The organism is Acidaminobacter hydrogenoformans DSM 2784 (assembly GCF_900103005.1).
In the GTDB taxonomy this organism is placed as follows: domain Bacteria; phylum Bacillota; class Clostridia; order Peptostreptococcales; family Acidaminobacteraceae; genus Acidaminobacter; species Acidaminobacter hydrogenoformans.
The window spans coordinates 57,672-98,734 of the sequence record NZ_FMWL01000011.1 but is presented as its reverse complement, the minus strand read 5'-3'; the positions used below and the strand labels follow the sequence as shown (position 1 = coordinate 98,734).

Genomic DNA, 41,063 nt, shown 5'->3' with positions numbered 1-41,063 from the left:
CAGCAATGTCTTTTTAGACATCAAGGGGAGGTCTTTAATTGTTTGATGTCGATAGTCGTGAATCTTTGAAGTCAATTTGCCACAAGCCGGGCAGTGAGCCTCCTTGGCCTTGGTTGAGATTGTAATTCTTATAAAAGAATCAGAATGGTCGATTTTGTTGATAATACAATCTTTCAAATCTAAGAGTTTACTGGTAGAATGAGGATGCACTTATATCCAAGCCCCTTTCTTTAATGTTTGTCTAGTCAACTAACATTTTAAGGAGCAAAAGATATAAGTGCATTATTTTTTTGAAAAAAATAATGCTGGGGAGGAATCACCCACCCCAACATTTATTATAGAGCCCTTTTTTAATGGCTTCTTCAATTTCTTCCATAGTAGGAAGGTTAAACTTACCATCTTCACCAAGGTGTCTCGTGACAGAAACCGTCTTGCGGCCAATTCTCTCACCGAAAGAAATGTAATTGGTGTAAGCTGGATCGATCATCATCAGCGGCTTTTCTCCGGATCCCGCAGGACCGCAAACGCCAACGAGGAGAAGCTCCATACCGGAGGATCCGCCGTCCGTGACCTGGACAAAAAGCTTGCTGGTATCGAAACCTTCACAGCTCAAAATGTTCTTGAAGGCATTGCGGCATTCTTCCGTTCCCACTGTTGTGGAATATCTGACAACACCTTTGGAAAAAGGGCTCTCCGGAGAAGCAAGCTCAAACATTCTCTTTTGCATAGCAGGATTAGTAGGCAGTGAAACGTTTCCTATGCCAACGTTGATGACAGCCTCTGGCTTTACTTTTCTCTCTTCGTATTTCATTTGTGCCAATCTGACTGCGGATGGCTTTCTCGATTGAAAATGCGCGGAAACTACTGGCTTGTTCATAATCCATCTCCTTTGAAAAAATAGTTTTATGTTAAAAACTCTACTTTCTCGAAAAGACATACAATCCCCTATATGTCCGTTCTCATTCTATCACTTTATGATTAAAATTTCACGAATTTTTTTCGATTTTATAAAATGCTATTCTGGCGTCAAAATGCTAAATTTTCAATATTTTCAGAGTATTTGTCAAACCTTTGTCAAATGCTCGTTCCGAGAAATTTTGTTAACTTATTTGAGTTGATCTGGTGGGTGCCTGTCCCCAACCAAAAAGTCTTTGTCTGGTTGGGGACAGGCACCCACCAAACAAAAATTCTCTGAGGCCTTACAATTCTGCAGCTCAAGCCTCATTCCCGCACATACACAAAACCGTCCATAATCCTCCGGGCCGTCCTGGTCACACCGCCTTTCAGAACCTTGTCACCCTCCATAAAAATCTCCACCGGCGTCACGCCGCTGACATGCCCCAGCCGGATTACGGCGTGGTCAGCTGCCGGCGCGCAGAGCTCACGGACAACCGTCCCCTCAAGCATGGCCGCTGCCGCCGTCGCAATAGACACCGTCATGGGGTAAGCCTTATGCAGTGCCCCCACGGAGATCGCCCGCACACAGAGATCCATTTCCTCCGTCTTGATGGCGTTACCGTCCATGTCCACATAATCCGCAGGCTTCGAAACAATGGAGATTTTTGGCAGGCTCGTAGACTTGGTCCTGGCCTCCTCCCAGTGTGCCACAAAGCCCAGCCGCTCCGCCACAACACACCGGATGCGCTCCATGTGCTCCATAACCGTCAGCTTAGAGTTGATCTCCGAGAGCTCCGTCCCTTTAAGCCCCAAATCCGCGGCCCTGACAAACACAACGGTATTTGAGCAGTCCACTACGGAAACTTCTATGTCCCCGTATTCCGGCACTTCAATCACATCCCGCGGCTTTCCCGTAGGCAGCAGCTTCCCCGTCGCCGCGCCCCCCGGCTCAAGGAAATACATGTCAATGCGCGACCCCGTTCCCGGAACCCCTTTGATCCGCTCGTCCCCGTGAACCATGGCGCGGCCGTTCTCCACCCGGACGTGCTCTTCAATAATTTTTTTCGTATTCGTATTGCGCACCCGCACCACCGTGATGGGCGCCACCGCATCCACGAGGCCCTCGTCAATGGCGAACGGCCCCACCGCGGAGGAAATATTCCCGCAGTTGGGCTTGTGGTCCACGTGGGGAATCAGGATGTCCACCTGCCTGAAGGTATAGTCCACATCTACCCCAGGCTCTGCCGATGGTGAAATCACCGCCACCTTACTCGTCGTGGACACCGTACCGCCCATGCCATCAATTTGCTTCACATCCGGCGACCCCATGACCTTGAGAAACAGCGCGTCCCACTCCGACTCATCTGCCGGCAGATCCCTCTTATGAAAGAAAACCGCCTTGCTGGTCCCGCCCCGCATGTAGACACATGGATACTTTTTCATGTACACGTGGATCCGCTCCTTTTCAACACCATAGACTTGCTGCAGTTACCTCTGCCTTCACTTTAAATTGTACTGTATTTAACTTAGGATCACAACGCGAAGAGCACTATACCATCGGAGGGAAAAGATGCCCACCCCTGTTGCTTATTCTAAAAAGTGTGCTATACTTAGTTGAACGCTTGCCCAGCGTGGCTGACTCTCCTTTGGAGGTCAGCCGTTTTTTATTTTTTGAAAAAATCCTTCATTAAAGTGTAACGGAATGAAAAAGGCAGATGGTGAATTGCGCCATCTGCCTCTTCCATTAAAACCCTCATATAAAAATCCTTACATTGTTCGACGCACTGCTTCGCCTATTTCTTCTGAAACAGTGTCATTTTTTCAATTCTGTCAAACGCCTCTGCCATCTTTTCCACGCTGACGGTCATGGCCATACGGACGTAACCTTCACCGCAGGCGCCAAACGCGTTCCCCGGCAGCACCAGCACGTGGGCTTCCTCGAGAACTCTTTTCGCCACTTCAGCAGACGAAAGTCCCGTCGCCTTGATGTTGACGAACAGATACAGGCTCCCCCGCGGCGGCAGCACCGACATGCCCGGAATCCCGCAAATGCGGTCATATGCGTAATTAATACGCTTTTTGTATTCCTCGATCATAGGCGGCTGAATTGCGTCCCGGTGACGCAGGGCGTGGAGCGCGGCCCGCTGGGACACGGAGGGCGCTGTAAACACGTTGTTCTCGTTGATGTCCTTGATGGTCTGGATGATGAAGTCCGGCGCCAGCACATAGCCAATCCGCCAGCCCGTCATGGCATAATCCTTGGAAAAGCTGCCGATGGTAATCGTCCGCTCCCTCATCCCCTCAAGGGTCATCATAGGAATAAACGGCGCTTCATAGCTGAACTTCGTATAGATGTCATCCGCAATCACCAGCAGGTCGTACTCTTTCGCGATTGCCGCGATCGCCTTCATGGTGGCTTCGCTGAAGCAAGTCCCGGTTGGGTTGTTCGGCGTATTGATGACAATAGCCTTGGTTCGGTTGGTGATCAGGCCGCGCAGCCTGTCCGGATCCACCTGGAAATTCTCGCTTTCGTAAGTCTCCAGGATCACCGGCACGCCCCGGGTCAGCTGGATTTGCTGAGGATACGGGGTGAAGTACGGCTCGTGGATGATGACCTCGTCGCCGTCGTCCAGAATGGCCTCGAGGACCAGCCACATGGCGTGGCAGCCGCTGGTGGTGATCATGCATTCCTCGATTTTGAGCTTGTGTGAATACTCCTCGTCGAAGTACTTGCAGATCTCCTGGCGCAGCTCGTTGTCACCGAAAAAGTCCGTGTAGTGGGTGTGGCCGTTCATGGCGTCCTCGAAGGCGGCTTTGATGATGCGCGCGTCCGTGGTGATGTCCGGATCCCCCAGGCTGAAGTTGATGACGTCGTCGTACTCAGCCAGATGGCTGCTGCTTTCGCCCATGGCCGTCGCGATGCTGTTCCAGTAACGCTTTGAAATAAATCGGTGCTTCATGGGATGACCTCCATTTCAATAAGGTGTTGATGATCGATTCCTTGCCTAATAGACGAGGTTGGCGATGAGGACGACAATCGGCAAAGTTATCAGGGTTCTTTCGAGGAAGATGATCACCAAGTCCTTGAAGGACAGCGGAATGTCCGAGCGGAGGATGACCGCGCCGGTCTCTGTCATGTAGATCAGCTGGGTGAAGGAGATGGCACCTATGATGAAGCGCGTGATCTCGAACTCCAGGTTAGCGACGAGGATGGATGGCAGGAACATGTCCGCGAAGCCGACCACCAGTGAAGGTGCTGCCTCCACGGCGCCTGGAACGCCCAGGGCCTGGAGGATCAGGATGAACGGATAGGACGCCCAGGTGAAGATAGGGGTGTATTCCGTGACGATCAGAGCAATGGTGCCCCAGGCCATGACCAGCGGCATCAGGCCCACGTAGACGTCGATGACGGTCCGGAGACCATCGGCCACCAGGTAGTGAGGGCCTCTGGCTTCCATAGCCCGGCTGACGCCCCGCTCCACTGCATATTGATGCAGGGTCCGGCCTTCAGGTACTTCTTCGTGGATCCGCTTGGTGGACGCTGGATGGTAGTCGGATTTTTTGGAACGCAGCGGGTAGATCCTTGGAAGGATCAGGGCCGCCACGAGGGAAGCGACAGAGATGGCGCCATAGAACTGGAGGAAAACGTGGGAGAGATCCAGGAAGCCCGCGACGACGACCGCGAACGGCAGGGAGACCAGTGAGAAGCAGACCGCTATGATGGACGCTTCCTTAGTGGTGTAATAGCCGGCCTGGTACTGCTTGTTTGTGATGACGACGCCTACGGGGCCGCTGCCAATCCAGGAAGCCACGGCGTCAATCGCGGAACGGCCGGGGACCATGAAGAGCGGCCTCATGAACCTTCTGATCAGGGTGCCAAAGTAGTCCATGCTGCCAAATTCCATCAGCAGCGGGAGAAGGAAGCCCGAGAAGAAGAACCAGGTGGCCAGGGTCGGCAACAGGTCGAACAGGATTGTGCCGCCGGTGGCACGGGAGGTGATGGCCGCTGGACCAAGCTCCAGATAGGTCATGACGATAAAGATGCCGCCGAGGATTCTGGAAATGGTCCAGAAGGCTGACGGAATGAGGAGCTTATTCCAGAACTCATTTTTCGTGACAAAGGCCGGCTTGAATACCACAGCCAGGACGGTCAGCACCGCAGCGACCGCCACGACAATGGTCATAAAGCCTGGCAGCAGCTCGCCCCAGTTGCCCCTGAACCAGTCGGCCATGGCGCCAACACCTATCGTGAAGTTCTCACCGTAAGGCAGCGGGATGACAAACAGCAACAGACCAATGATGGAAGGAATTAAGAATTTTAGAAATGATTGCGTGGAATAGCTGATGGGCCCGTTTTGAGGGGATTTCAGCGTTTTTTCGTTTTCCATGGTTGTACCTCCGTATTTTTATTCATGAAACGCCGTTTCAATACAAAGGTAGCATCAATTGAAATTGTTGTAAAGCGTTTTATTATAAAATTTTTTTGGTGCGGGACAGGGACATATGGTGCGGGACTGGGCCCGACCAAAATTCAAGGCGCACAACATCATTCAAAGTATGCTACCGTCCTGCACCGTAATCCATATACTTCGACATTTCGGTTAAAACCTTTGCCGCATCCTTCAGATGATCCGTGAGCATGCCCATGCCCTTTCTTTCAAGTCTGCTTCGTGGTCCCGAAATGCTGATCGCAGCAATAACAGTGCCCTTGCTGTTGACTATTGGCGCGGCGATACAGGCAAGCCCGTACTCATATTCCTCAAGGTCGTAAGCCACATTCTCCTTCAGGATCCCTTCCCTGTGTTTGAGAAAACCTTCCAGGGTAGATTGGGTATTCACTGTTTCTATGGTGACTTTCAGCCCCTTAAAGTACGCTTCCAGCTCAGTCTGCGGCATGTGGGCAAGGTAAAGCTTTCCCATTGAAGAACAGTAAAGGGGTGCAATTGGCACCAGCTTTGATACCAAAGTCGAAGCCTCACCCTCAAAGCCTTGCACGGTTAAAATGCTCTCACCGTACATTATCCCAAGGTTAGTCGACTCCCCTATCGCCTCTGAAAGCTTCGACAAGACAGGCGTGGCGATCTGGCTCAGCTCAAAGTTGTTGCGGGCTTTATTGCCCAGCTTGATCAGCAGCCTCCCGAGGACGTACTGCTCGTCATCATCCTTCTCCACCGCGTTCATCTGGTGCAGTGTGTTCAGGATCCTGTAAACGTTGGCTTTGGGCAGCTCCAGGTCTCTGGCGATCTGGGAGACGCCCACATGTTTTTCATGGTCGTATATGTAATTCAGAATGTCGAATGCGCGTTCAATCATAACAATGCTGTTGCTGCTGTCCATAGCGACCTCCAGTGGCAATTGAAATGGTGTTTCAATTTATTATACTTGACGTCTCTTTAGAGTGCAATGATTGCCAGGGCGGGACAGGGACGCGTGGTGGGGGACAGGGACGCGCCACGCGTCCCTGTCCCCCACCACGTGTCCCTGTCCCCAACCAAAATCCCGGTTTACAAACAAAAAAAGGGTATATACTCCAGTGGAGGTGATCCTCATGATCAACGTTGGTTTGATTGTCAACCCTGTCGCTGGCATGGGCGGCAGCGTTGGCTTAAAAGGGACAGACGGCAACATGTACGAAAAAGCCCTCGCGCTTGGCGCAGAGCCAGTGGCAACAGAAAGAATCCGTCAAGTCCTGTCCCTGATCACGAGACAAGACCTGAAATTCCTGAGCGCCCCTGGAAAAATGGGCGAAGCACTGCTCAAGTCCTTTGATTTCACTTATGACGTGATTGGCAGCTGCGACGAACCTACCACATCCGAGGATACAAAGCGCATTGCAGCGCAGATGGTCAATGCGGGCGCTGATATTCTGGTTTTCGTGGGTGGGGATGGAACCGCCCGGGATATTTTGGACGCGGTCGGCATTAAAATCCCTGTAATCGCGGTGCCATCCGGCGTCAAGATGTTCAGCTCTGTGTTTACCTTTTCCGCGCACGCGGCAGCGGAAATGATCAACACCTTTACTGACAAATTCATTGAAAAGGAAATCCTGGACATTGACGAGGACGCCTTCAGGGACAACCGGCTGGTAGCGAAGTACTACGGCACCGTCAGAGTCCCAGACGTCCAGCGCCTCTTGCAGGGCAAAAAGGCCGCCTCAAACGTCCAAACGGACGCGGAAGAGAAAAAGAAAGAAGTCGCCCAGGAAATCATTGACAGTATGGACGAGGACACCCTGTACCTCCTCGGACCGGGGACAACAGTCAAAGCCATCACCGACGCATTGGGTCTGGAGAAGACCTTACTGGGGGTGGATGCGGTTTGCGGGCGGGAGACCATCGGCAAAGACCTGAATGAAAGTGGTCTGCTGGCCTTGCTCGACAGCCACGATAAAGCCGTGCTCATTGTGACACCCATAGGCGGGAACGGCTTCATCTTCGGTCGCGGCAGCAAGCAATTTTCGCCGGAGGTTCTGAGGCGCGTGGGCAAAGGCCACCTCCTCGTGGTCGGAACGCTGGACAAAATCAGCGGCCTTGAAAGCCTCCGCGTCGACACCGGCGATTACGACGTCGACCAGCTGCTGGCCGGACCCATCGAGGTCATGATTGGTGAAGGCGAGACCATGGTCATGGAGGTGAAGTATTGATAGACCTCAGCGCCAACGAATGCCCCTATCCACCATCCCCCAAGGTCCTCCGGGCTGTGTCCGCGAGCCTTGAGACCCTGAATCGCTATGGTACACGGGACCAGCAGGACACCTTAAAAACAATGCTTGCAAAGCTTGCCGATGGTCCCCCCGGCCACCTCCTCACAGCTCACGGCACCGACGCGCTGATCGCCCCAATTCTCACACAATTTTCAAAGGATCGCGCCGTCGTCACCACCAGCCCGACACATTTCGGAAATCTTGGCCTGGTCAAGCTCTCCGGCGGCAAGCTTAAAAGGATTCAGCTTCGGCCGCCTGATTTTCGCATAGACTGGCAAAGCTTGATGACCGGCCCGCAGTTGATCCTGCTGAGCCGGCCCAACAGCCCCACCGGGCAAAACCTGATCACCCGGACGCAGCTAATCGAACTGCTCGAACAGGAAGATACCTTAGTGGTCGTGGACGAGGCGGGCTTTGATTACTGTCAGGAAACCGTGATCGACCTGGTCAGCCGTTACCCGAACCTCGCCGTCACCCGGACGCTGGACAAGGCCTATGGGCTGGCAGGGCTGAGGGTCAGCTGGATGGCTGCGGGCGCAACGCTGCTTAAAGCTTTTGAAAACCAACCCCCAACTATTGGTCAAGTGGCCTGCGCAGCGGCAATCGCCGCTCTGGAGGACCCTTCCTACGCCAGGACTAACGCCGGCATGACGGTTTCAGAGCGCAACCGGATGGCGGAAGCACTGGAAGCCCTCGGATTTCAAGTCTTTGACAGCAAATCGAATTTTTTGCTCGTGAAGTCGCCCCTCCCAGAGCTTGGATTCCGTTTAAGGCAAGAAGGGATCCTGATCGAAGACTTCTCTGGCGTTTGGATTGAAGGGTATTTTCGAGTGACCATCGGCAGCAAAGAGGAAAATGACGCGTTGTTGGCAGCGGTCTCAAAGCTTTAAGCCACCTACGACAAAAGGACAGAGCACGCATTTGGTGTTCTGTCCTTCTTCAATTTGTAAAACTGCAGGCTTAAGATCACCCTTTGGTGAACAGGATGAACAGCGCCAATCCGACCCCCATGAAAAATGCGATGTACGCGTGCTCCCGCTCGTTTTCCCTCGCCTGAGGCAGCAGATGTGACGCGGATACATAGATCATGACGCCCACGACAAAGCCGAGGGCAAGACCCAGAATAGTGCTGTTGAGGCGGCTCACAAAAGGATAAGCCACAAACGCCCCAACAGGCGTTGTCAGAGCCGCTACAAGAAATGCGTAAGTGATCGCTTTCTTGTCACTCAGACCACCTTTGACGAGGAACGCGAAGGTTATAATGCCTTCAGCAAATTCATGCACAATGAGTCCAATGCCGGCCAGCACCCCGGTCATGATGCTGACGCTGAAGGTGACCGCGTAGATAATGCCATCGATGAAAGAGTGTATGCCAATCCCCTCCAGCGCAATAATCCCGAAGGCCAGCTCCGGCTGTTTGGTCTTATGCTTGATGAACCGGTTGCTGAGAAACATAAAAACAAAACCGGCCAAGGCTGCCAGTCCAGCATTGGGATTCTTGGCAATCGCCTGGGGAAAAGCACCTGTCAGAGGCGACGCGATCAAGACCCCCGAAGCGAAGCACATAAAATATTCCTTCGAGCGTTCGGCCCATGCCTTATTTTTGTAGATCAGCAAGATCCCCAGGCTGTTGATGACCATTGCCGTCAAGGCAAATATCGCGACCCAAATGAACGTGTTTTGATTTGCTGTCATTGTTCTCACCTACTTTGATCCCATTTGATCAACCACTTGGCTACATGACTTATATTCTTTCATTACATTTATACCCATATTTAAACAAAAATAACTGTTGCTTGGTGGGGGACAGGGACGCGTGGCGCGTCCCTGTCCCAGACCGCGCGCCCCTGTCCCCTCCCAAACTCCCCATAAAAAAAAGAGCCAGGACCACCTCTAATCCAGTGGTCCCAGCCCCTTAAAACTCTACTTATCCATATGCACATCCACTTGCGGAAACGGTATAGAAATGTTCTCTTCATCAAACCGCTTCTTAACCTGCTCGATCACATCAAAATACACCGCAAAGTAATCCGCCGCGTTCACCCATACCCTAACGGTATAGAAAACAGCATGATCCCCGTGCTCCGACATCCTGACAAAAGGCTCCGGCGCCTTCAGGACAAGGGAATGTGAGTTCACTATTTCAGTCAGCACATCAATAACCTTCTTATAATCATCCGTGTATCCCGCACCAAATTTAAAATCAACCCGCCGCGTCACCTTTTCTGAATAGTTTACAATGCTCGTGTTGGAGAGACTTCCGTTTGGTATATGAATGACCTTGTTGTCCACGGTCACGATCTGCGAATACAGGATTTGAATCGCCTCAACCGTCCCCGCATAACCGTTGGCTTCAATATAATCCCCTACCTTAATAGGCCTGGTGATCAGCAACAGCACGCCACCAGCGAAGTTCGAAAGCGACCCCTGGAACGCCAGACCAATAGCAAAGCCCGCCGCCGCCAGAACTGCCACAACAGACGTCGTTTCAATCCCCAAAATGCTGATGACCGCGAGGCCCAGAAAGATTTTCATGAGCGCGTTCACCAACGACTTGATAAATGGCTTCAGCGTATTATCAAGCTTCGTCTTGCCAACAGCGTGCTCAACACTCTTCGAGAGCCACCCAATCACAATCAAGCCTACAACCAAAACCACAATAGCATACGCTAAGGTTTTCAGGAAGGGCAAAGCTAATAGTCCTAATTCCATCTCGAAACACTCCTTTTTAACAAATTTCTTTAATTATAACATCTTAAATGGACCTATACCGCTAAAAATGGCAATTTAATGGAATTGTTACAAACGCCGCCCCAAATAATCCCCCCAAAATAAAAAGCACAACCATTTTTTGCCGATGGTCTCAGCGCCCCCACAATCATTTTTCAGTAGGGGACAGGGGCGCGCCACGCGCCCCTGTCCCCTACCAGAAAAAGCACAAAACTTCAACGTCCTCGACTATTCCTCATCCTCCTCGTCTAACGAGCCCCAGAATCCGCCGTATTGCCTTGGCGCCTCACCCTTCTCTTCAATAATCTCAGCCCTCGCCGGCCCATCGAGATCCCATTCCATCCTGGTCACCTGAACCTCAAAGGTCCACTCCGCTTCAAAGTCGAACAAATATGTAAACCGTCGGCCAACATAAAGCTCGAGCTCATTCAGACACACCTCATCCGCCGAGCGCAGCTCCCCGCACCGCGGCGAGTAAATGGTGCTCTCCCTGGACTGCCTTGCCCCTCGCCTCGGACTCATGTAAAAGCAGTACAGGTGATCATCATCAAAATCAAAGGCGTATTGGATCGCTTGATGAAGCGCCTCCAGCGTCTCCTCCCCGGAAATCCGGATAGTCCTCCATGTCACGCGATCCAGCGCGACTTTAAGCTCATAAAGCCCCGTTCCCATTCCCATTCCCGTTCCCGTGCCTACAGCAGCCTTCACATCAACGGTCCTCGAAACAGCCTCCGCCGGAAATAAAGGAGCCAGAAAGGCGACCATAGGCGGAAGCTCTTTAGGCTCCTCCGCCATGGCCTCTTCGTACATCCGGTGAAGATTCGCGACCAGCTCCTCATGTGTCCGTCCGGAGACCGCCGCCTGGCCTTGACGCATCAACCAGTCCCCATAAGGATCAAACTCACCGCCCACGGTCTTTTCCCGCCAACGCCTGATGCTGCAGGCCTTCAGCGCACCACTCAGCGCCACGCCCCATTCCGTCGGTGTAATGGATAAAATCGCGTTCTCATCAATCCGCAGCTGCTTTCGCCCCTCCGCAGGTTTATTCTCCACGAAGGTCCAAAATCCAAACAAGCCAAAATAGTGCGTGAACTTCGACAAATTGGAATACCAGGAATCCCCATGAGCGCCCACAAGCGCATTGCCGCCCTTAAGAGGCTGCCCCACCTGCTTTGACGCCAGCTGGACCATCAAACGATTGATCCCGTCCAGCGCCCGTCTCCCATCATAGCGAAGGTCAGTCTCAAACGGAAAGCGCGTCCAGAAGGTCTCAAACAGGAACACGTATTTCTCATAAACATTCAAGGCTTCATAGGCCCCCATAGCCGCTGTCCGCCTCAAGGTTAATGCCGATGATCTCTCAATCGGCCCCACCTCATAAAGTTTCGCAAGCTGCGCCACCTCAAACATGGCGTTGATGGCAGGATAAGACACCTGCGCGTAAGTAGGCTTCCCAACAGCCTTCTGGTGCACAAGCCGCCCATTGATCTCAAATAAATCCTTGTTGGACAGGAGTTCGGCTTTTGCTGTCAGCTTGGGCTTCTCCGAATCCAAATAGGCGAAAAAGGCTTCAAAATCATGAACCGTTTCTTCAATCTGGGTACTGTCAAATTCACTGCTATTTCTCTCCGCAGCTGACATAGGCACACTTCCTTCAGTATATTGAATATTACAAACACAACTCTGATATTCTGAGTTTATCCGAGAATCCTACAAAACACAATTTCACAATGCTATAATGTAGTTAGAACTTAAAAGGCAGGCGATCCACCATGAAACCCATCCAACTGACCGCAAGTGACGGACTTGAGCTTTCAGTAGTCATTTTTGAGTCCAAAAGCAATGAACCCGAGGCACTGGTTCAGATCCTACACGGCGCTCAGGAGCACAAGGGACGCTATTTCGAGCTGGCCCGTTTTCTTCAGGGCCACGGCTACACAGTCGTTCTCTCTGACATCCGTGGCCACGGAGAATCCATCAGCGCCCAGGTCCCCAAAGGCTGCATGGGCAGCCTGGAACAAATCCTCGAGGATCAAAAGCTGATCGCGGACACCCTAAAAAAACTCTATCCTGGAAAGCCGCTGTACCTCTTTGGCCATTCCATGGGCTCATTATTCGCAAGATGCTATCTGCAGGCCCATGATGACGACATTGAAAAGCTCATCCTCAGTGGCACCGTGGATTACAGATTCTACGCCAGAGCCGGCGTTCTGATCGCAAAGCTCATCAGCACTCTAAAAGGCGACCGGGGCCACAGTCAGTTTTTGAATGCCCTGCTTGGCATCAACGGCAAAGATGACAGCTGGGTCAGCGCGAATCCTGCCAACCGGATTCAGCGGAAAAACGACCCGCATTTCTTCACATCCTACGAAAATGCCGCCATCCTGGCCATTGCCACTGCCAACCTTCAGCAGCGCGCCTTCGACAAATTCTTGTGCAAGAATCCGGACCTTGAAATTCTAAGCATCACCGGCGAAGAGGATCCCATTACCGGCGGCCGCAGGGGACTTCAGGGCTCCATGGACGCACTGAGGAAAGCGGGCTACACCTCCGTGGAAAGCAAGGTCTACAAAAGACTGCGACACGAAGTCATCCACGAGGTCGAAAACCAGCAAGTTTTCGAGGATCTGCTCAAATTTTTAACCTCACAAACTGACCAAGACCTGTCCTATGCCACAGGCGCTATTCGCTAAGGAGGCAAAGACATGACCCTTTTACACGAAGCATTAAACATCAAAGACGACATCATCACCTGGAGAAGGGCACTGCATAAAATCCCCGAAACCGGGCTGCACCTGCCCAAGACCGCAGCCTATATCGCCGCTCAGCTGGAAGCCATGGGCATTCCCTACAAGACCTTTGACAGCCATTCCGGCATTCTCGCCTGGATTGGCGACCCCGGCAGTCCCATCCATCCGGTCAAGGGAAAGACCATAGCCCTCAGGGCAGACATGGACGCCCTCAACATCAACGAAGAAACGGGCGCCCCGTTCAAATCTGAAAACGACAAAATGCATGCCTGCGGCCACGACGCCCACGTGGCAACGCTTCTGGGCGCCGCCAAGCTGCTTAAAAGCCGTGAAGCCAGCCTGAACGGCTGTATCAAGCTCATCTTCCAGCCCGCCGAGGAAGGTCCGGGCGGCGCGGTACCCATGATTCAGGACGGCGTCCTTGAAAACCCAAAAGTGGATGCCATGTTCGCCATGCACGTTTTCAACGTCGAAGATACCACCATCCCCGGAGCCATAGGCGTTCGCCAGGGTGCCATGTTCGCCTCGGATGACCAGATCTACCTTAAAATCAAAGGTAAAGGCGGCCACGGCTCAGCGCCCCACGAAACCGTGGATCCCGTCACCATAGCAGCCCACATTATTGTGGCCCTCCAGAGCATCATCAGCCGTGAAGTCAACCCCGCAAGCCCCGCCGTCATCACCATAGCCAGCCTCAGCGCCGGCCGCGGCACCAACAACATCATCCCTGACTGCGCGGAAATGCTGGGCACCATCCGCACCCTGAGCTTTGACACCAGAGCCTTTGTCCTGAAACGCATTGAAGAAATCATAGACGCCCTCATCAAAGGCTTCCGTGCTGACTATGAGCTCAGCTTTTATGATTCCTACCCACCCGTCATCAACGACGAAGCGGTCACCACCCGCTTCCTCAAATCCGCCAGAAAAATTCTCCCAGAGGATGAGATCGTCATCATGAAGGACTCCCTCATGGGCGGCGAGGACGCGGCTTTTTTCTTCGAACAGGTCCCCGGCACCTACTTCCTGCTGAATACCTCCATGCTGCAGGACGGCCAGCTCTACCCCATCCACAACGCCAGGTTCATGCTGGATGACGCCGTCCTCTACAAAGGCGCCGCAGTCTTTGTGCAGGCGGCGCTGGATGCCCTGGAATCGCCGGATCCCCTCGAGACGTAAAGTGTCATAACACAGCCAACCCATATACCACCCTCAAAAAAAGAGAGCGCCAAGACCAGAGCTTTTTGCCGATGGTCTTGGCGCTTTACATTTTCACTTAAAAGCTCGGCGGCGTCATAGCCCAAACAGACTCGCAGTCCTCATCTCCAACATTGACATACCTGTGAGGCGTGGTACTGTCAAAATAGATGCTGTCGCCTTCCTCCAATATATACTCCTCATTTTCCATCTTTACCAGCAAACGCCCTTTGATGACAACGCCGCACTCCTCACCCTCGTGGGTGACCAGACCGTCTGACGAATGATCCCCAGGCTTTATGGTGATATACAGAAACTCAATCTTGCGGTTGAGATCCTGAGACAACAGCTCATAGAGTGCATTTCGGTTTGAAGTCTTTATGGTTTTCCTATGATCGCGTTTTACAACCGGTGACACAACCTCTTTTTCCTCTTCCAGCTCATCAAAAAAATACCCAAACGACACCTCAAGGGCTTTTGAAATCTTCCAGAAAGTCACCACAGAGGGCGTGACCATGTCCCGCTCAATCTGGCTGATGATCCCTGTACTGAGTCCTGTCATTTCAGCCAGCTCCGCTATGCTTAGGTTCTTGCTTTTTCTCATTTCCCTGATTTTCGCACCAATATCTATATTCAAACGAACGCCTCCATTTTCATACTATAACCATTTTACCATAAAATGACGTTGTTGATTATTTTAATATATTGAAATTTTCATCAATAAATTGATATTAATATATTGAAATTTTAGTTACAATCGTTTAATATATTAACTGTAACACAGATATCATTTTGTGGAGGAGGTTTTATTATGAACTCATTCATCAGTGCAGACAATTCGTGGGCTCTATGGTCAATTCTCGTCGGTATTGCGGCGCTCAGTATCTTTCTTGAGCAGAATTACAAATGGGCTTCGAAAATCACCGGCGCCATTATTGGCCTCGTGATCGCCATGGTCCTCGCCAACCTCAACATCATACCTACCGCAGCGCCAACCTACGACGTGGTCTGGGGATATGTCGTCCCGCTGGCCATACCGCTCTTAATGTTCAACGCCAACATTAAAAAGATCTGGCGGGAAAGCGGCCGGCTCATGATCATCTTTATCCTGAGCTCCGCTGGTACCGTAGTAGGCGTCATGGTGTCACACAATCTTCTCAAAAGCTATATCCCGGACCTGTACAAAATGTCTGCAATCATTACAGGATCCTACATAGGTGGCGGCGTCAACTTCGCAGCCATGTCTGAAGCCTTCGGTGCCGGCGAATCCTGGATTTCAGCGCTCACCGTCGCAGACAACCTCCTCATGGCACTTTACTTCTTCGTCTTATTAGCGATCCCAACCATGAACTTCTTCCTCAAAAAATTTAAGCATCCACATATAGACTCCGTCAATGCCATGGTAGATCCAGCTGAAGGCGAAACCCTCGCTAAGCAATACTGGGGCCGCAAAGAAATTTCGTTAAGAGATATTGCGTTTTCCCTGGCACTTGGTCTGATCATTGTCTGGCTCTCAACCGAGGCAGCTGCAATCCTTAAGGGCATCATTCCAACCGGAAATTTCTTCCTCGATTTGGCAAACGGTCTCCTTGGCAACAAATATCTGTTGATCACAACTTTCACCATGCTGCTTGCGACCTTTGCACCAGATTTCATGAGTGGCATTCACGGGGCTCAGGAAATAGGAACTTTCCTCATCTACATCTTCTTGGTCGTCATTGGTGTTCCAGCCTCCATTTCAGTCATCATCACCCAGGCCCCTCTCCTTCTCTTATTCACGGGGATTATAGTCGCTATAAATATGCTCGTGTCGCTTGCGCTTGGCAAGCTCTTCAAATTTGACCTTGAGGAAATCCTTCTCGCATCCAACGCCAATATAGGCGGACCTACCACCGCAGCGGCAATGGCGATCGCCAAAGGCTGGAACAAGCTGGTCGGCCCCATCATTCTTGCAGGCGTCTTTGGTTACATCATAGGCAATTACCTGGGAATTTTCATGGGCAATCTGTTACAGTATATGTAAAGAACGAAATATTCCCCAGGGCTCGGTATGCCCGCACCCTGGGGCTTTTGGAGGTGCAATATGCTGCTCGACATTCATGGAGATATTTGGACTGATGTCACGGTCAAAAGTGCGCAAGGCATAAGGAACATTATCCGGGATTATCACCTGGAGCGATTCAAAAAAGGCAACATGGCAGGCGGGATCTTTGTCATCTGGGCTGATCCGCCGCATGATCTGCGCCCACAGGAAAGGCTTATTGAAAGCATTCGGGCAATGAGCAAAGAGTTAATGGACAGCAGAGACATTGTACAGGTTATGAAGCGTTCAGAAGATTTCTCACATGCCATTGCCCACAACAAGCTTGCGGTCATGCTTGGGCTTGAGGGCCTCAGCGGCATTGGAGAAGATATCGAAGCCCTGTATCCCCTCTACCAGCTGGGTTTTCGCCACGCGAGCCTGACCTGGAATGAACAGAATGCTTTGGCGACCGGCGTTAAGGGCGACCCAAGCCGCGGCCTGACCGCCAAAGGCAAAGAGGCAGCTTCGTTGATCCACGAGCTTGGCATGATCCTGGACGTTTCTCACGCCAATGACAAAACGTTTTGGGACATCGCCGACCTTTCCGACAAACCGATCATTGCGTCACACTCCAACGCCAGAGCATTGTGCGACGTTCCCAGGAATTTGACGGATGAACAGATCAAGACCATCGGCAGCAAAAATGGCTTAATAGGCATTAACGCCTACAACGAATTTATTCACGTGCTGCCGGCGGAGCGAACCGTTGACCGCCTGATCGATCACCTGGTGCACATTGCGGGGCTGATTGGGATTGAAAAGATCGCGCTGGGCTTTGACTTTTTCGAATACCTCTCAAGCTCTACAACGGACAGCTTTACATCAGAGACCTATGCCGGCACCATAGGCCTTGAGGACATTACAAAGGCCCCAAACATGATATCCCGACTGAGTGCAAGAGGCTTCACCAGGGAAGAGATTGAACAGATCAGCCACAAAAATTTCCTGTCATTGATGGACCGTGTTTTGATATAGGGTGATAAAGATTGCTATGGCAATGTGGACTGCAAAATGAAACATTACTGTACCACCCTATTTTCATAGGTTTGACGTTTCCTCAAAATAATACAGCGCCAAGACCAGAGCTTTTTTGCCCGATGGTCTTGGCGCTGCATCATTTTATTTTCACGACTACGAACTTCTTCCCGACATACTTTCCAACACGCTGTCCGACGAAGCATTTCAATCACAAAATTTGTTTTTATCCCCTATGAAAATATCATAATAATGATATAATTAAACCACAAATAGTTCATAGGCGGTGACTAAGGATGCCCACAATCAAACCTATTTCCGACCTCCGAAATAACTTTAACAGCATTGCTGAAACATGCCATAAATATGGCGAACCTGTCTTCATAACAAAAAACGGGGAAGGTGATCTGGTGGTCATGAGTTTGGCACTTTACGAACAACAGCAGGCTCAACTCGACTTATACAAAAAACTGCTCGAAGCAGAAGTCCAAAGTGCCTCAACCAAAGAGAGAAAATCCCACAAAGCACTCATGTCCGAGCTCAGGGAGCGCATTAATGGATAATACATTCACCATAGAATATCTGCCCTTAGCTGAAGAAGATATTAAGACTATTTTCGACTATATAAGGATAGATGATCCCAACACCGCGGTCAAAATTCTTGATCAATTTGATAAAAAAATTGATCTCCTGACAAACTTCCCATATATGGGCGCTGTACCACGAGATCCTTATATCGCTCAAATGAAATATCGTTTTCTTGTTGTCGAGACCTTTTTAGTTTTTTATGTTGTCATGGAAGAATTGAACAAAGTTGAAATTCGAAGAGTTTTTAACTCAAAACAGAAATATGATGCATTTTTATAATAACAGCGCCAAGACCAGAGCTTTTTGCCCGATGGTCTTGGCGCTTTCTCTTTTACCGCAATTCAGCACCTCGATTACAGACACATCCTGAAAATCTTCTCAATATCCCCTGCTGTCAATGGCCAGAACCCGTGCTTGGTCGCCCCCAGCTTCGCAGCCTTTTCCGCCATTTCACCGAATCGCGCATCATCAATCCCAATTTCCGTCAGCGTACTTTCAAGACCCAGAGTCTCAAAGAAGAATGCTTTCAGTTTTTCAATACTTTTCTTCGCCACTTCCATTTCAGGAAGACCAGCATCAATTTCAAAGACATTCACCCCAAACTGATAGAACCTGCCGGCGGTTTCCCCGTTAAGCACATAGTCCATCCAGCGCGGTATCAGGATCGCGAGTCCCAGTCCATGGGTAATGTCATAAAATGCAGAAAGCTCATGCTCCATAGGATGACAGCTCCAGGCGTGACGTTTCCCGCCGCGGATAAAGCCATTTATCGCCCAGGATGACGCCCACATAAGATTCGCCCTGGCCTCGTAATTTTCTGGCTCTGCCATGGCAATTGGCCCATACTTCAACACGGTCTTCATCAAGCCCTCCATGACCGCATCCAGCATATATAAGTCCTGGTCTGTCTGGAAGTAGACTTCAATGATATGGCTCATGATATCTACCGCGCCACAGGCTGTCTGGTACTGGTTAACAGAATAAGTGAGTGTAGGATCCAGAAAAGATACTTTTGGCCGCATCACCGGAAACATCATGCCAATTTTGTCATTTGTGTCAGGATTGCTGATGACGCCTGCCGCGTCCATCTCTGAGCCCGTTGCTGCAAGGGTCAGCACTGTGATGATGGGCAGACATTTTTCCACTGTCACTTTCTTTGTTAAAATGTCCCAGGCATCCCCTTCATGATACGCTGCAGCGCCAATAAACTTGGTGCAGTCAATGACCGACCCGCCTCCAACGGCAAGCAGAACATCAATCCCCTCTTTCCTGCAGATTTCGGCGCCTGCATTCACCGAAGCCACTCTTGGATTGGGATCAATGCCAGACAGCTCAAAGAGCTCAAGGCCCGCCTTTTCGATCTCTTCCAGAATTTTATCATAGAGGCCGCTCTTCTTTATGGAGCCACCGCCATAGGTCAAAAGAACCTTTTTTCCATAATTCTTCAGTTCTGGTCCAAGGTGCCCCAGCTGATATTCTCCAAAATAGACTTTAGTTGGGATATCGTAGGTGAAGTTGTTCAATGTTTTGTCCTCCTTGTCCACGTTATATAAGAAAGCACCCCAAATCAGGCGCGTCACCTGTTACACAGGCCTTATAAAGAAGAATGCCACTTATCCCGGCCTTGAAACAGAAGGACGTATGATTCTTAACACATAAGAGCCGCAACAAAAAACCAAGACCACCCTTTCAGATGATCCTGGTAATTTGAGATTAGTATTTATTTTTAAGTATCTATGCCGCATCTTCCTCTTCTTCAATTTCAAATCCAGCCAAAGCCATTTCTGCGTCTACTTGACCAGAAACCATACGGAAGACACTGACAATAACCGGAAGCGTGAAGATGAAAATTGGCAGCGCATAGACAATACTCATGGTCTGTAACGCCGTCGTACCCACTTCACCTAAAGCAAACAGACAGATCAGCGTGGTGGCACCTATCATCAAGCCCCAGAATAATTTGATTTGGCGAGGTGCTTCTCCCGCGACAGAGTGTTTGAGCGTTACAGATGAAATTGTGCCTGTCATAGCGTCTGCAAGCGTGATAAATGAGAAAAACAGAACCGCTACCAGCAGTGGAATCATAACGCTATAAAAAGGCATTTGCTGGAGAAGCGCAAAGTTCGCGACCGGAAAACCTAGTTGTTGAATGGTTTCGTAGATCCCAGCTTGATTGTAGAAATCCTGATAAATCGCGTTGCCGCCAAATGCGGTGAACCAAATGAATACGAAGATGCCAGGGACGAAGATATTGACCAGCAAATACGCGCGGACACTTCGCCCTCTTGAGATTTTCGCCAGGAACATCCCGACCAAAGGCGCATAGGCCATGATCCAAGCCATAAAGAACACGGTATTATTTCGGCTCCAACCTTCACCAACATTAAAGGCGTCAGCATTAAGCGCTGTGGTGATAAAATTATTGAGCATGGAAGCTACACTTTCAGTAAAGAGATTTGCAAGGAAGATTGTTGGCCCAAAAATTATCAGGAACGCTGTAATAATGATATAGATGTAGGCGTTTGCGTTACTGATAATCTTCATCCCTTTATTGAGTCCACGAGAACTTGAAATCGTATACGAAAGCGTGACGACTAAAATGGTTAATGCATAGATGGTGTTGCTTGGCTGAATCCCAAAGACGAACTGCATCCCTGATGCAAACTGCGTTGTCCCAAATCCAAGTGAGGTAACAATACCACCGACGAGCGCCAGAATGGACAGGACGTCAACAACTTTACCCTGCCAACCAAAGACTTTCTCCTTCATCAAAGGATAAAGTGCCGAGCTTGGACGATATGGCAAGTTGTGATTCATGGACATATAACCAACTGCTAAACCCCAGAAGGCAAAGATGCCATAATATAAAAACGACCAATGGAAGGAAGAGATTTGGATGGCACGAACAGCAGCTTGTGGTGTCAACGGATCCAAATATGTAAATGCAGGAGGGTTATAAAAATAGGAAAGTGGTTCACCAACGGCGTAAAATACCATTGCAGTGGCAATCCCGCTGCAGACTGCCATAGCGCACCAAGAGAAAACATTATGTTCTGGTTTAGCGTCAGGTCCGCCTATAATCTTTTTGCCAAATGGCGAAGCTGCAATATAGAAACAAATAAACAATAACGCAAGGGATACCATCAGATAAAACCAGCCAAAGCCTTTTGTCGTTACATCAAACAAATAACCGACTGATGAGTGAAAAAATGAAGGGAAGACAATGCCGATCAGTAGAACTACTCCCAAGATGATCGCGGAAGGTAAAAATGTACTTTTTTCAATTTCAAAGCCTTTATTTTTACTCATAGAATCACTACCTCCATTTTTTATCCTCCTGCCAAGGGGCCAATGAGGGTGATCGTTGAAGCTTCATCGATCACCTCATTGAGTGAGCTGCAGGCTTTATTGTTGACTATAATCATAGGGGTCAGCATTGGGCTGATCCCAGCCTGATTGAGAATTTCTTTGATCGTCACTGCACCTTCAGTATCGATCATAAAAGTTTCCTCAAACTCTACGCCTGAAGTTTTATAAATAGAAAGCAGGCTCTCTGACAATTTTATTGTAATCTGCATAAGTGCCGCCCACCTCCCAAACAAACTTCAGTACAAAAACCATTTATAGATTAAGGTCAAATTTCTCGAGAGTCTCACGAGTCGGGATACCATTTCTGTCCCAGCCCCGGCCGTCGTAATAATTATCCAGCATTTCCTCAATCGCATCAAAGGCAACAAAGTGTCCTTTATTCGGGCCATCTGGAATTGGCTCTGTGTAGAAACGTTTAGGCGGATAATCATACTTTCTGCCAAAATCGTTAATCTCACGTACATTATACATTCTGTTTAAGTGCCAAAGCTTCTCCGACAACGTTTCAAGCTCAACCCAGGAAAACTTTCTTCCCGTAATGGCGTAAAACACATCTTCATAATACGAGGTTTCAAGGCCAATTTCCATAAACTGCAGCCTGCAAGTACCAATTATATCAAAAGCCGGCCTGATATGCTGGCTTTTCAGCACTATTGGAACAACATGCTCATGCTTGGCTTTGGGCAGCTGGTTCGCGTTTTGTTCCCCAGAGATCAGGTCGTTGACGTTGCCGACAACCGCGGATCCTGCAACATCATTGCCAAGCACCCAGCACCTTCCATGATGGGCACCAATGTCCGCCGTCATATACCCCAGCATCATACCAGGCGCATTACGGCTCTCATAGCCCGTCCATTCAAGCCCCTTGACGTGAATCGCGAAAACATCACTGCCTTTGCCGATGGTCTCCGCAGCCCCTCTAACACCTTCCGCCAATACGTTGCCAATGCCTTCTCTTTCCGCGATATGACGAAGTAGGTACACCGCGGAATCAAAGTCACCAAACTTAATGTCCATACCGACTTCTTCCTTGCTCAGCAAGCCCTTTTCATAACATTCAAAGGCAAAACTAAGGACTACACCAGCGGAACAAGTATCAAGACCCAACTCGTCACAGATATAATTCAGATAGGCAATGTCATGAATGTTGCTGATATCACAGTTGCTTCCCAAAAGGGACAAGGTTTCATATTCTGGACCTTCCACATAGGCATCGCCAATTTTGGTTTTAGCGTGCCCGTATTTCCCACAAGGCGTCGGGCAAGAAAAGCAGCCTTTATCTGTGATCTTCAGCTCTTTCAGGACCGCTTGACCATTAATCTTTTCTGCGTAGTCGCAGCTCGACTTTTGGAAATTCCTTGTTGGCAGCGCCCCAACGTTATTACACCAATCCGTTATCCCTGCTGTTCCTTGCGGCGTCCATCCTGTAAAGCCAGGTTTTTTTCTCAAATCCGCATACATCTTTTTGCCTTTTTCGAGCAGCAGCGCCGGATCAAAGACCGGAATGCCCTTCGTTCCACGGACAGCAATTGCCTTGATATTTTTAGAACCAAGCACTGCCCCAATACCAATCCGTCCAGCTTGTCGGCCAAAGTCGTGAGAAATACAGGCAAAATTAACGAGATTTTCTCCAGCGGGGCCAATAGTCAGGATCTGAAATTCATCCCCCAGCTCCTTTTTCATAGCTTCCTCAATTTCTGCCGACCCTTTTCCCCAGTACTTTTCTGCATCCACTATTGTGACTTTATCATCATCAATTAAAATATAGCTGCGCTTTTCCGCTTTTCCTTTGAGGATCATGACATCATAACCTGCGTATTTCATTGTAACACCAAAGTGGCCGCCCATATTGCTGTCCCCATAACCGCCTGTTGCAGGCGATTTGGTCGCGAAGTGGGTCTTGCCGCTGGAAGGAAGCATATGGCCGCTCAGAGGGCCCATGGCAACCACAAAAATATTATCCGGGCTAAATGGATGCACATTGGGTGGGTTTTCATCATAGAGGATTTTCGCTGTAAAACCGCGTCCACCGACGTACTCTTCCACCAATTCCTCTTTCAACGGCGTTGTTGTGATTTTATTGTTGGATAAGTCTATTCTCAGCATACTTCCTGCATAACCATAAATCATACGGATGCTCCCTCCTCTGGAAAGGTCAGCGCATTTCTTGGACAAATCTCTGCGCACTGCCCACAGGCGTCACATTTATAGGCGATTCCATCCACGAAGCGGATCACTTCATAAGGACAGGCATCCATACAAAGTTTGCAACCAATGCAGAGCTCTGGATCAATTATGTATACGCCATCCGTTTGTTCAATGGCACCTGCTGGACAAACTTCAGCACATTTACCACACTGATCACAATAATCAACATAATATTTCCCCGGTGCCGGAAACTTTCCATAGACATTTAAGTATGCGAGAGATGGATTTGATATTTTAAACTTGCCCAGGGCGCAAACCAATTGACAGGTCTTGCAGCCTGAACACGTTTCGTTATTGAATTGAAGGGGCATTACTTACCACTCCTTGCCTTGCCAATATTTTGTTAAGAGCTTTGTTTTCAGTCGAGAACTTTAAAGTGAATGTAAGGCTTATACAACACCTGTTTCAAAGATCAGTTCACCTTTTTCAAATCTGCGAACATTCATAGCTTCAATATCCAGCGTTGTCTTTTCGCCACTCAAATGCTCAGCAAGCAGCAAGCCTATTGCTGGAGAAAGCATGAATCCTTTGCCGCATCCAAGCGCCATATAGTAGCCTTCTACCTCAGGAATCGACCCTACAATTGGCTGACCATCCGGGGATATACCATAATGACCTGCCCACTGCCTGACAATGCGGACGTCTTTCAGTGCTGGAATTTGGAACACTGCTTTCTTAGCCATATCTTCCATGAACGCCCAGTCGTGATTGTAGTTGATACGCTTAGGCTCATTGGGGATCCCATAGCCCATTACAAAACCGCCATGATGCTGCTGATTAATGTAAGAATCATGGTTGAAGGACATGACGAGTGGACCAACCATATGCTCCAAAGGTTCTGTGACTAAAATCTGGTGTCGTTCAGGCTCAACCGGATGCGAAACACCAATCATCTTCCCAATAAATTTGGCATATGGGCCTGTGGCATTAACGACAATCGGCGTATTAATAGTACCTTTGTCCGTAACGACTGCTTTTATTTTTCCACCCTCTGTTTCAATGCCAAGGACCTCAGTATACTTTTCAAATTCAACACCTAAGTCTTTTGCGCCCTTTTCAAAAGCAAAGGTCGCTTTGAAAGGGTTGATACAGCCATCTTCCTTGCAATAAAACGCCGCTTCCATACCGTCAATGTTCAGATAAGGCACAACGTCTTTGGCTTCAGGGCCAGACAGCTTTTTCGCCGGAACACCAAGAGACTGCTGCAAGATGAGGTTCTTATTCAATCTCTCAGCTTGTTGTTTGTCATACGTAATCATTAAGTAGCCCGCTTGTCTGAATTCAATATCTCCATAGCCGGTCTTCTCACCCAGCTCGAGGAAAAGATTGGCGGCTAAGCGTGACAGCTTGATATTAATTTCTGTGCCCCACTGCTGGCGAATGCCTGCGCCGCATCTGCCCGTTGAACCACTTGTTATGTATCTTTTTTCAATGAGGACAATGTTCTTGAATCCTTTGAGCGCCAGATTATAAGCGACAGAACATCCGACCGAACCGCCTCCAATAACTACTACATCAGCATTCTTACGCATTCCTGGCACCTCCTGCGACTTTACCCATTTTTATTGGCTTTACAGGCGCTCTGTAAGTTGGCATATCAACTTGTTCCATTTTAAGCGCATGGTATTTTGCGATTTCTTTTGCGATCAATTCCCTGCAGGTGCGGCCTTGGCATGGTCCCATGGTACAGCGTGTGGACCGCTTGATTTCTTCCATTGAGAAAGAGCCTTCATCTAATTGTTTATGCAAATCTTCCAGTGTCAGATTTTCACATCTGCATAGATAGACTTTTGACTTATCCATTGTGCTACCCCCTCACGTTGATGCTGCGTACCTCATAGATGAGCTCTTTTGGTACCGCTATAGTGACAATATTGGTTTTGTCTAATTTTTTATTTGACTGAACCTGGATGACTTTCGCGGTGCCCACAACATTTCCAAAGCGGTCCAGCGCGTCAGTTTCAGTGCCTTTTTCAGGAAGCGGCGTCATTTCATACGGAATTTTGATTGAAACTTCATTTTCAGAATAAGTTTCATCAATGACAAAACAGGCAAGTCCAGGACAAACACTGACGCACACCGCGCACCCTGTACATTTTTCCGAGTAAACGGTAGGTGTCTCATTAATATCTTCCATGAATTTTACCGCACCAAAGCTGCAGCTGGTATTGCACGGATTACAAGGAATACTTTGAAAACATTCCATTATGACATATGGGCCTTGTTCTCTTCTTTCTTTTGATGGAAGCAGGCTCTCAAACATTTCTTGACTGACAATTCCACATCTATTAAACAATGTAATTCCTCCTACCCACAAAGTTGATCGAGGCCTTGCCTGATCTTTTCGCCAACAGAACCGGAGCGCATTCCCTGAAGCTCTTGAATATAGTGTTTTCGCGCTTCTTCACCATCTCTGACATAACCAAGCGCCATAGCTGCTGAAACACCGGCAATACTGCCTTCAATCATTGCCGCGCTGGCTTCTTCAATACAAGCGACATCACCAGCAACGTAGATCCCTTTTGCTGAAGTCTCCATATATTGGTCTTTAATTGGCACATAGCCACCCAGTATTGGAACATGTTTCAGTTCACAACCAATATGGCGTAGAAGTTCTGACAAAGGTGTCAATCCAACTGCAAGGCAGATGGTATCAATATCAACGTTTCTTTCAGTCCCTTTAATTGGTGCGAAATTTGAGTCAATTTCATGAATGACTGCACCCGTTATGAATTCTTCACCAAGCGCTTCTTTAATGGTCGTCTGTGTTAAGATTGGAACACCAAGACGCTGAAGCTTCGCAGCATGAACCAGGTAGCCACCCACTTTAGGAGCGGCATCAATGATCGCTTCAATCTTTACACCCGCTTGCACCAGCTGATAAGAAACTATGAGGCCAATATTTCCTGCGCCAACCATCAGCACCTTATCGCCGGGTTTAACACCAAATTGGTTCATAAAAGTTTGAACAGCGCCAGCCCCATAAACCCCCGGCAGGTCGTTGTTTGGGAACAGCAGCATTTTTTCCGCAGCACCAGTTGTGATTATGACTTTTTCAGCCGTCATTCTGCCATACTCATAACGTTCTTCATAGGTAATGACGCCATCTTGGTAAATTCCAAGAACCGTTGTATCAGTTTTGACTTCAATGAGCTTGTTTTTTTCGATCATCTCTTGCAGTATTACTGCTATGTCTATGCCTCTCGTTCCAGCGTATTCATGTTCGGAACCAAAGAATCTATGTGTTTGCTTAACCAACTGTCCGCCAAGTTTGAGTCCTCTTTCGAAAAGAACGACTCTTGCGCCTTGCTTTGCAGCTGCGATTGCTGCGCTCATCCCTGCTGGGCCTCCGCCAATAACTGCTACTTCAGTATGTAACATTATTTCTCGCCTCCCAAAAATGCGCCTTTGCCTTGCTGCATGTTGACAACCATACCTTCAACGAGTGGCTCAATGCAAACGCGTACGTTTGGCTCACCGTTCACTTCCATCAAACATGAGGAACAGTTGCCAATTGCGCAATAAAAGCCTCTTGGCCTGTGATCATGCCGTAATACTTTAACGCCATTTGCGTGAAGCGCGGAAGCTATAGTCTCACCATCGTAACCCTGAAGCTGTTTTCCTTCAAAAGTGAAAGAAACTGTCTTGCTCCTGTCAAAATCAAGAACGGGATGATTTTCAATTCTCATAAAGGCACCTCCTGAAAAATTTGACCATTTACTTATAAACAGTCATCATAAGTCTTGACGAAAAAGATTTTAATTCAATATTAATGATTTCATTTCAAGTCGATGTTATCCCTAAAATTGACTCACTCCCTCTTGTTATTGAAATAACAGACTTTTGGCAACTTCCCTACAGTTACTGTAAAGTCTGACGCAGGGTGAGAGTCAACAGAATTTTCTGAAATTTTAATTTTGTTCATTAAATCATTCGCTTACAACCGATATTTGTGTTATATTTTCTTGGAATCCGATATTTCAAAGGGAGGATACTCAAGTCATGATGAAATTTGAGGACAACAAACTTTCAATTGGACAAATGGCAAAGCTGAATAACGTCACGGAACGGTCTTTGCGTTTGTATCATGAAAACGGATTATTGGTGCCAGCTTACATTGACGAAAGCTCTTCCTACCGTTACTATTCCAGTCACCAGTCCAAGCGTCTTGATATGATTCTTCAGATGAAATCCGTGGGTCTTTCCCTGAAGCAAATCAAAGACGTTCTCGACAACCAAGATTTATCAATTTTTGAAGCTTTGCTTCACGAGCAGATCGACGCTATTGAAACACAAATTTCTGAACTGATGATGAACCAAACCATTCTGAGAAAAAAGCTGAACAGCTGCAGGCACTTTTCCAATCCACCATCCCTGAACAATATCTATATTGAATACCAGCCTGCCAGAAGAGCTTTTTACTTTGACATTGAACCTTATGACTATGAGAAGGATGTCGAAGAAAGCATTACCTACTGGAAAAATGCCTTAATTAAAGTCAAAAATGAACTTCATAAGAACAATATGCCTATCACCTATTTCAGCGATGTTGGCGCCATTATATCTCAGGAGAATTTATCAGCGGGCAAACTCTTATGTGATACGGCGTTTATTGTTGCAGATGACAAGCCCGAATATCCTAAGGTTAAGCAGTATGCCATTCAAGCAGGTACATACGTATGCGTCTACAATAATTGGCCCTCCGGAGACAGCAGCATTGAAGCCGCCGGCATCAGAAATCTAATGAAATACATAGAAGATAAAGACTATACCATCTGCGGTGACTACATTGCGGAGGTTGTGGCAGAGACGACGGTCTTTGATTATGAAAGCCATTTATCTTTGGTTAAAATGCAAATTCCAATCCATATTGGTCATTCAAACAGAAAATGATCTACCTTGACCCAATGTCAAGCTTGAGATAAAAAATGAGGGACAGCGCATCACCAATCTTGGTGACACGCTGTCCCTTTTTTTAAGCTATTCAACTATCACTTTTCAAAGTAGTTAACTGTTTAGAAGTTTTTCTTTAGCCTTTTTATTGCGATAAAGATTGCTAAACATAAAGAGAGCCATCAAACTTATCCCTACGGAGTCAGTTAGATATCCAGGCTTGACTAACATTATTGCTGCAGCAAACGCCATCAGTCTCTCATGGATTAAAAGAGGTGATCTGAAGTAATTTTCATTAGCTGCACCAAGACTATAGATTCCTAATAGTCCTGTGATAATAGTCACGATCAAATAGCTTGGAACGACATTTTGCATTAGGAGAATTGGAGAATAGACAAACATAAACGGAATAATTAATCCGGCAATCGCCAGTTTAAAGCCACTGAAGGCCACTTCTGTTGGATTTGCACCCGAAATTCCCGCAGCCGTATAAGAAGTGAGCGCTACAGGTGGTACGACCGCAGAAAGCGTTCCATAATAAAACGCGAAGAAATGTGCAGCAAGTGGCAAAACGCCCATCTTGATCAGCGCAGGTGCCGCCACGCTGGCAGTAATTATGTAACATGCCGTCGCAGGAAGTCCCATTCCGAGGAAAATTGAGGCAACCATGACAAGGATCAAGGCAAGCCAGAGCTGACCAAAGGACAGCTTCATGATATTGAGGGCTATGACCTGGCCTAGACCCGTCATTGCGACTACACCCACAATGAATCCAACGACACCACATGCAATGGCTATTGATACAGCCGTTCGAGCGCCCTCGTCGAGCGCATTAAGGATGTCTTTCAGGCTCATTCTCGTACTTTTCTTCATTGCGCTAAACACAACCGTTGAAATCAATCCATAAAAGGCAGCATATAGTGGGGTCACGCCTTTTATCAAAAAGAATAGAATAACTAAAATGGGCAGAGCTAAATGGCCTTCACCCTTGATGACATCTTTTAAAATTGGCAAATCCTTTTCTTCCATGCCTTTAAGTCCAATTTTTTGTGCTCTGAAGTCAACGACAACAAATATTGCAAAATAATACAGGATGGCAGGGATAATTCCCGCGTACATAATTTTTAGATAAGGAATCCCAAGAAATGACGCCATAATAAATGAAGCCGCACCCATTATTGGAGGCATCAGAATACCACCTGTAGAAGCAGCTGCTTCGACAGCGCCAGAGAAACGCGGTGAATAACCCACTTTTTTCATAAGCGGAATAGTAAAGGTGCCCGTTGTTGCTACGTTCGCTTGTGCGGATCCACTAATAGTCCCCATAAGCCCAGAGGCCATAACCGCGACCTGTGCAGGCCCACCCCTAAGCTTTCCAGCAAATGACAAGGCAAAATCATTAAAGAATTTTGCTGTACCGGAATAATGAAGAAAAGATCCAAACAAAATAAACAAAAAGACATAACTCATTGAAACCATTATTGAAACCCCAAAGAGACCTTCTCCAGTGAGGTACATTCTGGTCAAAATCCTTTCCCAGCTAAATCCTCTGTGCGCCAATACCCCTGGAAACATTTGACCGAATCGCGCGTAGAATAAAAACGCAATCGAAAGGATAGGCAGGACTATTCCAACAGCTCTTCTCGCAGATTCCAAAGTAAGTATAACCGCAATTATGGCAAAGACATAATCCATAGGAACAGGAATTAATGATCTTGCAACCAAGGCATCATAGGTGAAATAAATATAAAATCCAATGGCAAGACTTGCGGCAGCTAAGATCCAGTCAAGAATTGATGGATTGACTCTGTCAGATTTTCTGGTCGCTGGATACATTAAGAAAGCTAAGGCCATCATTAATCCAAGGTGAAGTGCATTCTTTTTTATCACAATCATCAGGTTAAAGCTATTTAAATAGATATGAAAAATTGAAGTAATAATTGCATAAATTGAAATACCTATTGCGATCCGACCCGAAAATTTTCTGGCGCCAATAGATTCTCTCGTTACTTTTTCCTTTTTTTCTTTTTCAGGATTCTTTTTCTTAAAAAGCATAGTCCGTCACACCTTCCTGATAGTTGCGATACAACCTGCTGCGCCCAACTCAAGTTGGGCGCAGCAGGTTGTTGTGAAAACAATCAGTTTTTCTTACTAAGGCATCATTTCCGCTGGGATCTCAATACCTTTTTCTTGATAGTATCTAACAGCACCTGGATGGAGCGGCACAGGCGGTAATCCTACAACAGCATTCTCAAGTGTGACGCTTTCAAGTGCCTGGTGAGAACCTACGATCTCCTCATGATATTCATACATAGTTTTGGTGAGATTGTAGATGAGCTCTTCATCTGCACTGGCATTTGTAAACAGTGCGGATTTAATACCAACGGTAACAACATCTTCGTCAAGGCCAGGGTATAATCCTCCAGGTACAGTAAACTGGCCATATTGTGGTGCTTCAGCTTTAAGCTTCGCATACTCCTCGTCAGTAAAAGAAAGCATTTTGACTGCTGTCTTACTCGCGAAGATTTCTGATACTGAGGATGTTGGAATACCAGCCTCAGCGTTCATAGCATCCAACTGTCCATTTTGCATTGCACTGGATGCCTCAGAGTATCCAAGGTGCTCCGCTCTATACTGGTCGGGTGTGAGGCCACCAAGAATCTCAAGTATTTTAAGCGTGCCATACTCAGTTCCTGAACCTGCGCCTCCAACGTTGATGGAGTGACCGGCAACATCACTGATGCTGTTGATCCCAGAAGCTTCTGTGACTACAATTTGAGAAAGCTCTGGCCACAAGCCAGTAACCAGTCTCACATCTTCAAACTTGTTATCAGCAAAGTTTTCTTCACCCGTCATTGCAAAATATCCTAAGCTTGCAACGGCTATACCTAATTGGGCTTCATCACTTTTTAACATGTTGAGGTTTTCAATAGAGCCCCCTGAAGATTGCGCCGCAGCGACTACACCTTGATCTCCAAGCTTTTCGCTCCAAAGCGTCGCGAGAATGGTTCCAACAGGATAATATGTGCCGCCAGTAGAGCCTGTAACAATTGTGACAAACTGTTTCTCAGGCGCTGGTGCTGGTGTCTCGCCAGAAGGCTCTTCTCCCGCCGGCTCAGATGAACTGCACCCGGCAAAGGCACTCATAAGTAAAAGCAGAACTAATAATAACGAAAGATGTTTTTTAAATTTCATTGGTAAATCCCTCCCCTTTCAATTTGCCTATAGTTATTGCAAGTTTCATGCCACAAATCAAAACGTTGATTTTGCAACACTTACAATTAGATTAATACAATTATCAAACTCAATATCACAAAAAACAAACCTGCAAATTTTGCAGGCTGGCAAAATTTGCAGGCTTAATAAACTTCGTATTCCTTTAATTTGTATCTAAGATTTCTCTCGCTTATACCGAGAACCTCTGCAGTTTTTTTTCGGTTTCCTTCCATAGCCTCAAGTGTTTTAAGGATCACCTGGCGCATAACCTCATCCAGCGGTTCACCAATCTTGACGGGTATGATCTTGTGAGTATCGAGAAGATTTTCATTCATTTTTAGTCTTGTAATATCTTCAGGCAAATCGTTCAGTTCAATAAAACTGTGATCCGTAAGCGTAGCAGCACGTTCTAAAATGTTCTCAAGTTCGCGAATATTCCCAGGATAATCATAAGCTTCTAAGGCCGATAACGCTTCTTGAGTGATCCCTTTGATTGCTTTTCCAAGCCGACGATTGCATTTTTCAATAAAATGCTGAGTCAGAAGCGGAATATCCTCTTTCCGTTTTGACAGACTCGGAAGCTCAATTTTAATAACATTCAGTCTAAAGTATAGATCCTCTCTAAATCTTCCCAGCTCTACTTCTTTCTTGAGATCTTTATTCGTTGCGGCAATTATTCTAACGTCTATAGACTTAGCTTCTTCAGAGCCCAAAGGTGTAACTTCCCTTTGCTGTATCGCTCTCAACAACTTAACTTGAAGGTTTAAATCAAGTTCTCCAATTTCATCTAAAAATATTGTCCCTTTATGGGCCAATTCAAACTTTCCTTTTTTCTTAGAGCCTGCACCTGTAAACGCGCCCTTTTCATAACCAAAGAGTTCACTTTCCATCAGATTATCAGGGATCGCTCCGCAATTCACTGCCTCAAAGCGTTCTTTTCTTCGCTTTCCTTCATAGTGGATTGCTTTGGCTACAAGCTCTTTTCCTGTTCCACTGGGCCCCTGGAGAATGATATTTACGTCTACATCCTTAACCTTTTGTATCATTTCAAATAGATCTTGCATCCTTTTTGAGTTTCCAATAATGCCACCAACACTATAACGCATTTGAACTTCATTCTGGAGATAATCAATTTTTTCTTTTAGACATTTGTATTCATTCGCTTTGATGAGCAGCGACTTCAGTTGGCTGATGTCTAACGGTTTCATAATGTAATCATAAGCACCTTTTTTCATGGCATCTATAGAGGACTGTATGCTTCCATGTGCCGTCATCATGATGACAATGCTTTCAGGAGAAATTGCCTTAATCTGTTCCAAAAGATCTATTCCAGAAACTTCTCCAAATTTCAAATCCAGAAGTACCAAATCGAAATAATCTTTCTCAATAAAATGGTTAGCTTCAACAAGATTCACCGCTGTACTGATCTCATAGTCCTTACCTAACGCAAAGCCGAGTGAGGAACATATAGCCTTTTCATCATCTATGATAAGTAGCTTTCTCATGAGATTTTCTCCACCCCCTGCCCTTTTTGAAAATGCATCTCAACTCTGGTACCCTCTCCCAAGACGCTTTTAATTTCCACGTCGCCACCGTTTTCAGTAATGAGCTGATAGCTGATCGAAAGACCGAGGCCGGTACCACCTTGCTTAGTCGTGAAGAATGGATCAAAAATCCGCTCTAAGTGCTCCTTAGCGATTCCGTGGCCATTATCCTCAATAGTTATTTGAACCTTGTTTTGAATTTCAGCAGCAGCAATTTCAATTTTTCGATTGCTTTTCTTATCTGAGACAGCTTGGACTGCGTTGATTAGAAAATTCATCATGACTTGCTTGAATTGTTGTCGGTCCACATATAATAGAAGATTTTCGGAGCAGTCAAGTGTGACTTCAATCCCCTTTTCCTCCAATTGTTTTGAAAACAAGCTGAAAATCTCTTGAATGGGCTGTGAAACTGAAATCAGCTCTTTTTGGCTTTCCTTTGGCCGGGCATAATCGAGAAGCTCAGTAACAAAGCGGTTAAGCTTGTTGATCTCTTGTGGAAGGTCTTCGACGATCTTATCTCTAAATCTTTTATCCTCAAAATTTTCGGGCAAAATTTCAACATAGGTCTTAATGGCGGTCAATGGATTTCTTATTTCATGGGCAATCTCTGTCACTAAAAGACCTAAGGATTCAAGCTTGGCCCGCATAGCCAATTTCTTTCTTAAATATTTTTTCTCGGTAATATCCGACATAGTGAGGGTTATGCCTATAATTTGATTTCCTTCCATGACAAGAGGATACATGTTATATTCCAGGATTCTTTTTTCTCCGTCCCGAATATAATGCTTCTCAACCTCTTTTCTATACCGACCTGACGTGAGAACGTGATCAAAATCACGATCATAAAAAAGTCTATCTAACGGAGTTTCCTTGTAATGACAACCCATTGCATTCTTATAATCTGCGCCCAAAAAAGATACCATTTTCTCATTCATCGAAAGGATTTTCCCTTCAAGGTTGAATGTGACAAGTCCACTAAAAATGCTGTTCAGGGTTTGTTCTTTATAATAGGATTCCCTTACCAAATTCTGAGTTTGCTTCGCTACTTCTTTCTTCAGTAAATTATTCCAGTGATAAAAAAGAATAACAACCAGTGTCAGGATAGCAACAATCGTTAATCCAAAATAGATTATGTTTCTTACATAAGATTCAGGCAAACCTATAGGTTCACCAAACCACTTGCTGTAAATTTTATCATAAGTGCCATTGCGTTTGATTGTAGACAGACCTTCATTAAAAATATTGAGTAAAACCTCATCACCTTTAGCGACCGCAATGCCATAATCACTGGGAAGCAGCTCCACACCGGTAATTTTTATCTGATCTCTATAATTACTTCTTTGGATGGTATACAGACCTGTCAGACGATTTCCAATATAAGCGACTGCTTCCTCACTTAAGAGCTTATCTATAGCCTGTTCATGGGTCTCAGACTCAAGAAGCTCAATACCGCCCACACTCATAAGATAATCATAGGCAAAATCATCCTTCTGAACTGAAACCTTTGCACCTTTTAAGTCTTCTAAATCAACAATATAATTATTGTCTGATTTGACGAAAATCGCGAGCGAGGAAGTCAAGTAAGGCTCTGAGAAATCATACCGTAAACTTCTTGATTCAGAAAACTTCATGCCTTGAATTGCTCTGATTTTACCTGTTTCAAGTGCAAAGAGCGCATTATACCAAGGCATTGGTACAATTTCAAGGTCCAGCCCTTTTTCAATGGCTATCGCTCGCATGATATCTATATTAAAGCCTTTATAAACGCCATTGTCATCTTCATATTCAAAGGGCGGAAAGTAATAGTCGCCCCCAACCACTATTGTCTCTTTTGTTAAATCCACCTCTTCACCAAAGGTCCAAAAATGACCTGACAGTGCCAATAGGGATAGTATGATGAAGACTAAGCAAGCTTTTCTTTTCACCAATAAAGCCCCCTTCGCAATCCATTTAGTCTTATTATGCACTGATTTTGGTTCTTTGTAAAAGCAGAAAAGTGAACGGCTCCCCTTCGGATCAGAAGAGGAGCTGATTAAACCATGGCGTCTAAAGTCGTTTTTATGTTTGATAGCAGCTTTCAATCATCTTTATAAACCCATCCATCGGCGGTGTAATCCATTTGTTCTTATTGTAAAACAATTGGCTCCAAAACTCGATCGAACAATCCTCAACTTCCAAGGCCACCAACTCATGACCTTCGACACTTTCATTTACTGTATATTCAGGTAGAAACGCAATCCCAAGACCATGCTTGATCAATTTAACAATAGTGCCTGTATTGTCAATTTCCCAATAAGGCGTTATTAGCGTATTTCTTTCTGAAGCAAAATCTTCAAGCGCTTTTCTATAAATACCATTTTTCTCCGTCAAGATCAAAGGATATTGAAGGACATCCTGAAAAGCAATCTTTTTCATTTTTGTTATTGGATGTTCTGGACTGGTCACAAAAACAATCTTAACAGGCCAAGCAAAAGTACGTACACAATCTTTCTCAGTAATTTTTTTATCCAATAAATAAATCAAATCCAGCTGATTCTGTCTTAACAGATTAAAAAGATCGCTGCCAGACGCTGTCTTTGTCTCGACTGAAACATTTGGAAATTCGTTATGATACTCAATCAGAAGATCCTCAATTAACCACACAAACAGTGACTCGAGAACCCCAATCCGTAAATGCCCTGAGTAATTTTTTGGATTTTTCCCAATCTGCTTGGATTCCGCTGCAATTCTCTCCAGTTGATTAGCGTAAACTATGAACTCCTGACCCATAGGCGTTAAAGAAACCTTCTTACCTATTCGATCAAATAAGGGAAAACCAATCTCCTTCTCAAGCTGCTGGATTTGAACCGTCACCGTTGACTGTACATACCCCAGCTGCTCAGCGGCTTTCGTAAAACTGCCAGATTCCGCTACTTTCAAAAATGTCGTGACATTTCTCAATTCCATTTAAACACCTACTATCATTTATTTTCATGCTTATGATGAAATCCATTCATTTTACAAATCGCTTAACTTGAGTATATACTGAGTTCAAGAAACATACAACTCAATCATGCAAATACAAATTCGCGGTCAACGCAAACTACTTAAGGAGGCACAATCATGAGCAAAATGGAGTACTTAAAAGATCTGCCAATCGCTGTCATAGGCGGCGGCGCTGTAGGGAAAACCTGTGCAGCAGATATGAAATTAGCCGGCCGCGAGGTACGTTTATATGACATGATGCCATTTGCAGAGAAGACACTCGCTAACCTTGATAAAACCGGCATCTTACTTGATGGCGTCCAGCGCAACTTATACAGCTTCGAGCGCTCCGGAAAAGCGTTTTTCGATTTAGTCACAAGTGACATGGGTGCCGCTGTCAAAGGCGCAGGCTTAATTGTCGTCGCAGCGCCAGCTATGGCTCACGAACCGTTCTTCCGGGAAATGATCCCACACCTTGAAGATGGTCAAGTAGTACATATCTTTACGGACAACTATGCGACATTAATTCTTAGACGCTTGATGCGCGAGATGGGCTGCACCAAGAAAATTATTGTAGGCGGTTGGTCCTCAGCACCATACGGCACAAGAATTGAAGCCGTCAACGGCTTCATGTTCCCTCACGTTGGCGTCAAATACCGCGCGATCACATTGCGAGGCGCATCCATGCCTATGTCTGACATAGAGGACTTTATTGAGTCCTCCAAATATCTCCCTTGCCTTGATGCGGTCACTCAAGGGAATGGTCCAGAGGCAGGCAATACAGTGCTCGATATTGGCTTCTCTAACATCAACCCGGTCATTCACGTCCCTGCGACCATCCTTGGCGTTTCGACCATGGAAAACTGGGGCGTCATCTTTGGGGGCCACGACAGAACGAACTACTCCATGTATTCACACGGCCTTAGCCCTTCCATCTGCGAAGTTCAATACCAGTTCTATAATGAAGAGATCGCGCTTGCAGAAGCCATTGGCGTAGATGTTCCTAAATATGCCTACGAATCCTTCTTCTCCCGCCGCAGTGTGCTGACACAGGAATATATGGGCCTGGATGAGAATGGAAAAGACAATGTGGTATTCCCGCTCGACCAACCTTCCACTGAAGGCAATACCGGTCCTAACAGCATCCATCACCGCTACCTCACAGAAGACGTTCCTGTTGGCTGCAAAATTTATCATGATTTAGGCGTACAATATGGTGTTCCAACACCTATTATTGACTCCATGATCGTCATGGCTGGAGCATTCCACAACAAGAACTTTTTCAAAGAAAGCAAATATAACCTCGCTTACATTGGCATTGACAATATGAGTAAAGAAGAGCTTTTAGCTTACCTTAACGAAGGTGTTTACAACCGGTAAATCCCATAAGTGCGGACATTCCCCCGGATGTCCGCACTTGTCACAGGAGGCCTCGATATGGAATTTAAAACCACACATCAAGTAGAATCCTATATCCTTAACACGAAATGGGAGGATCTCCCCAAGCACATCCAAGACCGTGCCATTGTCTGCGGCATAGACTTACTCATGGCTCTGATTGTTGGCAGCAAAGGCCGTCAATTTGAAGCCGGTGTAAAGCTTGCAAAAACCCTTGGCTTGTCAGGTCAAATAAATGTACTGGGTGACGCAGGCCAATATAATCTCCTCGGCGCCACCATTGCCATGTCCCACGCTTCCAACTCATTTGACATTGACGATGGCCACAATATGATCAAAGGCCATCCAGGAACCTCCTTTGTTGCAGGCATTACCGCCGCTGCGGCAGAAAAAAATGTCTCTTACAAAGAATATTTGACGACTTTGATCATAGCTTACGAAACCACTATTCGCTGGGCGCTGGCCATGCAGCATCACTATGGCTTCCTGCACAGCACCGGTGCCTATGGCGCTTACGGAACAGCGGCTGGTATTGGCAGACTATATGGCCTTGACAAAGAAACGCTGAACAACGCGCTTTCCATCGCAGACTTCCATGCCCCTATGACCCCGGTCATGCGCTCCGTCGAATACCCTTCAATGAACAAAGATGGCGTACCATTTGGTGCGTTGGTTGGCACCATGGCCGTACTCGAAACCCTGGCAGGCAGCACTGGCTACGGAAATCTTCTGGAGCTCCCGGAATACCAGCATTACGTCGACACCTTAGGCGTAGAATTCGAAACTATGCGCCTCTACTTCAAGCCCTATACGTGCTGCCGATGGTCCCATCAACCCATCAAAGCCATCATAGACCTCATGAGTGAACACAATTTCACACATAACGACGTAGAATCCGTCACCGTCAACACCTTTGACTCCGCCGCCCGCCTCAGCAAAATAGTGCCAAAAAGAGCGGACGAAGCACAATACAACATTGCCTGGCCCGTTGCTTCTGCACTGGTCTTCGGAGATGTCGGCTTTCTGCAAGTCACGGAAGAGGCCTTAGAAAACGAAGAGGTCCTGTCCACCATGAAAAAACTGACCTTCCAGGTGGACCCAGAGCTCGACAGACAATTCCCGGAAAAGCGTCTTGCACAAGTTGAAATAAAATTGGCAGATGGCAAAACTCTAAAATCAAGTGTCTACGCTGCACCTGGCGAGCACACAGACCAGGTTGACTTAGCTTGGATGACGGAAAAATTTTCACGAATCACGAAGCCTATGCTGACTGAAGAGGAGCAAACGAAGCTTCTCAATGTGCTGACTGAAGATCTGGATAAGCCAGTGACGGATATTGTTCAGCTAATCAATGAAATGCTCCATGTATAGTGATCATTAATCTAAAAGAGCCAAGGCCATAGTTTCCAAGTGGTCTTGGCTCCTTCACTATTTCCCGCGGGAAAAAAATTATTGATTTTGACCCAAAGTTAAAAATATCTTTTGTGATATGCACCTGCACCTGTTAAACTAAACGCGTATATGTACTATTCTCATATTTAATGATTCCTACTACCCCACATTATCCCACTGACAAGGAGCCCACCCCCCATGCCCAAACCGAAACCCACTTTAAGCAAAGCCGAACTCACCAACTGGCTGGCCTACCTGGCTGTCTGTCTATTCTGGGGCTCCGCCTACGTCGCTATTAAAATTGGTGTGACGGGTATAGCGCCGCTGTTCTTCACTGCGCTCAGATTCTCCATTGCCGGGGCACTCATGTTGGTGTTCGCCCTCCTGAAAGGCATCCCCTTCCCAGAACATCCGCGGGAATATATCCAGTCCGCCATCATAGGACTTCTGATCCTCTTTGGTGGGCCCGCCTTTGTGGGCCTGGCCTCACGCTACATCAGCGCCGGCGCCGTGTCTCTGATTGTCGCTTCGATCCCGCTTGCAGTCGCGGTTATGCAAATGCTCTACTATCCAAAGCTCAGAACTGCAAGCCCCCGCATTTGGTTAGGTCTTCTGATAGGCTTCAGTGGTGTCGCCATTCTCATTATTTCAGGAGGCGGCGACGTGAAGCTGGATCTGCGCGGCGTCGCATTATGCCTGATTTCAGTGGTCCTCTGGTCTGTCGGCACACTCTATTCAGGTACTGTGAGACTTACAAGCCATGCCATTGTCCAGTCCGGTCTTCAGATGCTGTTTGCCGGTCTTGGCATTTTGGCCGCAAGCTTTGCATCAGGCGAAAACCACACTCTAAACGTATCCACCGCAAGCCTTCTGGCACTCCTCTTCCTGATCATTTTTGGCTCCATCCTGGCATACAGCGCCTATATGCACATCATTAAATCCTGGCCACTGTCGAAAGCCAACACCTACGCCTACATCAACCCCATGGTCGCCGTCCTCATGGGCTGGCTGCTCCTCAAAGAGCCCATCACCCCCAGCATCCTTCTGTCCATGGCTGTCATCCTCTCTGGTGTCATCCTGGTCCAGGCAGACACTTCCAAGCCAAATGAGACGCTGGAGCTCGCGGAGACCCCGGCGTAAAACTACCAAAAAAACAAGAGCCAAAACCATTTTATCTCCAATGGTCTTGGCTCTTCCCATATCACCGCACACAGCGCTCTGACTACGCCTTCACATAAGAACAGCAGTAATCCACGACTTCCTCAATCTTAAGCTTGAACTTCGAATCCGCCGGCACCTCAAACGTGTACGCCCCGTCGATCTCAATCCATTCCTCATCCCCCGGCAGCTGAACCCTCAGCTTACCGGACAGAATCTCCATGACTTCCTTCTCCGCTGTCCCAAACTCATAATCCCCCGGCATCATAATCCCCAGGGTCATCTTCTCCCCATCCTCAAAAATCACCGTCCGGCTTGTCACCGCACCGCCGTAGTAAATGTTTGCTGCCTTTACCACTGTTACGTTTTTGAATTCGTTCATGCTTCACCCTCCTGAACTTATACACACTTTTCATGCTGCATTTATTAGCATATTCGCTATTATAGCCTCTTTTTGCGGTGATTGAAGGTTCGATTTGAAATGAAAAGTATTTAACTTTTTATTCAATTCAGCGTTTTAACCATTTTTATCATCTCTGATATCAATTTCTCAAAATTTATATCTTTCGCAAAATGATTTCTCTTTTGCCATGCCATCCATCTTGTATTCATATTTGTATCACTAATTATTTCGTCTAACAATAATAACATTGACTGGCGATTCCACAATGTCCCCCTATACTCAAATGTTCTATTAATTGCTACATTTAGCATATTGAGATCAATAGAGTCTTTGTATAACTTCCATAAGATATATATATCATAAAAATCTTTACTACGGCTGTTTGATAGGCTCCTTCGGATTATAGTTTCTAGTTTTTCAGCAAGCATAGTTTCTGTGTTATAACTCATGAGCGGAATAATATCATCATAAAATAGACACTTGAAGTTGTAGATATAAGGCGACGGCGTCACTGGATCTCCGGTAGCAAAATCTAAAGGAACAATTTGTTTAATATTATCCAGTCTACATAGAATTTTGACTCGAAATCCTCCATATA

General features: G+C 47.0%; 39 protein-coding genes (1 of these 39 only partly in view). 12 read left to right on the top strand and 27 right to left on the bottom strand.

The features are described from left to right. The 6 genes from BLP63_RS10885 to BLP63_RS10860 all read right to left on the bottom strand — a co-directional run. Positions 1–210 (bottom strand): transposase family protein (locus tag BLP63_RS10885; RefSeq protein ID WP_139159756.1); only part of this gene is annotated, 210 nt, incomplete at its 3' end. A gap of 106 nt (positions 211–316) precedes the next feature. Continuing rightward, a complete protein-coding gene (locus BLP63_RS10880; protein WP_242870881.1) occupies positions 317–877 on the bottom strand; it encodes a hypothetical protein in 561 nt (186 codons plus the stop codon). 344 nt (positions 878–1,221) lie between these two features. Then, entirely contained in the window at positions 1,222–2,340 is a 1,119-nt protein-coding gene (locus tag BLP63_RS10875) for a 2-methylaconitate cis-trans isomerase PrpF family protein (protein ID WP_207646455.1), read from the bottom strand. Between the two features lie 350 nt (positions 2,341–2,690). Continuing rightward, positions 2,691–3,857 (bottom strand): pyridoxal phosphate-dependent aminotransferase, encoded by a 1,167-nt coding sequence (locus BLP63_RS10870; RefSeq protein WP_092591455.1) that lies wholly within the window; start codon positions 3,855–3,857, stop codon positions 2,691–2,693. Between the two features lie 45 nt (positions 3,858–3,902). After that, positions 3,903–5,285, bottom strand: a complete 1,383-nt coding sequence (locus BLP63_RS10865) for a YjiH family protein (protein WP_092591453.1) — start codon at positions 5,283–5,285, stop codon at positions 3,903–3,905. 172 nt (positions 5,286–5,457) lie between these two features. Beyond that, the gene (locus BLP63_RS10860) at positions 5,458–6,234 is read right to left on the bottom strand and encodes an IclR family transcriptional regulator (protein ID WP_092591451.1); all 777 of its coding nucleotides are present in this window, start codon (positions 6,232–6,234) and stop codon (positions 5,458–5,460) included. A gap of 211 nt (positions 6,235–6,445) precedes the next feature. On the opposite strand from BLP63_RS10860, the gene BLP63_RS10855 reads away from it, so the two are divergent. Beyond that, entirely contained in the window at positions 6,446–7,540 is a 1,095-nt protein-coding gene (locus tag BLP63_RS10855; protein WP_092591449.1) for an ATP-NAD kinase family protein, read from the top strand. Then, positions 7,537–8,490, top strand: a complete 954-nt coding sequence (locus tag BLP63_RS10850; RefSeq protein ID WP_092591447.1) for a pyridoxal phosphate-dependent aminotransferase — start codon at positions 7,537–7,539, stop codon at positions 8,488–8,490. The genes BLP63_RS10855 and BLP63_RS10850 overlap by 4 nt, the downstream gene beginning before the upstream one ends. A gap of 76 nt (positions 8,491–8,566) precedes the next feature. On the opposite strand, the gene BLP63_RS10845 is transcribed toward BLP63_RS10850, so the two are convergent. From BLP63_RS10845 to BLP63_RS10835, 3 genes are all read right to left on the bottom strand, one after another. Beyond that, positions 8,567–9,295, bottom strand: a complete 729-nt coding sequence (locus tag BLP63_RS10845) for a ZIP family metal transporter (protein ID WP_092591445.1) — start codon at positions 9,293–9,295, stop codon at positions 8,567–8,569. A gap of 228 nt (positions 9,296–9,523) precedes the next feature. Continuing rightward, positions 9,524–10,312: a mechanosensitive ion channel family protein gene (locus BLP63_RS10840; protein WP_092591443.1), complete on the bottom strand. Its 789-nt coding sequence runs from the start codon at positions 10,310–10,312 to the stop codon at positions 9,524–9,526. 246 nt (positions 10,313–10,558) lie between these two features. Next, a complete protein-coding gene (locus tag BLP63_RS10835; RefSeq protein WP_092591441.1) occupies positions 10,559–11,971 on the bottom strand; it encodes an IS1096 element passenger TnpR family protein in 1,413 nt (470 codons plus the stop codon). Positions 11,972–12,102: 131 nt separating this feature from the next. On the opposite strand from BLP63_RS10835, the gene BLP63_RS10830 reads away from it, so the two are divergent. Then, complete coding sequence (locus tag BLP63_RS10830; protein WP_092591439.1) at positions 12,103–13,023, top strand: alpha/beta fold hydrolase; 921 nt, start codon at positions 12,103–12,105, stop codon at positions 13,021–13,023. A gap of 12 nt (positions 13,024–13,035) precedes the next feature. Beyond that, positions 13,036–14,256: a M20 metallopeptidase family protein gene (locus BLP63_RS10825; RefSeq protein WP_092591437.1), complete on the top strand. Its 1,221-nt coding sequence runs from the start codon at positions 13,036–13,038 to the stop codon at positions 14,254–14,256. A 97-nt stretch (positions 14,257–14,353) separates the two neighbouring features. On the opposite strand, the gene BLP63_RS10820 is transcribed toward BLP63_RS10825, so the two are convergent. After that, the gene (locus BLP63_RS10820) at positions 14,354–14,911 is read right to left on the bottom strand and encodes a cupin domain-containing protein (RefSeq protein WP_092591435.1); all 558 of its coding nucleotides are present in this window, start codon (positions 14,909–14,911) and stop codon (positions 14,354–14,356) included. A 174-nt stretch (positions 14,912–15,085) separates the two neighbouring features. On the opposite strand from BLP63_RS10820, the gene BLP63_RS10815 reads away from it, so the two are divergent. The 4 genes from BLP63_RS10815 (at position 15,086) to BLP63_RS10800 (ending at position 18,199) form a co-directional block, all read left to right on the top strand. Continuing rightward, positions 15,086–16,297 (top strand): DUF819 family protein, encoded by a 1,212-nt coding sequence (locus BLP63_RS10815; RefSeq protein WP_092591433.1) that lies wholly within the window; start codon positions 15,086–15,088, stop codon positions 16,295–16,297. Between the two features lie 60 nt (positions 16,298–16,357). After that, positions 16,358–17,332 (top strand): dipeptidase, encoded by a 975-nt coding sequence (locus tag BLP63_RS10810; protein WP_092591431.1) that lies wholly within the window; start codon positions 16,358–16,360, stop codon positions 17,330–17,332. Positions 17,333–17,628: 296 nt separating this feature from the next. Further along, positions 17,629–17,895 (top strand): type II toxin-antitoxin system Phd/YefM family antitoxin, encoded by a 267-nt coding sequence (locus BLP63_RS10805; protein WP_092591429.1) that lies wholly within the window; start codon positions 17,629–17,631, stop codon positions 17,893–17,895. After that, positions 17,888–18,199, top strand: coding sequence for a type II toxin-antitoxin system RelE/ParE family toxin (locus BLP63_RS10800; protein ID WP_092591427.1), 312 nt, complete (start codon positions 17,888–17,890; stop codon positions 18,197–18,199). Before BLP63_RS10805 ends, BLP63_RS10800 begins: the two co-directional genes overlap by 8 nt. A 74-nt stretch (positions 18,200–18,273) precedes the next feature. On the opposite strand, the gene BLP63_RS10795 is transcribed toward BLP63_RS10800, so the two are convergent. From BLP63_RS10795 to BLP63_RS10750, 10 genes are all read right to left on the bottom strand, one after another. Then, positions 18,274–19,443 (bottom strand): iron-containing alcohol dehydrogenase, encoded by a 1,170-nt coding sequence (locus BLP63_RS10795; RefSeq protein WP_092591425.1) that lies wholly within the window; start codon positions 19,441–19,443, stop codon positions 18,274–18,276. Between the two features lie 211 nt (positions 19,444–19,654). Then, positions 19,655–21,229: a BCCT family transporter gene (locus tag BLP63_RS10790; protein ID WP_092591423.1), complete on the bottom strand. Its 1,575-nt coding sequence runs from the start codon at positions 21,227–21,229 to the stop codon at positions 19,655–19,657. Positions 21,230–21,249: 20 nt separating this feature from the next. After that, positions 21,250–21,498: a MoaD/ThiS family protein gene (locus BLP63_RS10785; RefSeq protein ID WP_092591421.1), complete on the bottom strand. Its 249-nt coding sequence runs from the start codon at positions 21,496–21,498 to the stop codon at positions 21,250–21,252. Between the two features lie 43 nt (positions 21,499–21,541). After that, positions 21,542–23,419: an aldehyde ferredoxin oxidoreductase family protein gene (locus tag BLP63_RS10780; protein ID WP_092591419.1), complete on the bottom strand. Its 1,878-nt coding sequence runs from the start codon at positions 23,417–23,419 to the stop codon at positions 21,542–21,544. Next, entirely contained in the window at positions 23,416–23,808 is a 393-nt protein-coding gene (locus tag BLP63_RS10775) for a 4Fe-4S binding protein (protein WP_092591417.1), read from the bottom strand. Before BLP63_RS10775 ends, BLP63_RS10780 begins: the two co-directional genes overlap by 4 nt. A 78-nt stretch (positions 23,809–23,886) precedes the next feature. Continuing rightward, positions 23,887–25,029: an NAD(P)/FAD-dependent oxidoreductase gene (locus BLP63_RS10770; protein WP_092591415.1), complete on the bottom strand. Its 1,143-nt coding sequence runs from the start codon at positions 25,027–25,029 to the stop codon at positions 23,887–23,889. Then, positions 25,022–25,300 (bottom strand): (2Fe-2S)-binding protein, encoded by a 279-nt coding sequence (locus BLP63_RS10765; RefSeq protein ID WP_092591413.1) that lies wholly within the window; start codon positions 25,298–25,300, stop codon positions 25,022–25,024. The genes BLP63_RS10770 and BLP63_RS10765 overlap by 8 nt, the downstream gene beginning before the upstream one ends. A gap of 4 nt (positions 25,301–25,304) precedes the next feature. Beyond that, positions 25,305–25,793 (bottom strand): 4Fe-4S dicluster domain-containing protein, encoded by a 489-nt coding sequence (locus BLP63_RS10760; RefSeq protein ID WP_242870880.1) that lies wholly within the window; start codon positions 25,791–25,793, stop codon positions 25,305–25,307. Between the two features lie 11 nt (positions 25,794–25,804). Continuing rightward, positions 25,805–26,878, bottom strand: coding sequence for an NAD(P)/FAD-dependent oxidoreductase (locus BLP63_RS10755; RefSeq protein WP_092591411.1), 1,074 nt, complete (start codon positions 26,876–26,878; stop codon positions 25,805–25,807). Next, on the bottom strand, positions 26,878–27,186 hold the full coding sequence (locus tag BLP63_RS10750) for a (2Fe-2S)-binding protein (RefSeq protein ID WP_092591409.1): 309 nt from the start codon (positions 27,184–27,186) through the stop codon (positions 26,878–26,880). Before BLP63_RS10750 ends, BLP63_RS10755 begins: the two co-directional genes overlap by 1 nt. 313 nt (positions 27,187–27,499) lie before the next feature. Here BLP63_RS10750 and BLP63_RS10745 point away from each other — a divergent pair, with 313 nt between their 5' ends. After that, a complete protein-coding gene (locus tag BLP63_RS10745) occupies positions 27,500–28,390 on the top strand; it encodes a MerR family transcriptional regulator (protein WP_092591407.1) in 891 nt (296 codons plus the stop codon). 114 nt (positions 28,391–28,504) lie between these two features. Here the strand turns inward: BLP63_RS10745 and BLP63_RS10740 are convergent, their stop codons facing one another. The 5 genes from BLP63_RS10740 to BLP63_RS10720 form a co-directional block, all read right to left on the bottom strand. After that, positions 28,505–30,445 (bottom strand): TRAP transporter permease, encoded by a 1,941-nt coding sequence (locus BLP63_RS10740; RefSeq protein ID WP_092591405.1) that lies wholly within the window; start codon positions 30,443–30,445, stop codon positions 28,505–28,507. A 96-nt stretch (positions 30,446–30,541) separates the two neighbouring features. Continuing rightward, positions 30,542–31,585, bottom strand: a complete 1,044-nt coding sequence (locus BLP63_RS10735; protein ID WP_092591403.1) for a TAXI family TRAP transporter solute-binding subunit — start codon at positions 31,583–31,585, stop codon at positions 30,542–30,544. 164 nt (positions 31,586–31,749) lie between these two features. After that, positions 31,750–33,111, bottom strand: coding sequence for a sigma-54-dependent transcriptional regulator (locus BLP63_RS10730; RefSeq protein WP_092591401.1), 1,362 nt, complete (start codon positions 33,109–33,111; stop codon positions 31,750–31,752). Then, positions 33,108–35,075 (bottom strand): transporter substrate-binding domain-containing protein, encoded by a 1,968-nt coding sequence (locus BLP63_RS10725; RefSeq protein WP_170829416.1) that lies wholly within the window; start codon positions 35,073–35,075, stop codon positions 33,108–33,110. Before BLP63_RS10725 ends, BLP63_RS10730 begins: the two co-directional genes overlap by 4 nt. Before the next feature lie 133 nt (positions 35,076–35,208). Beyond that, the gene (locus BLP63_RS10720; protein WP_092591397.1) at positions 35,209–36,096 is read right to left on the bottom strand and encodes a LysR family transcriptional regulator; all 888 of its coding nucleotides are present in this window, start codon (positions 36,094–36,096) and stop codon (positions 35,209–35,211) included. A 156-nt stretch (positions 36,097–36,252) separates the two neighbouring features. Here BLP63_RS10720 and BLP63_RS10715 point away from each other — a divergent pair, with 156 nt between their 5' ends. The 3 genes from BLP63_RS10715 to BLP63_RS10705 all read left to right on the top strand — a co-directional run bounded on the left by BLP63_RS10715 (position 36,253) and on the right by BLP63_RS10705 (position 40,044). Beyond that, the gene (locus tag BLP63_RS10715; protein WP_092591395.1) at positions 36,253–37,494 is read left to right on the top strand and encodes an NAD/NADP octopine/nopaline dehydrogenase family protein; all 1,242 of its coding nucleotides are present in this window, start codon (positions 36,253–36,255) and stop codon (positions 37,492–37,494) included. A 57-nt stretch (positions 37,495–37,551) separates the two neighbouring features. After that, positions 37,552–38,883: an MmgE/PrpD family protein gene (locus BLP63_RS10710; protein WP_170829415.1), complete on the top strand. Its 1,332-nt coding sequence runs from the start codon at positions 37,552–37,554 to the stop codon at positions 38,881–38,883. Between the two features lie 219 nt (positions 38,884–39,102). After that, positions 39,103–40,044 carry an EamA family transporter gene (locus BLP63_RS10705; RefSeq protein WP_092591391.1) on the top strand — a complete coding sequence of 314 codons (942 nt, stop codon included), beginning with the start codon at positions 39,103–39,105 and terminating at the stop codon, positions 40,042–40,044. Between the two features lie 82 nt (positions 40,045–40,126). Here BLP63_RS10705 and ppnP read toward each other — a convergent pair whose 3' ends face one another. After that, positions 40,127–40,444, bottom strand: a complete 318-nt coding sequence (ppnP, locus tag BLP63_RS10700) for a pyrimidine/purine nucleoside phosphorylase (RefSeq protein WP_092591389.1) — start codon at positions 40,442–40,444, stop codon at positions 40,127–40,129. Between the two features lie 122 nt (positions 40,445–40,566). Then, positions 40,567–41,063: the 3' portion of a nucleotidyl transferase AbiEii/AbiGii toxin family protein gene (locus BLP63_RS10695; protein ID WP_170829414.1), read on the bottom strand. The gene runs 337 nt beyond the window's last position; the window shows 497 of its 834 coding nt (coding positions 338–834); the start codon falls outside the window, past its right edge — the gene reads right to left on this strand; the stop codon is at positions 40,567–40,569.

Bases quoted from the DNA above. Each gene is read 5' to 3' on its own strand.
- BLP63_RS10710 (WP_170829415.1), top strand. From the start codon at position 37,552: ATGGAATTTAAAACCACACATCAAGTAGAATCCTATATCCTTAACACG.
- BLP63_RS10805 (WP_092591429.1), top strand. From the start codon at position 17,629: ATGCCCACAATCAAACCTATTTCCGACCTCCGAAATAACTTTAACAGC.
- BLP63_RS10870 (WP_092591455.1), bottom strand. From the start codon at position 3,857: ATGAAGCACCGATTTATTTCAAAGCGTTACTGGAACAGCATCGCGACG.
- BLP63_RS10765 (WP_092591413.1), bottom strand. From the start codon at position 25,300: ATGGATAAGTCAAAAGTCTATCTATGCAGATGTGAAAATCTGACACTG.
- BLP63_RS10880 (WP_242870881.1), bottom strand. From the start codon at position 877: ATGAACAAGCCAGTAGTTTCCGCGCATTTTCAATCGAGAAAGCCATCC.
- BLP63_RS10815 (WP_092591433.1), top strand. From the start codon at position 15,086: ATGAACTCATTCATCAGTGCAGACAATTCGTGGGCTCTATGGTCAATT.
- BLP63_RS10875 (WP_207646455.1), bottom strand. From the start codon at position 2,340: ATGAAAAAGTATCCATGTGTCTACATGCGGGGCGGGACCAGCAAGGCG.
- BLP63_RS10785 (WP_092591421.1), bottom strand. From the start codon at position 21,498: ATGCAGATTACAATAAAATTGTCAGAGAGCCTGCTTTCTATTTATAAA.
- ppnP (WP_092591389.1), bottom strand. From the start codon at position 40,444: ATGAACGAATTCAAAAACGTAACAGTGGTAAAGGCAGCAAACATTTAC.
- BLP63_RS10775 (WP_092591417.1), bottom strand. From the start codon at position 23,808: ATGCCCCTTCAATTCAATAACGAAACGTGTTCAGGCTGCAAGACCTGT.
- BLP63_RS10755 (WP_092591411.1), bottom strand. From the start codon at position 26,878: ATGTTACATACTGAAGTAGCAGTTATTGGCGGAGGCCCAGCAGGGATG.
- BLP63_RS10860 (WP_092591451.1), bottom strand. From the start codon at position 6,234: ATGGACAGCAGCAACAGCATTGTTATGATTGAACGCGCATTCGACATT.
- BLP63_RS10840 (WP_092591443.1), bottom strand. From the start codon at position 10,312: ATGGAATTAGGACTATTAGCTTTGCCCTTCCTGAAAACCTTAGCGTAT.
- BLP63_RS10780 (WP_092591419.1), bottom strand. From the start codon at position 23,419: ATGATTTATGGTTATGCAGGAAGTATGCTGAGAATAGACTTATCCAAC.
- BLP63_RS10705 (WP_092591391.1), top strand. From the start codon at position 39,103: ATGCCCAAACCGAAACCCACTTTAAGCAAAGCCGAACTCACCAACTGG.
- BLP63_RS10825 (WP_092591437.1), top strand. From the start codon at position 13,036: ATGACCCTTTTACACGAAGCATTAAACATCAAAGACGACATCATCACC.
- BLP63_RS10745 (WP_092591407.1), top strand. From the start codon at position 27,500: ATGATGAAATTTGAGGACAACAAACTTTCAATTGGACAAATGGCAAAG.
- BLP63_RS10790 (WP_092591423.1), bottom strand. From the start codon at position 21,229: ATGAGTAAAAATAAAGGCTTTGAAATTGAAAAAAGTACATTTTTACCT.
- BLP63_RS10730 (WP_092591401.1), bottom strand. From the start codon at position 33,111: ATGAGAAAGCTACTTATCATAGATGATGAAAAGGCTATATGTTCCTCA.
- BLP63_RS10835 (WP_092591441.1), bottom strand. From the start codon at position 11,971: ATGTCAGCTGCGGAGAGAAATAGCAGTGAATTTGACAGTACCCAGATT.
- BLP63_RS10865 (WP_092591453.1), bottom strand. From the start codon at position 5,285: ATGGAAAACGAAAAAACGCTGAAATCCCCTCAAAACGGGCCCATCAGC.
- BLP63_RS10810 (WP_092591431.1), top strand. From the start codon at position 16,358: ATGCTGCTCGACATTCATGGAGATATTTGGACTGATGTCACGGTCAAA.
- BLP63_RS10740 (WP_092591405.1), bottom strand. From the start codon at position 30,445: ATGCTTTTTAAGAAAAAGAATCCTGAAAAAGAAAAAAAGGAAAAAGTA.
- BLP63_RS10750 (WP_092591409.1), bottom strand. From the start codon at position 27,186: ATGAGAATTGAAAATCATCCCGTTCTTGATTTTGACAGGAGCAAGACA.
- BLP63_RS10800 (WP_092591427.1), top strand. From the start codon at position 17,888: ATGGATAATACATTCACCATAGAATATCTGCCCTTAGCTGAAGAAGAT.
- BLP63_RS10845 (WP_092591445.1), bottom strand. From the start codon at position 9,295: ATGACAGCAAATCAAAACACGTTCATTTGGGTCGCGATATTTGCCTTG.
- BLP63_RS10720 (WP_092591397.1), bottom strand. From the start codon at position 36,096: ATGGAATTGAGAAATGTCACGACATTTTTGAAAGTAGCGGAATCTGGC.
- BLP63_RS10715 (WP_092591395.1), top strand. From the start codon at position 36,253: ATGAGCAAAATGGAGTACTTAAAAGATCTGCCAATCGCTGTCATAGGC.
- BLP63_RS10855 (WP_092591449.1), top strand. From the start codon at position 6,446: ATGATCAACGTTGGTTTGATTGTCAACCCTGTCGCTGGCATGGGCGGC.
- BLP63_RS10830 (WP_092591439.1), top strand. From the start codon at position 12,103: ATGAAACCCATCCAACTGACCGCAAGTGACGGACTTGAGCTTTCAGTA.
- BLP63_RS10735 (WP_092591403.1), bottom strand. From the start codon at position 31,585: ATGAAATTTAAAAAACATCTTTCGTTATTATTAGTTCTGCTTTTACTT.
- BLP63_RS10770 (WP_092591415.1), bottom strand. From the start codon at position 25,029: ATGCGTAAGAATGCTGATGTAGTAGTTATTGGAGGCGGTTCGGTCGGA.